Source organism: Janthinobacterium sp. GW823-FHT03B06 (assembly GCF_058796955.1).
On the sequence record NZ_JBXAJE010000002.1, the window covers coordinates 788,362 to 845,072 of the forward strand.

Below are 56,711 nucleotides of genomic sequence, written 5' to 3' on the forward strand. Positions count from 1 at the left end.
TAGCGGCGCAGCCGCGTAATCCGACACCACCAGCGACACCGTTAACAGCAGCGCACCATCCACCACCCCATCGCCCAGGCCAACGATGACGTCAGATTACGCGCGCCCTGCGGACGCGCTAATCCGACCTACCGCTGCATCGATTCCCACACCTTCTGCAAACGCTTGGCAGACACGGGCATCGGCGTGCGCAATTCCTGCGCAAACAGCGACACGCGCAGCTCTTCCAGCATCCAGCGGAACTCGACCAGTTTCGGATCGGTGTTCTTGCCGGCCTGGCGGTCCTTGGTCTGGCGCAGATACGGCGAGGCGGCCGATTGCCATTCGGCCATCAACTTGGTGTCGCGCGCGGGGTCGGCGCGCAGTTTTTCCAGGCGTACATTGATCGCTTTTAAGTAGCGGGGGAAATGCGCGAGCTGCGTGTATTCGTTTTCCGTCAGGAAACGTTTATGCACGAGTCCCTGCAGCTGCGCCTGGATATCGGTGGCCGCCGCTGCGGGAATATTTTGCAGCCGCTTCGGCAAGCCGTGGAATTCCGTCAGCACTTGCGACAGCAAACGGGCGATTTCATTGACCAGCAAGACCAGGCGCGACTTGCCTTCCGCCTGTCGCTTGGCAAACGAGGCGGCGTCCAGCGGCAGCGGATCTTGCAAGCAAGCAATGTCGAGCGCCTTGTTGATGATTTGCTCGCGCAACTCTTCCTGCGAACCCAGGGCCATGAATTGCATGCCCATCTGCTGCAAGCCGGGGATGCTTTTCTCGACGTACTTGATCTGCTCCTTCATTTGCAGCGCAAATAAACGGCGCAAACCGACCTTGTGCGTACGCGCGGCCACGGTCGGGTCGTCAAACACTTCCAGGTCGCAATGCGTGCCCTTGTCGACGAGGGCAGGGAAACCGATCAAGGTCAGCTTGCCCTGCACGATTTCCAGCAGCTCCGGCAATTCGCCGAAGGTCCAGGCCGTCAAACCCATGTGCTGCGAGACGGTGGCGTTCGGAGGCGCCGGCGCGGCGGCGGATGCGCCCTTGCCTGCTGCGACTGTAGCGCCCTGTGCCTGCAGCCGCGACGCCACTTGCGCGCCGGCCACCTTGGCACCGGGCGTGCCCGTGCCGGAGACGCCCGACACTTCGGCCAGCTTCTGGAAACTCTGGCGCGCCTGGCCGCCGAATTCCGCCTGCAGGGTGGCCAGGTTGCGGCCCATGTCCAGCTGGCGGCCATGCTCGTCGATCACCTTGAAATTCATGAAGTGATGGGCAGGCAGGGTTTCCGGCTTGAAGTCCGTCGTCAGCACATTGATCGTGATCTGCGTGCGGATATCGAGGATGATGGCATCGATCAAATCACCGCGGCCAAACACGCCCGCCTCATGCACGCGCTCGCAGAATTTCGCCGCGTAATCGGGCAGCGGCACGCAGTGGCGGCGCAGCTTTTGCGGCAGGGATTTGAGCAGCAGATGCACTTTTTCCTTCAGCATGCCCGGCACCAGCCATTCGCAGCGCTCGCGCGGCAACTGGTTCAAGGCATATAGCGGCACGCTCAAGGTCACGCCATCGCGCACGCTGCCCGGCTCGAAGTGGTACGTGAGTCCCATTTCCAGGCCCGTCACGGACATGGTTTTCGGGAACAGGTCCGTCGTCACGCCGGCCGCTTCGTGGCGCATCAGCTCTTCGCGGTTCAGGTACAGCAGCTTCGGGTTCTCGCGCGTGGCTTCCTTGTGCCACTTCTCGAAACCGGCGCCATTGCACACGTCCGCCGGCAGCAGCTTGTCGTAGAAAGCGGCGATCAGCTCATCGTCGACCAGCACGTCCAGCCGGCGCGATTTATGCTCGAGGTTTTCGATGTCCTTGATCAGCTTGTGGTTGTGCGCAAAGAATGGCGCGCGCGTGTCGAAGTCGCCCCCGACGAGCGCGTCGCGGATGAATATCTCTCGCGCTTCCGGCAAGTTGAAATTGCCGTAGTTGATGCGGCGCTGGCTGTACACCACCAGCCCGTACAAGGTCGCCCGTTCCGATGCCGTCACTTGCGCCGAACGTTTTTCCCAGCGCGGCTCGCCCCACGATTTCTTCAGCAGGTGCTCGCCCACTTTTTCCAGCCACTCGGGCTGGATCTGCGCCACGCAGCGCGCGTACAGCCGCGTCGTGTCGACCAGTTCGGCGGCCATGATCCACTTGCCCGGCTTTTTCAGCAGCGAAGAACCGGGCCAGATGTGGAACTTGATGCCGCGCGCGCCCAGATACCCGGCACCCGGCTCGTCCTCGCCCTTGAAACCGATATTGCCCAGCAAACCGGTCAGCAAGGCCATGTGCAGATTGTCGTAGGTGGCGGGCGCTTCGTTCAGGCGCCAGCCCTGCTCCTTGACGATGGTCAGCAGCTGCGAGTGCACGTCGCGCCATTCGCGCAAGCGCATCTGCGACAGGAAATTCGTGCGGCAATTGTCCTGCAGCTGGCGGTTGGTTTTCTTGTGCTCGATGGCGGACTCGAACCAGCGCCAGATCTTCAGGTAGCTGAGGAACTCCGACTTTTCATCGGCGAATTTCTTGTGCGCTTCGTCGGCCGCCTGCTGGTGTTCCATCGGGCGGTCGCGCGGGTCTTGCACGGACAGGGCCGAAGCGACGATCAGCACTTCCGTCAAACACGCGTTATCGAGCGCGGCCAAAATCATGCGTCCCACGCGCGGGTCCAGCGGCAGCTTGGCCAGCTTGTTGCCCAGCGCCGTCAGTTTATTGACTTCATCGACAGCACCGAGTTCCTGCAGCAGCTGGTAACCGTCGGCGATGGCGCGCGCCAGCGGCGGCTCGATGAAGGGGAAGGTTTCCACGTCCGTCAGGTGCAGCGACTTCATGCGCAGGATGACGGCGGCCAGCGAGGAGCGCAGGATTTCCGGCTCCGTGAATTTCGGCCGCAGCAGATAATCCTGCTCTTCGTACAAACGGATGCACACGCCGTCGGCCACGCGGCCGCAACGGCCGGCGCGCTGGTTGGCGGCCGACTGGGCGATCGGTTCGACCTGCAGCTGTTCGACCTTGTTGCGGTAGCTGTAGCGTTTCACGCGCGCCAGGCCCGCGTCGACCACGTAGCGGATGCCGGGCACCGTCAGCGAGGTTTCCGCCACGTTGGTGGCCAGCACGATGCGGCGCGCATTGCTGGTCTTGAAGACGCGTTCCTGCTCCTCGGCCGACAGGCGGGCGAACAGCGGCAAAATCTCCACATGCGGCGGATGGTGCTTGCGCAGCGCTTCGGCGCAGTCGCGGATTTCGCGCTCGCCGGGCAGGAACACCAGCACGTCGCCCGAGCCGATGCGGCACAGCTCTTCCACGCCATCGACGACGGCATCCATCAAGTCGCGCTTTTCGCGCGCGGCGGCGGTGCGCTGGCCGGGCTTGTCGGCGCTCGCGGCACCCGGCATGGCCACCTGCTCGCGTTCCACGGGACGGTAGCGCACTTCCACCTGGTACAACCGGCCCGACACTTCGATCACGGGTGCCGGTTTTTCCGGCGTGCCGAAATGGCGCGAGAAGCGTTCCGCATCGATGGTGGCCGAGGTGATGATGATCTTCAGGTCGGGCCGGCGCGGCAGCAGCTGCTTTAAATAACCAAGCAGGAAGTCAATGTTCAGGCTGCGTTCGTGCGCTTCATCGATGATGATGGTGTCGTAGTTTTTCAACAACGGGTCGGTCTGCGTCTCGGCCAGCAGAATGCCGTCCGTCATCAGCTTGACGGACGCGCCACGGCTCAGGGTGTCGTTAAAGCGCACCTTGAAACCCACGGTTTCGCCCAAGGGCGTGCCTAGTTCCTGCGCGATGCGCTTGGCCGTCGACGAGGCGGCGATCCGGCGCGGCTGCGTGTGGCCGATCATGCCCTTCTGTCCGCGTCCCAGTTCCAGGCAAATCTTCGGCAACTGCGTCGTCTTGCCGGAACCCGTCTCGCCCGAAACGATGATGACCTGGTTTTCCATCAGGGCCTTGGCGATTTCTTCGCGCCGGCCCGAGACGGGCAAGTCTTCCGGATACGTAATCGGTGGCAGCGGGTTGCGGAAGGCCTTTTCCGCCTCGCGCGCGGCGCGGGCCGCGTCACGGCTCTCGCGGCTGGCCTGGTCATCGCGCGGCGCCTGCCCCTCGCGCGGCGGACGCGGCGCGCGCTGCTGCTGTTGCTGTCGCTGTTGCTCTTTCTGCTGTTCCGCGCGTGGCGGCTGCTGCCTTTGCTGGCTCACGGGCGGGCGCTGGCGGCCTTGCGCAGGCGTGGCGGCAGGCGTGGCAACACCCCCGCTGGCGGGCACATTTGCAACGGTGGAAGGAGGGGAAGACTTATTGCTGGCTGAAGACATTGTTTTTTACAGGTATTTTAAGCGCGCACATCGCGCAGCGAATTATAATGCGCTTAATGGAAAACCCTACCCAATTCGTCCAATGGCTGCGCTCCGTCGCGCCCTACATCCACGCCTTTCGCGGCAAGACCTTCGTGGTCGCCTTCCCCGGTGAACTCGTCAGCGCCGGGGCGCTGCAGGTGCTGGCCCATGATTTGTCCCTGCTGCATGCGCTGGACATCAATGTCACCGTCGTCTACGGCTCGCGGCCGCAGGTGGCGGAACAACTGGCCTTGCGTAACGTCGAAGGCCGCTTCCACAACGGCGTGCGCATCACCGACATCGCCGCGCTGGAATGCGCAAAGGAAGCGGCCGGCGAGCTGCGCCTCGATATCGAGGCCGCGTTCAGCCAGGGCTTGCCGAACACGCCCATGTCGCATGCTGCCATCCGTATCATTTCCGGCAACTTCATCACGGCGCGCCCGCTGGGCGTGATCGATGGCGTGGACCTGGAACTGACGGGCATCACGCGCAAGGTCGACGCCGAAACCATCCATTCCATCCTTGGTTCGGACGGCCTGGTGCTGCTCTCGCCCCTGGGCTTCTCGCCAACGGGCGAAGCGTTCAACCTGACCATGGAAGACGTGGCGTGCAGCGCCGCCATCGCCCTGCACGCGGACAAACTGATCTTTATTACCGAAACGCCGATGATGGAAGACGCCACGGGCGTGGAAATCCGCGAACTGTCGTCGCACCAGGCCGAAGCCGTGCTGATGGCCGGCTTCCTGCCCGACGCCACGGCGTTCTACCTGAAGCATTGCGTCAAGGCTTGCCACAACGGCGTCGAGCGCTCGCACATCGTGCCCTTCTCGATGGACGGTTCGGCCCTGCTGGAATTGTTTACCCATGATGGCGTGGGCACGATGATCAGCCATGAAAATCTGGAAAGCCTGCGCCAGGCCACCATCGAGGACGTGGGCGGCATCATCAAGCTGATCGAACCGCTGGAAGCGGACGGCACTTTGGTGAAGCGGGGCCGCGAGCTGATCGAACGCGAAATCGATTATTTCTCCGTCATCGAGCATGATGGCGTGATCTTCGGCTGCGCCGCCCTGTACCCGTTCCCCGCGCAAAAGATGGCGGAAATGGCCTGCTTGACGGTCAACCCGGAAGTGCAAGCCCAGGGCGACGGCGAGCGCATCCTGAAACACATGGAAAACCGCGCGCGCGCCGCCGGCCTGAACAAACTGTTCGTGCTGACCACGCGCACCTCGCACTGGTTCAAGAAGCGGGGCTTCGTGCCGGCCACCGTCGACGATTTGCCGAAGGACCGCCAGCATATGTATAACTGGCAGCGCAAGTCGCAGGTGTTGATCAAGACCCTGTAATCGGCGTCACTGAACACGCAAAAAGCCTGGCATTGCCAGGCTTTTTGCATTGCAGACAAGGGCAGCCGATGGCTTACCTTACCCAACCTGCCTGGAACAGCAGGCGCGTGCGCGATGCAGATTCGCTGCTCGGCACCCCGCCTACCGTGCGGTGCACCAGTTGCAGGTTAAGCAGAATGCCGCCAGCCATGGCGCTCAGGCCCAGGCCGATATCGCCCAGCTTGCGCGAGGCGGCGACGCCGGCCGGCGCCGCGACAGACCTGGCCCAGCCATAGTCGCTAAAGATGCTGCCGCTCAGCTGCGCCGTGCCGCCGCCCGCCAGCGGCCGGGCCAGTTCGGCGCGCAGCAGCGCCGCATGGTCGCCACTGAGTTCGCCGATCGGATACGCGGCTACGCCACCGTCGCCGGAAATGCTCATGCGCTCGACGCCATCGAGGCTTTTATTGTTCAGCGACGCCTGCGCCTTGACGCTGGTGGTCAGCAGGAATTGCGACGGCAGCACGCTGACGCGCGACGCCGCCAGATTCAGCCTGGCATAGCCGCCCTGCGTATCGGCGCCGGCCGCATCGAGCGCTTCGGCAGCCGCTTCCTTGAAGTGCAAGCGCCCCACCGTCAGGCTGGCGCTGCTCTGGGTCAAGCCATCCCAGCCCAGCAAGGCATGCATACGCCGGTCCGCGATGCTGGCGCTGATGCTGCTCAACTGCTTGCCCACCGAGGTGCGCGTGGCACCGATTTCATCCTTTAAATCCTTGTACGCCACGCCCAGGCCCGCTTCCACCGTGTGCTCGCGGGTACGCTTGAGCGGCTTACTCAGGAGCAAGTCCACGCCATTGGCGTTGCCAGAGGCGTCAAGCGCGGCATACACGTCGCTGAGTTCATAGGTAGTGCGGCTGAGCGCCCCTTCGACGCGGGCGCCGTCCGTGCCCAGCAACATCGAATAGCCAAGACGGCCGTTCAGCAAGCCACTGTTGCGCGTGGCCATGCCGCTGGCCGACAGGCGGTCGCCGCGGCCGCTGGGCGAATTCCAGTCGGCATTGAAACGCAGGCGCTGCTTGCCCGTGTACGTAGAGCCATAGTTATCCAGCAACACGTAGCCGCCCCAGGCGGGCGTGGCCTCGGTACGGATGGCAAAATCCGAGGTGCCGACCTGCTCGCCCGGCATCACGTCGGCCTGCACCACCTTGACGCCAGGCGTGTCATTGATGATCAACATCGCCCGCTCCAGGGTATCGAGGGACACGACATCGTGCCGCCTGGCCTGGTCCAGCAAGCCTTGCACCACGCTATCGTGCACGCGTGAAGTATTGCTGAGGATAAATTTTCCATATTGACCTTCCACCACGCGAATGATCAACTTGCCATCAGTCAATTCCTGCGCCGGGATATAGGCGCGCGCCACAAAGTAGCCGGCGGCACGGTAATGGCGCGTGATACGGGTGGCCATCTCTTCGAGCTGGGCCAGGGTCAGCGTCCGGCCCAGCTCCGGCTGCAGCAGCGCCAGCAGGGTGGCGCTGTCAATGGCGTGGTTGCCCTCCAGCACGAACTGCGTCACCCTGACCTTGCTGGCGGCATCGCCGGTCAAGGCCTGCAGCGGTGGCGCGGCCGGCACGCCGCCCAGCGCAGGCAGGGACGGCGGCGGCGTCACCGGCGGCGGCACCGGCTGGCTCTGGCGCACAACGTCGCCGATGGTCGGTACCTGCTGGGCCTGCGCCATGGCGGTCGCGCCCAAGGCCAGGCCCAGCGCCAGCGACATGGCCGTGCGTTTGCATGCCGCCCGGCGGGCGGTGGGGACGATGGAGGTACGGATAAGCATGCTCATTTATTGGGCCTTCACGACAAACAGCAACTGGTCCACGCCATCGGGCAGCTTGACGCCGCCATTGACGATCTCCATCAGGGAATTGCGGCTGACGGGCAAGCGCAATGGCTGCGATCCGCCATTGCCCTGGGCGCCGGCTGGCTGCAGCAAGCGCTGGGTTTGCGCCAGGGTAAGACTTTCGCTCATCTCGTTCGCGCCGGGACTGTACAGCACGCTCAGCGGCGCATTCGCGCCAAAGGCGGCGCCCAGTGGCACGGCACTGCTATTCACGGTGGGTGGCACGGAAACGAACGGGATCAAGTCGCTTTGCAACGACAGGCCGGCATCGCGCAAGACCTCGCGCTTGCTGGGAACGCTGGTCCGGGAGACCTCGCCTATGGTGCTGGCCAGGCTCGCCTTTGGCGCTTCCGGCGTTTCCGCTTCCAGCGGGAGGATCTCCACGGTGCCGCTGGCATTCGCGCCGGCCAGCGTGTAATTGCTGTTGGACACAGTCAAGCCCGACAAGCCGACGATGGATTGCTTGCCCGCCTCCTTGGAAGACAGCGTCGCCTTGCCGCCCAGCACAGCGCTGTCGCCGGCCAGCACGCCGTTCAAGGCCAGCAAATTGGCGGCCGCATCCGCAGTGTCGTCAAACGCCCGGCTCGCGCCAGAGACTGCCGCCACATTGACGGGCAAGGCCGTGATGGCCACGCTGCCGGCAGGCAGCACGCCGCTCAAGGTGTAATTGGCATTGTCCAGGCTCAAGGTACCCAGGCCGCTGATGGATTGCGTACCGACATTCTTGCCTGCCAGTAGCGCATTGCCGCTCAGGCTGGCGCTATCGCCCGCCAGCACGCCAGCCAGGTTCAGCAGGCCGGCGGCCGCATTCACGCTGCCATCGTAGCGACGCGTGGCGCCGCCAGCCGCATTCACGCTGACCGCGCGCGGCGTCACCAGCACGCTGGCGCCCAGGCTGGCTGGCGCGAACGTGTAGTTGCTGTTGTCCAGCACAAGGTCCGCATAGCCTGCCAGCGCCTGCGTACCGGCGTTGCGCGACGCCAGGGTAGCTGTGCCGCTCAGGTTGACGGTGTCGCCACCGAGCACATTCGTGATCTGCAGCAAGCTGGCGTTGAGCTTGTCGGTCGCGTCGTATTCCTTGCCGCCCAGGCTGGCGAGATGCACTTCCAGCGCACGGATGGTCGCCGCCAAATTGACGGTCGGCGTGGACAGGATGTAATTGCTGGCCAGGCCCGCGTTGGCGCCGCTGCCGTCGCCCACCAGCAAGCTGGCCGCCACCGTGCGGGCGCCGGCGTTGGCGCTGTCGAAGGTGCCGCTGGCCGACAGCGACAGGTTTTCGCCATTCACAAGGCCCACCAGGGTGCCGGCGTTGATGCTGGCCGCGTTCGTGCGGTCATACGTCTTGTTGGCGGCGCCGATGCCGGCAATGGTCAGCACGGCCGGCGTGATCGACAGGGTACCCGTGCTGTAGGTGATGTCATAATCGCTCAACTTGCCATAGCCGGCGCCCAGGGTCGGCGTGAACAGGCTGGCGCCGTAATTGAGCGTGCCGACGGAGGTGGTGGGCAGCAAGGCCGCACTCCAGTCGACGCCGCTCACGCATGCCAGGTTGTTGTCGCAGCCGCTCACCGTCCAGCCGCCTGTCAGGACCGGATTGGCCCCGCCATAGGTTTTCGTCAAGGCTGGATTGTTCAGCGTGATGGTGATCGGATCGACGTAGCCAAACGTGCGCAAGACGGGATAGCCGTCATTGAGCGTTGCCTTGCGTCCCCATACTCCGCTGTGGAAGGTGAAATCCCAGCTGTTGGTGGTAAACAAGTTGCTATCTTTCATTTGCGCCGTGGTCTTGCCCGTGCCGTCGCCACTACTGTTCTGCCCGCTGGTCTGTGTATCCCAGAAACTGTTGCTGACGCCGCCAATGCTGACACCCATCAAGCCGCCCACGCCCGCGCCCGGGCTGCTCACGAGGCCGGTCGAGTAGCTCTTGTCGACGGTGCCCAGGTTGTTGCCGATCAAACCGCCCACATAATTGCCGCTGGTACTGACGGCGCTGCGGGAATAGGTATTGACGACGTTGTTGCCATAATTTAAGCCAATCAGGCCGCCGACATTGTCGCCGCTGGCATTGACGGTACCGCTCGTATAACTGGTATTGACTTCATTGTCCGGCGTGGCGGTGCCACCGGCGGCGCTACTTCGGCCGATCAAGCCGCCCACCGTGCTCGTGCCGGTAACGGCGCCGCTGGCGTAGCTGCCGCTGACCTTGCCGTTATTGTTGTTGCCGACCAGGCCGCCTGTATTCGTGGTGCCGGTCACGGTGGCGGTGGCGTAGCTGCCGGTGACTCTGCCGCTGTTGTTATTGCCGACCAGACCGCCCGTGTCGCCCTTGCCAATGACGCTGCCGCCGGCATGGCTGTCGACGATGTAGCCGTAATCGTTTTGCCCGACCAGGCCGCCAGTCCAGGTGCCGGCCGTATTCGTCACCGTGGCGTTGGCATAGCTGTTGGCCAGGGTGATCTGGTACGCCAGGTAACCGGTCAGTCCGCCGATGTTATTGCCCTGCGAATTGACCGTGCCGTCGAAATGCAGGCGGGTGAGCGTGCCATCGAAGATCGCACCGATCAGGCCGCCCACGTAACCGCCCGGCCCCGTCACGCTGCCCGCGGCGTAGCTGTTGTAAACGCTGCCCATGTTCAATCCGATCAACGCCCCCACGCCCTGATTGGCGCTGACCACCGCATTCGACATCGCCACGTTGCGCACCCGCCCGTTGTTGCTGCCAAACAGGCCAACATACGTGCCGGACGGCTGGGTGATGCGCAAGCCGCTGACGGTATGACCCAGGCCGTCGAACACGCCGGAGAGGGATACGGGAGCGAAGCCGGCGCCGCCGTTCCAGCCGCTGGTGGCGCTGGCGTCGATATTGCCGGCCAGTGCATAGTGGCCGCCGGCGCCGCCGTTGATGCCCTGCAAATCGAGACTGCTGGTGCTGCCGGCGCTGCCCAATGCATTGATCAGGGTATAGCCGATGTTATTAATCGTCAGCAACCCCGTACCGGCGCGGTCGACATCGATGCGGCCCTTGAAGACGCCGGCGTCATCGATACCCACCAGCACATTCTTGCTCGTGTTAAACGTCGGGCTGCCGGGATTGAAGTTGTAGCCTGTTTTCAGGTTCAAGGTCGAACTGCCGGTGGCGCTCATGACGGCGTTGACATTGATGTCGCCGTGCGCTTCCAGGGTCAGCTGGTTGGCGTTCCAGGCCAGCGGCGCGTTGACGTGGATATCGCCCGCTTCGCTGCCGGCCGCCTGGGTCCGAATCGTGACATTGCCGGCAGCCAGCGCCGCTTGCAGGGTATCGACGCCGATGCCGCTCGCGCCTTGCGCGGCGCTGCCGCTGCCGATCGTGAAATCGGTGGGATCGATCAGCCAGGAGCCGCTGCGGCCCGCAACGGCGCTGCTGTCGACGCGCGTGCCGTCAGCCACGCGCAGCACCGGCCCCGAGGTTTCGATGAAGCCGCCATTGCCGCCCTGCGGCGCGCTGGCATCGAGCTTGCCGGCCACTTCCACGGCGCCGCCTTCGCCCAGCAGGAAAATCCGCCCGCCGCGCTCGTTGATGGTGCGCGCGCGCACTTCGCCCGTGTTGTTGACGACGGTACTCAACAGACCGTCGGCGCCTTTCGCCGTCAGCACCACCAGGCCGCCATCGGCGTGCACGGCGTTGCCATTGGCGACCAGCGCGGCCAGCGCCGCCTCATCGACGGCCACGCCCACCAGCGCGCCGCCGTCGAAAGTCAGGCTGACCTTGTTGCCGGCCGCCAGCGCCACCGTCCCCAGCCTGGCGCTGATCACGCCGTCATTGCGCACTTGCGCGCCCAATAACGCGATGTAGCCGCCATCCCTGGCGTTCAGACTGCCCAGATTGCGGACGGCGCCGCCCTTGCCGGTGAAACTGGTCTTGCCTGCCAGAAAATCGGCATCGCCGAGATTGAGCGTGCTCGCTACCAGGCCCGCCGTATCGACTCTGGCGCCCTTGCCGAACAGCACGCCATTCGGATTCAAAATGAACACCTGGCCATTCGCATGCAGCGCGCCGTCGATGACCGAGCCTTCATTGCCCCGGACCCGGTTCAAGGTCACGGCGGCGGCATTCGGCTGCACGAAATTGACCCTGGCATCCTTGCCGATCGAAAAACTGTTCCACTCGATGGCCGCCTTGCCGCTGGCCTGGGTTACGGTCATGGCCGCGCCCTGCTGGCCGACGTGCGCCTGTCCCGCCGTCACCACGGCGCCGCTGGGCAAGGCCGTGGCGGCAAGGTCCGCCGCCTGCGCCCCGCCGCCCAGCATCACGCCGGTCAGCACGCTGGCCAGCAGCGTCCCTGTGGTGCCGGAGCGCTTGCCCCCGCTGCCGGCATGTTCTGCCACGACCATGACCGCGTTGCGGCGGCGGTTCCATACCGTGCGATGAATTCGATTCATGTGATGTTCCGATCTGACGTGATGACATCGGGGCTTGCCAGGACTTTTCGGCAAAAGCAATTAATGGCATTATAAAATGCTGCAAGTAAGCAATTTCGACAAATTCTCCCCATCGGGCGTTAACACAACACGCATGCCAGACAACAGCACCCGCAGCCGCTGCAGGCAAAAAAAAACACCACCGGAACCGGTGGTGTTTTTGCTCACAGAACGCGCGAAAAACAGCTGCTAGTGACTAGTTACTTGATATTCAGCGGCGCAAACGACTTGACCAGATCGTCGAGCGCCTTCAACTGCGCCAGGAACGGCTCCAGCTGGTCCAGCGGCAAGGCGCTGGGGCCGTCGCAGCGGGCATTGTCCGGGTCCGGATGGGCTTCCAGGAACAGGCCGGCGATGCCGACGGCCAGGCCGGCGCGGGCCAGGTCGGCCACCTGCTGGCGGCGGCCGCCCGAAGCGGCGCCGCCGGGATCGCGCTGCTGCAGGGCGTGCGTGACGTCGAAGATGATGGGCAGGTCGTCGCAGGTCTTTTTCATGACGCCAAAGCCCAGCATGTCGACCACCAGATTGTCGTAACCGAGGCAAGTGCCGCGGTCGCACAGGATCAATTGGTCGTTGCCCGCTTCCTTGAATTTCTCGACGATATTGGCCATCTGGCCTGGGCTCAAAAATTGCGGCTTCTTGATGTTGATCACTTTACCCGTTTTCGCCAGCGCCACGACGAGGTCCGTCTGACGCGCCAGGAAGGCGGGCAGTTGCAGCACGTCGACCACTTCGGCCACCTGCTGCGCCTGCCATGGCTCATGCACGTCGGTAATCACGGGTACGCCGAACGCCGCCTTGACGTCCTGGAAGATGCGCATGCCTTCTTCCAGGCCTGGTCCCCGGTAGGAATGGATCGAGGAACGGTTGGCCTTGTCGAAGCTGGCCTTGAACACATAGGGAATGCCCAGTTTTTGCGTGACGCGCACATATTCTTCGCAGGCGCGCATGGCAAGATCACGCGATTCGAGCACGTTGATGCCGCCAAACAGCGCGAAGCTGCCGGTATTGCTGACATCGATGCCATGGACTTTCACTGAGGTCATAGGGATTCCATATTGGTTAATTGTTACTACTTGCTTGGAAGAGGCGCAGCCAGCGGCTGGCGCGATAAGGCATCTTACTAGCTAGGGCGGCGCAGATCAAATTTGATCCAGCGCAAGGGCGCGGCAAACGGCGTGTCGCCAGGCCGCGACGACCCCGCGAGGGCAGGCGCAAAGTGCCTTATAATCACGCTTTATCTCTACACTGATTCAGGAGCACAGATGGCCCGCACGATCCACTGCATCAAACTCAACAAGGAAGCCGAAGGACTGGATTTCCCGCCGTACCCGGGCGAACTGGGCAAGAAGATTTACGAATCCGTGTCGAAGGAAGCATGGGCCGCCTGGCTCAAGCACCAGACCATGCTGGTCAATGAAAACCGTTTGAACCTGGCCGACGCGCGCGCCCGCAAATACCTGGCCACGCAGATGGAAAAGCATTTCTTCGGCGATGGCGCCGATGCCGCCATGGGCTACGTGCCGCCAACGGAATAAGTTTTATCGCTTGCCCGTGGCCGCCGCGTCACGGGCAGTTTCACCTGCGTTTCACGCCCTCCTCCGCTGTTTCACGGCACCGCCTCCCCGTTTCGTCGCACACCGCTCGCCGCCCATGCCGCCCGCTGGCACAGTACGTCCATCGACAACCTCACTCCAAAGGCGGACACCATGTTGCAGCACATCTTCAGCCACACTCCCCTCTACGTCTGGGCCATCCTGGGCTTGCTCGTCTACCGGGGCGTGCTGGCCAGCCGCGCACGCGAAGTGACCTTGCGCAAGCTGTGCATCATTCCCCTGGTCATGCTGGCCCTGTCGCTGAGCGGCGTGCAGGGCAGTTTCGGCCTGGCCGGCGTGGCGCCGTTCGCCTGGGCCGCCGGCGCCCTGGCCGGCGCGGCGCTGGCATGGACACTGAGCGATGCGCGCAAGATCGTCGCCATACCCGAACGGACCAGCGTGCAGCGCCCCGGCAGCTGGGTGCCGTTGATGCTGATGATGAGCATTTTCTGCATGAAATATGCGGTGGCCGTGACCCTGGCCATCGCGCCGGCCTACGCCCATGCGACCGGCTTCATCGTGCCCGTCTGCCTCGCCTATGGCTGCTTCAGCGGCATCTTCCTCGGCGGCTTGCTGCGCACCGTGGCCGTGTACCGGGCGGTGCAAACGGAAGGCTGGGGTCAGACCCGGCGGGGGAATACGCCCCAGTGGGGCGCATTCCGATCACGTAGTGACTGACCCCGGATTTCTGCTGCGTATCAGTACGCCAAGGTACGCACGCCTTCCGGCATGCCCAGCAGACAGACATTCGCGCCGCGCACGGCGAACAGGCCGACGGCGATGACGCCGACGATCTGGTTGATCTGCCGTTCCAGCGCCACCGGGTCGGCGATCTGCAAGCCCAGCACGTCGATGATCTCGCCGCCGTTGTCGGTGATGAAGGCTTCCGTGCTGCCAGGCTTCAGGCGCAGGCGGGGCGTGCCGCCCAGTGCGGCCAGCTGGCGCGAGACGGCGGCGCGCGCCATCGGCACCACTTCCACCGGCAGCGGGAAGGCACCGAGGGTCTCGACGAGCTTGGAGCCGTCGGCGATGCAGACGAACTGTTTCGCGACGGACGCGACAATCTTTTCGCGCGTCAATGCCGCGCCGCCGCCCTTGATCATGGCGCCGCTGGCCGTGATTTCATCGGCGCCGTCGATGTAGACGGCGATCGACTCGACGTCGTTCAGGTCGAAGACGGGAATGCCATGACCGGCCAGGCGCGCGGCCGTCGCTTCGGACGACGCGACCGCCCCCTTGATGCGGTCCTTGATCTTGGCCAGTTCATCGATGAAAAAGTTGGCGGTGGAACCGGTGCCGACACCGATGATTTCACCGTCCACCACATAGTTAATGGCGGCGCGGGCTACGGCTTGCTTCAATTCGTCTTGGGTCATGGCAAAAAAAGGCTAAAGTGAGGAATGCCGCTATTTTAACGGATTGCCGGCCCGGCCAGCCGGCCATGATGACGGACCTGGCGACGGGATACAACAGGCAAGTGGAAAAGACTTGCCCCAAGGCAATTGCCCAGCCAATTACTCTCTATGCCCTCTAAAATATGCGAAAATGGAACGATTGACCGATATGACGTTTCAGGAATAGCACATGAATCACAGTAAGCAGGTACTTGTTGTCGATGACAGCCGGGTTTCACGTCTGATGTCGCATCAGTTCATCCTCAGCAAACATGCCGACTGGCAAGTGATTGAGGCGGCGACGGGTGAGGAAGCCCTGGAAAAAGTCAAGACTGTCAGCCCTGTGCTGATATTACTGGATGTCAACATGCCCGGCATGGGCGGTGTGGCGGCGGCGGAACAATTGCGCGCGCTGTGCCCGCAAACGCACATCGTTCTCGTCACGGCGAACGTGCAAAACGCCATCCGCAACCGCGCCATCGAACTTCGTGTCGGCTTCATGGAAAAACCGATCACGGAAACCCGCATCCACCAGCTGATCGAGTCACTGGGACTGTGAGCATGGTCAATCTCTCCGAACTGGAAAACGATGCCCTCGTGGAGATATTCAACATCGGGGTGGGCCATGCGGCCGCCGCGATGAGCGAGATCGTCAATGAAGAAGTCACCATGTCGGTGCCGTCGATCACTTTCCTGAACCGTGCCGATGCGGCTGCCCTGCTGGGCAGCAAGAAGGATGGCGAACGCATCTGCGGCGTCAGCCAGCATTACGATGGCGCCTTCGCCACCGAAGCCATCCTGATGTTTCCTGAAGATAAAAGCCTGGAAATCGTGCGCCTGATGGTGGGCGACGCCATGCCGCTGCAGGAACTGACGGAGATGGAACAGGAAGCGATGAGCGAAATCGGCAACATCATCCTCAACTCCTGCGTAGGGACTTTGGCCAACCTGTTCGACAGCGAACTGCATGGCTCGCTGCCCCTGTACCACGTGGGCACCAGCGCGGAAATCCTGTCTTCGTTCGGCGGCCACGATGACGAGGCCGTCGTACTGATGCTGCATATCGACTTCGTGCTGTCCAAACACCAGATCCACGGTTATGTGGCATTCGTGCTCGACCTGTCCGCCCTGCACGACCTGAAGCAGCAGGTCAGCCACTATCTGGCCAAGGTCCTGGGACAGGCGTGACGATCATGCCGGATGCCTTACACCGACTCGCCCTGCTCGAGAGCATACTCGGCGCCGTCAACCTGGGCGCCATCGTGCTCGACGAGCAGCACCGCATCGTGCTGTGGAACCACTGGATGGCGCGCCACTCGGCATGCCAGGCCGACGCCGTGCTGGGCCAGGATTTCTTCACCGTCTATCCGGAACTGCGCCACAAGCGCATCGATTCGGCCATCACCCAGGCCCTGCGCGACAATTTCCAGTCGCTGCTGTCGCAAACCCTGCACAAGGCGCCGTTTCCCCTGTACACGCATGGCGCGGCCGAAGGCCGGGAGCGCATGCAGCAGGCGATCGCCGTCACGCCGATCAATTTGCCCGATTCGCCGCGCCACTGCCTGATCCAGATCAATGATGTCACCATCGCCGTGGGCCGCGAAAAGCTGCTGCGCGAACAGACCATGGTCTTGCGTTCGCAAACCTTTGCCGATGGCTTGACGGGCATCGCCAACCGCCGCCACTTCGACGTGGCGATCGAGAAGGAAATGCGGCGCGCCATGCGCACGGGCAGCCCCCTGTCGCTGCTGATGATCGATATCGATCACTTCAAGGATTACAACGACCATTACGGCCACCAGCAAGGTGATGATTGCCTGATCCGCGTCGCGGCCGAACTGGCCGCCATGCTGCAGCGCCCCACAGACTTGCTGGCGCGCTATGGCGGCGAGGAATTTGCCGCCATCCTGCCCGACACGGACGCGGCGCAGGCGCTGCGCATGGCCGAGGTAATCCGCCAGCACGCGGCCGGACTGCGCATTCCGCATGCCAAGACGGGCAATGAGGTCAAGCACATCACGGTCAGCATCGGCATCGCCACCCAGCACCCGCAGCAGCAACCGACCATCTCCGCCCTGATCGGCGCCGCCGACCGCGCCCTGTACCTGGCCAAGGGCGCCGGGCGCAACCGCGTGATGGTGCAGCCGCTGTAAAAAAAGCAACGCAGGGCAAAGGATTCCAGTAGACATCTTTATGGCGTGTGCGTAGACTCGTCATTGATTGCAGCAACAATAACAAGAATTTATCTGTGGTATCTATCCCTGCGCATGGCTCACCATGCGGGACATGGCCAGGAGCGCTTGTGAATCTCGATCCTCCCCTCAGATCCGGCTTGCCGGGTGCCGGCATGGATACGACCATGGTCAACGGCATGCGCCTGCTGCTGTCGAGCGCCACCTTGCTGACCCTGTTCATCGACCCCGAAAGCGCCGGCAAGCTGAGCAAGATTACCTGGCTGATCTTTTCCGCCTACACCATGCACAGCCTGCTGCTCTATGTGCTGGCCGTGCTGGGCTTCAGCCTGCCCCAGGACATCTTGCTGTACTGGCTCGACGTGGCCTGGTATGCGCTGATCGTGTTTTCCACCAGCAGCCACAACAATTTATTCTTCCTGTTTTTTTTCTTTGCCATCCTGACCTCGTCGTTCCAGCGGGGCTTCGAGGAAGGCGCGCGCGTGACCCTGGCCTCGGCCGGCCTGTTCGCCGCCACGGCCCTGTTCGGCGAAACGGATGCGGAGCTGTCGCGCCTGCTGCTGCGTACCACCTTCCTGCTGGCGCTCGGCTACATGATCGCCTACTGGGGCGGTTCGGCCATCACGCAGCGCAGCCACCTGGCGCTGCTGCGCGATGTCAGCCAGCTGTCCAATCCGCGCTTCGGCGTCGACCAGACCATTACCTCCGTACTGGAAAAAACCCGCAGTTATTTCAACGGCCGCAGCTGCCTGCTGATCATGCAGGACAAGGGCACGCGGGTCTGGTCGCTGCGCAGCGTGCTGCAAACGGCAACGGGCGTCGTGCACACCAGCTCGCTCCTCAGCGATGACGCGGCCAGTCCCCTGCTCGCTTTCCCGCACGATAAAATCGCCTTGTACAACCAGCCCGCCGGCCGCTGGCTGCCGTGGACAGGCGGCGCGCGCATGCTCGATCCCGACAGCGGACGCTGGCTGCGGCACGACGACGCGGCAGGCGACCGCCTGGCCGAGCTGCTCGAAGCGCACGCCTTCATCAGCGCACCGCTGCCCCTGCGCAATGGCAAGGGCCGCATCTTCATCGTCTCCGCCACCAGCATGAGCAAGACGGACGCCCTGTTTCTCAGTCATATCGGCGCGCAGGCGTTTCCCGTCATTGAAAACATCGACCTGCTCGACCGCCTGGCGTCGCAGGCGGCCTCGCGCGAGCGCGAAAAGATCGCCCGCGACCTGCATGACACGGCCGTGCAGCCGTACATCGGCCTGCGCCACGGCCTGGCGGCCCTGCGCAACGAAGCCACGCCCGGCAACCCGCTGCTGCCCGAACTGGAAAAACTGATCATCATGTCGGGCCAGGTGATCGCCGACCTGCGCAGCTACGCGCGCACGTTCAAGAACGGCCAGGTGCAAAGCGAGCCGGAACTGCTGGTCGCGCTGCGCCGCCAGGCCACGCAGATCCGCGAATTCTATGGCATCGATATCGCCCTGCAAATCGAGGGCGACCTGCACATCAACGACCGCCTGGCGGCCGAGGTGTTCCAGATCGTCAACGAAGGCATGAGCAATATCCGCAAGCATACGTCGGCGCGGCACGGCGCCGTCAAGCTGACCTGCGTGCAGGGCGCGCTGCACATCAGCATCGACAACGAATGCGCGGCCGCACACGTCCCCGATTTTCTGCCCGACTCGCTGGCCGAACGGGCAGCCGCCCTGGGTGGCACGGCCCGCGTCACGCATGGCATGCTGGGCAACACCTCCGTGCAGATCGAGATCCCCATATGAACGACTTACGCTACACGCCCCCGGCCAGCCATGTCATCAGCGTCATGCTGGTGGACGATCACAAGACCATGCTGTGGGGCCTGGAGCGGCTGATCGGCGGCGAGCACTCGGGCATGCGCGTGGTCGCCACGGCGTCCGACAGCGCCGAGGCGCTGGAGCAGGCGAAGGCGCTGCAACCGGATGTGATCGTGCTGGACCTGGACCTGGGCGGCATCAGCTCGCTGGCCATCCTGCCCGCGCTGGCGCAGTGCGGCAGCACGCGCGTGCTGGTGCTGACGGCCAGCCACGACCAGGCCGTCCTGGACCAGACGGTGCTGAAAGGCGCGCGCGGCATCGTCAGCAAGGATGCGCCGGCGGAGATGGTGCTGAAGGCCATCGAAAAGGTGTACCAAGGCGAGCTGTGGCTGGAACACGCGATGCTGGGACGCATGCTGACGCAGCTGACCCAGCCCGGCGGCGGCTCGGCGCAAGCCATCGCCATCGCCAGCCTGACCCTCAAGGAAAGAAAGATCATCGCCGCGCTGGTGCACGGCAGCGGCACGCCGGCCAAGCTGCTGGCGGACCAGCTGTTCATCTCCGAACACACCCTGCGCAACCACCTGACGTCGATCTACCGCAAGCTGGGCGTATACAACCGCCTGGAACTGTACGCCTACGCCACCAAGCACCAGCTGGGCCAATTGCCGTCCGGCGCCTGACGCCGCCGTCCCCCGGCACGGCCACTGCCCGGCCGCGCACTCCCTCCGCCGCCCCCTTCGCCAGCCACCGGCGCTGCCTGCGCCCCTGCGCCCGCGCGCCAGACTCGACCATGACAATTGTCACGAAAAAAACAAGCAATTCCTCCTTGCAATAAAAGGATGTTCTTCTGATGTAGATCAAGGTGCCAACTTCTATAGTGGATTTACCGGAGTGCAAATCACCGCGCGGCCCACCACGACACGGAGCACAGCATGCGCCTTGACAAGTTTCTTCCGACAGCCCTGATCACCTATTTGCAGGGCAAGGAAAAGGCTGCGTTCTACCGCTATGCCCTGGTGGCGGCCCTCATGGCGGTGGTGTGCATCATCGGACTGCTCGCACTGGGCGAAAGCCCATGAGAGCGTAGCAACAGGAAGCAACACCGCCATGCCGTTTTACCCACCGCCGTAGCTTAACCACCACCAGGAGTTGTCATGAACCTCATCAAAAACTTTATCCGCGAAGAAGATGGCGTCACCGCAATCGAATATGGCCTGATCGCCGCCCTGATCGCCGTGGTGATCATCGCCGCCATCACCATCGTCGGCACGCAGCTGAAAAAAACCTTCAGCACCATCGGCACCAAGCTGACCACCGCCAATGCCTGACGCGGTGCCGTCCGGGCCGGCCCAGCGCCAGCCCGGACTACGCTTCCCCATATTTCCGGCACGCCCACCTTGATACCGCCTAGCGAGGCCCATCGTGAAATCTCTCTTCAGCCGTTTATCCGACGAGTCCGCCGTTACAGCGATCGAATACGCGTTGCTGGCGGGCCTGATCGCGGCAGTGCTGGTGCTCACGATCACCGTGCTGGGCGACCAGGTCAAGCTGCTGTTTGTCTACGTCAAGGACCAAGTGGTCCTGGCCCTGTCATGAACACCCTGCGCGCCTCGCTGCGCACCCACCGCGCCCTGCTGCTGATCGTGCTGCTGTACGCCGCCGCCGCGACCTTGCTGGCCGGCGGCCTGCCCAGCGCATCGGAGATCCTCAACGTGCTGGCCGGCTTCTTCGTGGCCATCCTCACGGGTCCCGTCTTCATCCTGTGCGGCTACACCATCCACGTCATGGTGATGAAACGCCCGCACCGCCTGTGCCACTATCTGTACCACGATCTGCGCCGCTACCTTAGCAACGAGCGCCTGCTGCACGCGCTGCCGGCCATGCTGCTGATTCCCGTCTTCGCCTCCAGCTTCACCGTCTTCAAGGGCGCCATTCCGCGCCTGCATCCCTACACCTGGGATGCCACCCTGTCCGCCTGGGACATGGCGCTGCATGGCGGCATGGCCCCATGGGAAAGGCTGCAGCCGCTGCTGGGCCACCCGCTCGTCACGGGCTTGCTCAACTTCAGCTACCACTTCTGGTTCTTCCTGTTCTACGCCATCCTGTACTGGCTGATCCTCGACACGCGCCGCCCGCTGCTGCGCATGCAGTTCCTGCTCAGCTTTGCGCTGACCTGGATCGCCCTGGGCAGCATCCTGGCCGTGCTGTTTGCCTCGGTCGGTCCCTGCTACTACGGCCACCTGCACGCCAGCGATCCGTATGCGCCGCTGATGGCCTACCTGCATGACGCCAACCAGCACGTTCCCGTCTGGGCCCTGCAGGTGCAGGAGATGCTGTGGCAAGGCTATCAAAGCAAGGGGGCGAACGGCGAACTGGGGATCTCCGCCATGCCCAGCATGCATGTGGCCACCGCCGTGCTGATGGCCATCATGGGCTGGAAGGTCAGCCGCGCCGCAGGGATCGCCTTGTCCGCCTTCGCCGTGCTGATCCTGCTCGGCTCCATCCACCTGGGCTGGCACTATGCGCTCGACGGCTATGTGGGTGCGGCCGGCGCGGCGCTGGTGTGGCGCCTGGTGGGACGGCTGCTGGGCAGCCAGGCTGCGGCACCGGCCATGCACATGGCCACGGCGCCCTGCATGAGCAAGGAAGGACTGACGTCATGAACGCCCACCTGCCCATGCTGCTGTGCCTGGCCGTGCTGGCCACCCTGCTCGCCAGCGCCCTGTGGCACGACCTGCGCACGCGCCGCATCCCGAACCGCCTGGTGCTGTGGGGCACGCTGGCGGGCTTGATCCTCAACGGCTTCGTGCCATCGGGCGCCGGCCTGTTCGACGCCTCCTTCGGCGGCCTGGGACTGCTGCAGGCGCTGGCCGGCGCCGCCGCCGGACTGGCCCTGCTGCTGCCCATGTATCTGCTGCGCGCCCTGGGCGCCGGCGACGTCAAGCTGATGGCCATGTGCGGCGCCTTCCTCGGTCCCGACGCCGTGCTCGAAGCGGCCCTGCTGACCTTCCTGTGCGGCGGCGTGCTGGCCCTGGCCGCCGCGCTGGCCGGCCAGCGCCTGCGCCAGGTGCTGAAAAATACCTGGCACATGATGCTGGGCGCGCTGCTGCACAGCCTGGCCGGCGGCGCCGCCACGATCGCCGAACCGCCGCCGGCCACCGGCAAGCTGGCCTACGCCTTCGCCATCGCCAGCGGCACCGGCTTGCAGGTCTTCCTGCAATACACCCACCTGTGGAGCCTGCGCTGAAACGCGCCGCTCCGACGACCAGCCACCCTAGGACTCGACCATGGACACCCTCGCCACCCTCTGCCACTCGCGCCACGCCAGCCTGTTCACCAGCATCGCCATGGCTTGCCTGTGGACGTTCTTTGCCAGCGCCCACGTGGTGGGATTCCTGCACAGCGGCGACTGGAGCTATCTGCTGTTCTGCGCCGCCGAAACCCTGGCCGCCCTGTTCTTCATCGTGCGTTCGGCCCCCGTCAGCATCTCCACCGATGCGGGCGACTGGCTGCTGGCCATCGGCGCCACCTTCGCGCCCTTCCTTCTGTCCCCCGCCGACATGGCCATCTGGCCCGGCGCGCGCTACCTGCTGGCCGTCGGCAGCCTGCTGCAAATCGCCGGCCTGCTGTCGCTGAACCGCAGCTTCGGCCTGGTGGCGGCGCAGCGCGAGATCAAGACGGGCGGTGTCTACCGCGTGATACGCCATCCGCTGTATGCCAGCTACCTGATTTCCCTGAGCGGCTACCTGCTGGCCAACACTTCGCCCGCCAACACCGTCATCTATGTCGCGACGATGGGCATGATGGTGATGCGCCTGCTGCGCGAAGAGCGTTTCCTGTCCGCCGACGTGCGCTACCGCGTCTACATGCGCCAGGTGAAGTACCGCCTGCTGCCCTTCATCTTCTGATATCCGGCCATCCGAACAAGAGGAGTATCCATCATGCCTGACACCTATCCAGAACGCAGCGACGGCGGCGGCGTCGAACCGGCGGCCAAGCGCGCGCCACGCACGGTCGAGGAAACGGGATTGCCCTTCCTGTTCCTGGTCGAACTGCTGGTCAAGATACTCTTCCTGCGCGGCCAGATCGGCCTGCCCGCCCTGTCGACGCACGTGAAACTGGGCGCCGGCGTGCTCGAACCGCTGCTCACCTTCATGCGCGCCGAAAAGCTGTGCGAAGCGCGCCGCAACGGCGGCAGCGGCACCGACGCCGACCTGTATTACCTGCTGGGCGACCAGGGCCGCCTGCGCGCCGCCGAATACATGCGCCGCAACGCCTACAGTGGTCCCGCCCCCGTCACCCTGGCCGATTACAGCAACCAGGTGCTGGCGCAAAGCGTGGCCGACATGCATGTCACGCGCGACGACGTGCAGCGCGAATTTCGCGACGTGGTGGCCAGTTCGGCCGTGCTCGACCAGCTGGGCGCAGCCATGAATTCCGGACGCGCCCTGTTCTTTCACGGCCCCGCCGGCAGCGGCAAGAGCTACCTGGCCGAGCGCCTGAACGGCTTGCTCAGCGGCGCCATCGCCCTGCCCCATGCCGTGATGGTCGACGGCGAAGTGCTGCCCTTCCTCGACCCCATGCTGCACACCCTGTCAAACAAAGGCCGCGTGCCATCCGACCCGCGCTGGGTGCGCGCCGAACGCCCCGCCGTGCTGACGGGCGGCGAGCTGACGCTCGACATGCTGGACCTGCAATTCGACCAGGGCACCCGCCTGTACCAGGCGCCGCCGCACCTGAAGGCCAACAACGGCATCTTCATCATCGACGACCTGGGCCGCCAGCGCTGCTCGCCCGTGGAACTGATGAACCGCTGGATCGTGCCGATGGCGCGCCACATCGATTACCTGTCGCTGCACACGGGCTACAAATTCCCCGTGCCCTTCGACGTCATCGTCGTGTTCTCGTCGAACCTGGCGCCGCAGCAGCTGGCCGACGATTCCTTCCTGCGCCGCATCGGCTACAAGATCCATGTGGGTCCCTTGAGCGCCTACCACTACCTGGCCGTGTTCCGCAGCACCTGCGCCCAGCTGGGCATCAATTTCGACGAAGCCTCCTACACCTACCTGCTGCACCTGCATAGCCTCTACAAGCGGCCCTTGCTCGCCTGCTATCCGCGCGACATCCTCGCGCAGGTCTGCGACCAGGCGCGTTATGAAGACCACCCGGCGCAACTGTCTCCGGAAGTCCTGTTCTGGGCATGGCAAAACTATTTCGGCAGCGATAACGACCTCGCAAACACACACACCGGACCGGCAGCGGTCCAGCACAAAGGGGAAGCAAAATGAGAAACGCACGCGCTCTGACGATGATGGCCATTGCGGTCATCCTGGCGTTCGCCGCGGTCATCGTGGCCGCGCGCTGGATCAATGCCCAAGCCTCGGGCAACATCAACAAGGTGGCCGTGGCCCAGGTCGACATCAGCCTGGGGGCACGCCTCACGCCCGACATGGTGCGCATGGTCGACTGGCCATCGAACGCGCTGCCGCCCGGTGCCATCAACGATCCGAAACTGCTGGAAACGCGCGTCACGCGCACCAGCATCCAGCACGGCGAACCGATCATGGAAGGCAAGCTGGCGCCTCCCGGCACGCAAGGCGGCCTGTCGGCCGTCGTCGCCGAGGGCAAGCGCGCCATGACCGTGCGCGTCAACGACGTGGTGGGCGTGGCCGGCTTCGCCCTGCCCGGCAACTTCGTCGACATCCTCGTCAACACCCAGGGCGAAGGGGCCCGCAAGACGCCGGACCGCGATCCGAACATTTCCAAGATCGTGCTCGAACGCATCCTCGTGCTGGCCATCGCCCAGGAATCGAGCCGCGACGACACCAAGCCCAAGGTGGTCAACGCCGTGACCCTGGAGCTGACGCCGGATCAGGCTGAAAAACTCGACCTGGCGCGCAGCGTGGGCACCCTGTCGCTGGTGCTGCGCAATCAGGTCGAGGACAAGCCCGTCAACACGGAAGGCGCCACCAAGTCCAGCTTGCTCGATGAAAAGGTCGCCATGGCCGCCCCCGCCGCCATGGTGCAAGCCAAGCCGCTGCCACGCCGCCGTCCCGCCGCCGCACCCGCGCCTCAGGCCGGTCCACGCGTCGATGTCATCAAGGGGCTGGAACGCAGCTCCCAACAATTCTAACCTGCACCAGAGGAGTCACGCCATGAGCACATATTGCACAGCAAGCGGAAGCCGGGTACTGAGCCTGGCGCTTGCCCTCGCCATGATCGGCGCCCTGGCGCCCCAGGCACGCGGCGAACCCGTCGCCGCTGCCGCCACCGCCGCCGGCACCGACACGGGAGCCGCCAGGAGCAATCGGGCGGCCGCCCGGCCCAGGGCCACGCCGCCGCAAAGCGAATCGCGCGCCGGCCGCACCGAGATGGCGCCGCAAATGAGCCTGGCCGAAGGCAAGTCGACCCTGATGCGCCTGCCGTTCGCCGCCAGCCGCATGTCCGTCGGCGACCCGCGCATCGCCGACGTCATCCTGCTCAATCCCAACGAGGTGTACCTGCTGGGGCGTTCCGTCGGCACCACCAACCTGATCCTGTGGAACAAGAGCAATGACGCCACCATCATCGACCTGGCCGTCGGCATCGACAGCAGCAGCCTGCAGGCACGCATGGCCGAACTGCTGCCGAACGAAAAAATCCACGTCACGGTGGCGGGCGACACCCTGATCCTGTCGGGCATGGTCAGCGACGTCGTCAAGGCCGACCAGGCCCTGTCGCTGGCCAACGCCTATGTACAGCGCAGCGCCCGCAGCGGCGCGGCCAGCTCCGGCGCCGCGCCAGCCGCAGGCGCGGGCGCCGCCGCTGCAGCTCCCGCCGCCACGCCCGATGCGGCCGCACCGCGCGTGATCAACCTGCTGTCGATCGCCGCGCCGCAGCAGGTGATGCTGGAAGTGAAGGTGGCCGAAGTGTCGAAGGTGCTGGTCGACCAGCTGGGCGCCAGTCTGGGCATCAACAAGACCATCGGCAGCTGGTCGTATTCGCTGCTGTCCAGCCTTCTCAGCAACAATCCCAGCGGCTTGAGCGGCGCCAGCAAGAACAACTTCTTCAACCTCGACGCGCAAAAACGCGATGGTCTGATCAAGGTGCTGGCCGAACCGAACATCATGGCCATCAGCGGCCAGGAGGCCAGCTTCCTGGCCGGCGGCAAAATCTTCATCCCCGTCAGCCAGAGCAACAATAACGGCGTGCCCACCATCACCCTGGAAGAGAAGGAGTTCGGCGTGGCCGTGAAATTCACGCCCACCGTGCTCGATGGGGGGCGCATCAACCTGAAGGTGGCGCCGGAAGTGTCGGACCTGAACAAGGACGGCATCGGCATCACCGCCACCGGCATCTCGGCCACGGCCATCCTGCCATCGTTTACGACGCGGCGCGCCACCACCACGGTGCAGCTGTTCGACGGCCAGAGCTTCGCCATCGGCGGCCTGATCAAGAACAACGTGACCAGCAATATCAAGGCCCTGCCAGGCCTGGGCGAAGTGCCCGTGCTGGGCGCCCTGTTCCGCAGCACGGACTTCCAGACGGACCGCTCGGAACTGGTCTTCATCATCACGCCGCACCTGGTCAAGCCGCTGCCGGCCGACTACAAGCTGCCCACCGACGGCTACATCCAGCCGACGCGCGGCGACATGTTCATGCAGGGAAAAATGGAGGGCAGCGCACCGGCGCCCGCCCCCGCAGCGCCAGCAGCGCCCATGCAGCCGCAAGCGGCCGCGCCCCAGTCCGCCGCCGGCTTCGACCTCAAATAGGAGAACACCATGAAAACCGCACATTGCCTGCCTTGCGCCACCCTGCTGTCGCTATTGCTGTTAGCCGGCTGCGCCGCCACCACCACGCCCGTGCTCGATTCGCACTTCGGCGAATCGGTGGCCCTGCTCAAGGCGCAGCAGATCATGTATCCGGACGCCTACCGCAACATGGACCCCGTCAGCGGCATCGACGGCAAGGCCGGCGCCAGCGCCTACCAGCGCTACCAGAAATCGTTCGCCGCGCCGGAACCGCAACCGAACGTCTTCACCATCGGCGTGGGCGGACGCCAGTAGGCGCCAGTTTCGCGACGCACTCCCCCCAGGCCACCAGGAGACAGCCATGAAGACCGCATTTCGCAGGCACGACAAGCAGCAGGGCGCGATCGCCATCGTGCTGGGGCTGACCCTGGTGGTGCTGTTCGCCATGGGCGGCCTGGTGCTGGACCTGGGCCACCTGTACATCGCCAAGACGGAACTGCAGAACGGCGCCGACAGCGCCGCCCTGGCAGGCGCCGTGGAACTCAATCAAAGCGCCGCCGGCATCGACAATGCGCAGACGAAGGCCATCGCCATCGCGCAAAAGAACCGCTATGACTTTTCCACCGCGCTGACCATCACGGCCGCCAACATCAGCTTTGGCCCCAGCCCGGACGGTCCCTGGTCGTCCGGCGCCAGCGCCCGCACCAGCCCGCAGGGCCAGACCTTCATCCGCGTCGACACGGGCAGCAAGACCTTCGCCACCTACCTGATGGGCATCGCCGGCATCGCCAGCACCAGCACCTCGGGCGTGGCCGTGGCGGGACGCTTCGTCAACGACGTCACGCCGATCGGCGTGTGCGCCGTCGATCCGGCCAACAAGACGGCGCAATACACGTATCCGGCCGCGCCGGCCGGCACGGGCCTGACGGAGCTGGTCGAATTCGGTTTTCGCCGCGGCGTCACCTACAATCTGTTCGGCCTCAATCCGCTGGGCGGCCCGTCCGATCCCTACCTGATCAACCCCGTCGACGCGCCGCCCGGCAGCTGCAGCGCCTCGCACGCGAGCGCCGCCTCCACCGCGCCATTCATGTGCACCGGCAGCAGCGCCGTCATCACCAGCGGCTCGGGACAGGTCTACACGAACACGGGCATGACGGCCTCGCTGGCCGCCTCGCTCAATTCGCGTTTCGACGACTACGGCGGGCCATCCGTGTGCGACCCCGCGACGGCACCGCCCGACACCAATATCAAGGAATATCCGTGCGTGGGCGCCGCCTCGCCCTGCGCCGCCACTGCCGCCAACTCGCCGCCCACCGGCTGGATGCAGCCGGGCGCCAGCACCTTGCCCAGCCAGCAGCCGGTCAGCCTGGCCGGCAACAAACCGAATTACCAGCTGCCGTCAGCCGGTCCCGTCCCGGCACCGTCGGCCACGTTCGCCCAATTCGCCGGCTACGGCGTGCTGTGGTCCTACGGCCCCGCCTACCAAAGCAATGGCGCCACCCCGGCCAAGGCCGGCACGGCCTACAGCGTCGCGGACGGCAACGCCAACCCCATGTACAGCACGGCCAAGGCGAATTACTTCGACACGGCCAGCTACCCCGTCAGCGCCGGCGCAGGCTTTCCTGCCAGTACGCCGCCTGCGCCGTACAACCAGACCAGCGGCCCCACGTTCCAGGCGCCATCGGTGGCCCATCCGGGCCAGCGCAACCGCCGCATCCTCAACGTGGTGCTGGTCGACTGCCGCACGGCGCCAGTCGGGCCGGCTTCGTGCGGCACCATGAACGCGGTGGGCATCGGCAAATTCTTCATGACGATGAAAGCCGATTTCAGCGGCGGCACCAAGCGCCTCGACGTCGAGTTCGCGGGCCTGATCGAGCCCGTGCCGAATTCCGAAATCAAACTCTACAAGTGAGGCGGCCATGCGCATCCACCTTTCCCCTCTCAAACAGCGCGGCGGCGCCGCCGTCGAATTCGGCATCGTGCTGGCCCTGCTGATCACCCTGCTGGCGGGCATCTTCGGCTTCGGCCGCGCCTTCTGGTACTACGACGCGCTGAACAAGGCGACGCGCGACGCGGCGCGCAACATGTCCGTCAAGGCCAAGGCCGGCATCGCCTCGCAGGGCGTGCCGGCGGCCAAACAGACGGTGGCCGACGCGGCCGTCAGCGCCGGCATCAGCGACTTCACCACGGCCAACGTGACGGTCACCTGCCTGGACGCGGCATTCAACGACAGCAGCTGCACCGACGGCACGGCGCCGGGCGGCATCCGCGTCGAAGTCGTCAACTACACGCTGTCGGTGGGCCAGTACCTGCCCTTCGTGATCGGCGCGGCCAGCACCTATGCCACGCCGCTCGCACCGCGCACCACCATGCGCTACATGCTGTAAGGAGAACGCCATGTGCCACCGCCTTTCATCGTCTCCTCCAGCCGGGCGCCAGCGTGGCGCCGCCGCAGTCGAATTCGCCCTGGTGTCGCTGCTGTTTTTCACCCTGCTGTTCGGCATCCTGGAATTCGGCCGCATGCTGTACCTGTACAACACGGTGCAGGAAGTGAGCCGCCGCGCCGCGCGCGAAGCGGTGGTGCGCTGGATCGACCAGACGGACGCCGTCAAGACCCTGGCCCTGTTCGGCGGCACGGCCCTGCCGGCCGCGCCCGAACTGACGGCCGCCAACATCACCATCCGCTACCTGAACAAGAGCGGCGCCGAAGTGACCTTGCCGCCGACTGACCCGGGCGACAACCTGTCGGCCTGCGGCGACAACACGCGCACGGCCAGCTGCATCGACAGCGTGCGCGTGTCGATCGACAACGTCAGCTACACGCCGATGGTCAGCCTGTTCGGTTTTCTCAATATTGCCGTGCCAGCCTCGGTGGTGATCATGCACGCCGAAAGCCTGGGCTTCCAGATCAACTGAACGCCTTTACCGAATGTCTTTACCGGGGAGTACCAAGTGAATATCGTCATCGTCTCGAAGAATGAAGCCCAGCTCAAGCGGCTGACCCGTTTGCTGCGCGAACGCAGCACGGCCGACCGCGTCTCCCTGCTGGCGAGCATACCGGATGTGTTCGACAACGGCGTCACGCCGGACTTGCTGCTGCTGGAGCAGGAGCAGACGGGCGAAGCGGAGCTGGAACGGCTCGAACTGCTGGGCGGACGCCATCCGAACCTGGCCATCATCGTGCAATGTCCGCAGCAAAGTCCGCAATTCCTGCTGCGCTCGATGCGCGCCGGCGTGCGCGAAGTGCTGCATCCCGACGACGACGCGGCCCTGTGCGCCGCCTTGCGCCGCATCGAGGACAAGCTGCAGAAACAGGTCACGCGCAAGGGCCAGGTGCTGGCCTTCGTCTCGTGCAAGGGCGGCAGCGGCGCCACCTTCATCGCCGCCAACCTCGGCTACGCGCTGGCCGCCGGCGAACAGCGCAAGGTGGCGCTGTTCGACCTGAACCTGCAGTTCGGCGACGCCGCCCTGTTCGTCTCGGACCACAAGCCGGCCACCACCCTGTCGCAGCTGTCGCAGCAGATCGTGCGCCTCGACGCCTCGCTGCTCAGCGCCAGCATGATCCAGATCACACCCGCCTACAGCGTGCTGGCCGCCGCCGACGACCCGGCCCATGCGGCCGACGTCGAGGCCGACCATATCGACCGGCTGCTGACCCTGGCGCGCAGCCAGTACGACTACATCCTGCTCGACGTGGGACGCGGACTCGACCCCGTCAGCGTGCGCGCGCTGGACCGGGCCGACCTGATCTTCCCCGTGCTGCAGGCAACCTTGCCGTATGTGCGCGACGGCAAGCGCCTGCTCGACGTGTTCCGCGGCCTCGGCTACCGCGAAGACAAGGTCCGCCTGATCCTGAACCGCTATGCCAGCAGCGACAGCATCCGCGTGGCCGACCTGGAAGCGGCGTATGGCAAGCACGTCTACAAATCCATCCCCAACCACTACGAAGCGGTGGCGGCCTCCGTCAGCCAGGGCGTGCCCATCCTCAAGCTGACGCCGCACAACGCCGTCTCGCGCGCCTTGCAGGAACTGGCCGCCAGCCTGGCAGGCGAAACCCCGCCCGCCGCGCAAAGCTGGGTTTCGCGGCTGCTCGCGCGCGCCTGAGGCTCCAGCCTGATCCTCAAGCCTGATACCGCCCCACTCACCGGAGACCGACCATGACTGCCGAAAAACTCACCCTGCGGGACCGCCTGGGCTATGCCCAGGATGACGCCAGCCTGAATGACGATGCCGCGCACCAGGGCGCAGCGAGCCACAGCTACCAGCAGCTCAAGCACCGCACCCACCAGGCGCTGCTCGACCGCGTCGACCTGGAGGGCATGCAGCGCCTGTCGCGCGAGCAGATCCGCGAAGAGCTGAAAATCCTCGTCAGCGACGTGCTCACGGAAGACAACGTGGTGATCAACGAGCTGGAACGGCGCTCGCTGATCCGCGACATCCAGGACGAGGTGCTCGGCTTCGGCCCGCTCGAACCGCTGCTGGCCGATCCCGGCGTGTCCGACATCCTCGTCAACACCTACCGCCAGGTGTATGTCGAGCGCCATGGCCGGCTGGAGCTGAGCGACGTCTGCTTCACCGACGACGCCCACCTGATGAAGATCATCGACAAGATCGTCTCGCGCGTGGGCCGGCGCATCGATGAATCGAGCCCCATGGTCGATGCGCGCCTGCCCGACGGTTCGCGCGTGAACGCCATCATCCCGCCGCTGGCCATCGACGGCCCCGTGATGTCGATCCGGCGCTTCTCGGCCCAGCCGCTGCGCCTGGCCGACCTGCTGCTCAAGCACAGCCTGACGGAGGAAATGAGCACCACCCTGCAGGCGCTGGGCAAGGCCAAGGTCAACATCCTGATCTCGGGCGGCACGGGCAGCGGCAAGACCACCATGCTCAATGCGATTTCCGGCTTCATCAGCACGGCCGAACGCATCGTCACCATCGAGGACGCGGCCGAACTGCAGATGCAGCAGCCGCACGTGGTACGCCTGGAAACGCGGCCCGCGAACATCGAGGGCAAGGGCGAGGTAACGCAAAGGGCGCTGGTGCGCAACGCACTGCGCATGCGCCCCGACCGCATCATCCTGGGCGAGGTGCGCGGCGCCGAGGCGCTCGACATGCTGGGCGCCATGAACACGGGCCATGAAGGCTCGATGGCCACCATCCACGCGAACACCCCGCGCGACGCGCTGACGCGGCTGGAAAACATGATCAGCATGGCTTCCGCGGCCCTGCCCGTGAAAGCCATGCGCCAGCAGATCAGTTCAGCCATCAGCGTGGTGGTGCAGGTGTCGCGCCTGACGGACGGCAAGCGCAAGGTCACGTCGATCCAGGAAATCACGGGCATGGAGGGCGAGATGATCACCATGCAGGAAATCTTCACCTTCCGCCAGACGGGCATCGGCGAGGACGGCACGGTGCAGGGGCATTTCCATGCCAGCGGCGTGCGGCCGCGTTTCCTGGAACGCCTGCGCGCCTTCGGCATCAGCCTGCCGGAAACCCTGTTCGATCCCGCCCGCCAGTACCATTAAGGGGAGCATCATGGACTATCTCTATTACGTATTCGCCATCCTCACCTTCATCGCCGTGGTACTGCTGATCGAGGGCGTGTACCTGGCATGGAACACCTCGCGCGGCCCGGAAGCGGAAAGGGTCGCGCGCCGCCTGCGCATCATGTCGGCCGGCGCGCATGGCGACACGGGCAGTTCGATGATCAAGAAGCGCCTGCTGAGCGACACCCCGGCCCTGCAGCGCGTGCTGCTCAGCGTGCCCCGCGTGCATGCGCTCGACCGCCTGCTGGAGCAGTCGGGCCTGAGCTGGAGCGTGGCCAGCTTCGCCGGCGTGATGCTGGCCACGGCCGGCGCCGCATTTTTGCTGCTCAGCTACCTCAGTGTGCCGTGGCTGCTGCTCCTGCCGCTGGTGGCCGGCGCGGCACTGCTGCCGCTGCTGGTGGTCTTGCGCGCCAAGGCCAAGCGCCTGCAGCGCATCGAGCAGCAATTGCCCGACGCGCTGGATCTGATGGCGCGCGCCCTGCGCGCCGGCCATGCCTTCCCCACCGCCCTGAAAATGGTCGGCGATGAAATGAACGCGCCGCTGGCTGTGGAATTTCGCGCCACCTTCGACGAAGTCAATTTCGGCATCGCCATGCAGGACGCCCTGATGAACCTGGCCACGCGCGTGCCCAGCACGGACTTGCGCTACTTCGTCATCGCCGTGCTGATCCAGCGCGAAACGGGCGGCAACCTGGCCGAACTGCTCGATAGCATCAGCCGCATCATCCGCGAGCGCATCAAGCTGCTGGGACAAGTGCGCGTGCTGTCGGCCGAAGGCAAGCTGTCGGCCTGGATCCTGTCGCTGCTGCCCTTCGGCGCGGCGGCCATGATCCACCTGACCAATCCGCAGTTCCTGGAAATGCTGTTCGTCGACCCGGGCGGACGCAAGATGCTCGCCGGCGCCCTGGTGATGATGGTGTGCGGCATCCTGGTCATGCGCAATATCATCCGCATCCGCGTCTGAGCCCGCAAGGAGAACCCTCATGAATCCCGTGCATATCGCCTTTCTCGCCCTGCTCTTCATCGCCGTCTTCGGCACCGTGCTGGTGGCCATGCGCAGCTTTGCGCCCGATCCCTTGCGCCAGCGCATGGACAACGCCACCGGCAAGAGCGCGGCGGCGCCCGGCGCATCATCGGCGCCCAGCCCCTGGCTGGCACGCATGGTGCGCCTGAGCGGCCCCCTGGCCAAACTGTCGCTGCCCGAGCAGGGCTGGGAAGGCTCCGTGATGCGCCGGCGCTTCATGAATGCCGGCCTGCGCCAGGCGTCGGCGCCCATCCTGTTCTTTTCCGCCAAGACCATGCTGGCCATCGGCCTGCCCCTGCTGCTGTTCCTGGGACTGAGCGCCTCGGGCAGCCAGGTGGCGGGCAAGGCGCTGCTGTTCTGGCTGCTCATCGTGGCCGCCATCGGCTACTACCTGCCCAATATCGTGCTGGCACAAATGATCAAGCGGCGCCAGCGCGATATCTTCGAAAGCTTTCCCGATGCGCTGGACCTGATGACGGTGTGCGTGGAAGCAGGCCTGGCCATGGATGCGGCGCTGGCCCGGGTGGCGGCCGAGATCGCCCTGAAAAGCGCCGTGCTGGCCGAGGAATTGCATCTGGTGATGCTGGAACTGCGCGCCGGCAACACCAAGGAGCGGGCGCTGCGCAACCTGGCCCTGCGCACGGGCGTCGAGGATGTCGACGCGCTGGTAGCCATGCTGATCCAGGCCGAGCGCTTCGGCACCAGCATCGCCGCCTCGCTGCGCGTGCAGTCGGAGCAGCTGCGCACCAAGCGCCGCCAGATGGCCGAGGAAGAAGCGGCGAAGATCGCCCTCAAGCTGCTGTTCCCGCTGATCTTTTTCATCTTCCCTTCGCTGCTGGTCGTCCTGATGGGGCCAGCCTTCCTGCAAATTTACCGCGTGCTCCTGCCCAGCATGGGCAGCGGCAGCTGACCGGAGAACCGCCATGTCACAGCACACCACCCTGATGCTCATGCTCGCCTGCGCCGGCCTGCTGCCCGCCTGCGGCCACCTGCCCGGCCCCGCCAGCCAGCACAGCCAGGCAAATCACGCCGCCCCGCCCCGGGCGCGCAGCGATGACAGCCCCGCCGCCCGCAGCGCCGCGTTCTGCAAGCTGGGCAAGCGCATGCAGGAACTGGGCGACCCGCGCGCGGCGATGGCCGCCTACCGCGAAGCGCTGCTGCTTGAGCCCGACTCGGCCGATGCACGCAATGGCGCCGCCGTGCTGCACGCGCAGCTGGGCCAGCTGGACACGGCGCGCACCATGCTGCAGGCGCTGGCGCAAGAAGCGCCGACGGCCCGGACCTACAACAACCTCGGCTACGTGCTGTACCTGCAGGGCGACTACGCCCAGGCAGCCAGCGTGCTGCGCCAGTCGCTGCAGCTCGACAATGGCCAGCAGCCGGCGCGCGCCAACCTGGAGCTCGCCATCGCGGCGCTGGCGCGCAGCATAGGGACGGTCGATGCGGCCGATGCCACCGCGGACGCCGTCGCGCCCGATCTGGCGCCGGCGCCCAAGCCGGCGGCACCGGCCAGCCGCCTGCAGCTGACGCAGTCGCAGCCGAATATCTTCACGCTGAGCTGGCGCGACACGCCCGTGGCGCCACGCGCCGCGCCGGCCGCCGTGCCCGCCCTGGCGAAGCAGGCGGCGCCGCTGCCACGGCTGGAAGTCATCAACGGCAATGGAGAAACGGGGATGGCGGCGCGCATGCGCGGCATGCTGGGCGGCATGGGCATCAGCGTGCTGCGGCTGGGCAACCAGCGGCCTTACGGCATTCAGGCCAGCAGCATCGTCTACCGTCCCGGGCACGCCGAGGCAGCGGCCGCCCTGGCCCTGGCATTGGGCGGCATGCCGCAACTGCAGGCGGCCGGCGACAGCGGCATCGGCGCGGGCGCCGACCTGCGTTTATTGCTGGGCAAGGATGCGGCGGCCAGCCTGCGCGCACCGGACGTGCGCCTGGCATCGAACACGCAGTAACGGCGGCATCAGCGTGGCAGCAGGCGGCGGTCGGCGGGGTCGATCAGGAAGCCCTGCAGGATATCCTGCAGCTGCGGCAACTTCGCCACGTAGGCGGGAATGCCCAGCTGGCGCGCGCCGAAGTAGTGGGCGATGATGTCGCCCTGCTGCTCCATGTTGAAGTCGGACAGGACGCCGCCGGCCTGCGCATCGTAGCGGTAGGCCCGTTGCCCGATGTAGCCGCCGCGCAGCGCCAGCAGCACGCCATGCAGCAGCACGCCGTAGCCGAGCTGGTACTGCCACACGTGCACCATTTCGTGGATGAAAAACAGCTTGCCGCTGTTGCCTTCGCGGGAAAAATCGTCGCGGTACTGGGCCGGCATGAAATGCAGGCTGCCGCGCGGCGTCATGGCCGTGTTCTGGTCCTGCAGGCCGAACGGTAAAAAGGAGCCGCGCACGACGCGCACGCGCGCGTAGTCGATGGCGCCCTGGAAGACGCTGCGGGCCATGGCGGTTTCGCCGATGGTGAGGGGGCGGCGCAAGACTCGCATAAGAAGAAGAGAAGAAAGCGCGGCAAGCGTAAAGCCTGCCGCGCGGGTGCCGCTTAAGCCAATCGAAGACCGCTGGCGGCCTTGGCGATTTCCGTGATGCGGTCCCAGTTGCCGGCCGCGATCGCGTCTTTCGGCGTCAGCCACGAGCCGCCCACGCAGGCGACGTTCTTGCACGCCAGGAACTGCGACGCCGTCTCTTGCGAGATGCCGCCCGTCGGGCAGAACGTGATGTCCGGCAGCGGGCCGTAGATCGCGTTGAGCATGCCGATGCCGCCCGCCGGTACGGCCGGGAACAGTTTCAGCTGCTGGAAGCCGTTTTCACGCGCCGCCATCACTTCGCCTGGCGTCATCACGCCTGGCAGCAAGGGCAGGCCGCTGCTTTTCGCCGCCGCCACCAGGGCGCTGGTCAGGCCCGGCGAGACGCCGAAGACGGCGCCCGCATCGCGCGCCTGCACGAATTCCTCGGGACGGGTCAAGGTGCCGACGCCGACGATGGCGCCCGGCACGGCCGACATGGCGCGGATCGCTTCGAGGCCGTGCTTGGTGCGCAGCGTCACTTCCAGCACGCGGATGCCGCCCGCCACCAGCGCGCGCGCCAGCGGTACGGCGTGTTCAGGATCGTCGATCGCAATCACGGGGATCACGCTCGAGGTGCGCATAATTTCCAGTAGTGTCATGGTCATCTCTTATTTCCTAGCCAAAAAGTCTTCATCGGAACCCGGTACGGTATCGCCGACATTGTCGGCGTCGTGCAAGGCGACGGTGGTGGGAATCGGCGACGGCAGGCCGAAGGTGGTGGCACCCTCTTCCGCCGCGCTGACGGTGGAACGGAACATGGAAAACAGCTCGCGGCCCATGCCGACGTGGTTCGGCGACAGGTCGGCCGTGACCAGCGAACGGGCGTGCCAGACGTCGGCCGGCACCAGCGCCTCCAGTACGCCCGTGAAGGCGTCGAGACGGATGATGTCGCCGTCGCGCACGAGGCCCAGGGGGCCGCCGGCGAGGATTTCAGGCGAGACGTGGATGGCGGCCGGCACCTTGCCCGACGCGCCCGACATGCGGCCATCGGTCACCAGCGCCACGTGGCGGCCCGCATCCTGCAGGTTGGCCAGCGCCGGGGTCAGCGCATGCAGTTCCGGCATGCCGTTGGCGCGCGGACCCTGGAAGCGCAGCACGGCGACGAAATCGCGGTCCAGCGTGCCGGCCTTGTAGGCGGCCATGAAGTCTTCCTGCGAATTGAATACCAGGGCAGGTGCTTCGACCGTGCGGTGCTGCGGCTTGACGGCCGACACCTTCATCACGGCGCGGCCCAGGTTGCCCGCCACCAGCACCATGCCGCCGTCCGGCGCGAAAGGATTGCTGGCCGGGCGCAGCACGTTTTCGTCGGCGCTGGCGGCCGGCGCATCTTTCCAGAAAACCTTGCCGTCTTCGCCGAGGAACGGCTCCATGCAGTGCGCGCGCAAGCCGTGACCCAGGATGGTGTTGACGTCCTCGTGCAGCAAGCCCGCGTCCAACAGTTCGCGGATCAGATAACCGGTGCCGCCGGCCGCGTGGAAATGGTTCACGTCGGCGTCGCCGTTCGGGTAGATGCGCGTGAGCATCGGCACGATGGCCGACAGTTCATTGAAATCGTTCCAGTCGATGACGATGCCGGCCGCCTTGGCGATCGCCACCAGGTGCAGGGTATGATTGGTCGAACCGCCCGTGGCCAGCAAGCCCACGACGGCGTTGACGATACATTTCTCGTCGACGATATGGCCGACTGGCAAGTAGCTGCCGCTTTGCGCCGTGATGACGGCCGCGCGCTGGGCGGCGGCCCTGGTCAGCGCATCGCGCAGCGGCGTGTTCGGCGTGATGAAGGCGGCGCCCGGCAAATGCAGGCCCATCACTTCCATCAGCATCTGGTTGCTGTTCGCCGTACCGTAGAAGGTACAGGTGCCGGCGCCATGGTAGGCTTTCGACTCGCCTTCGAGCAAGTCTTCGCGCGTGGCCTTGCCTTGTGCATACAGCTGGCGCACCTTGGCTTTTTCCTGGTTCGACAGGCCCGACGTCATCGGACCGGCCGGCACGAAAACGGCCGGCAAGTGGCCGAAGTGCAGCGCGCCGATCAACAGGCCCGGCACGATCTTGTCGCATACACCCAGGTACAGGGCCGCGTCGAACATATTGTGCGACAGCGCCACGGCAGTCGACATGGCGATGGTGTCGCGCGAAAACAGCGACAGTTCCATGCCCGGCTGGCCTTGCGTCACGCCATCGCACATGGCGGGCACGCCGCCGGCGAACTGGGCGACGGCGCCCACTTCGCGCACGGCTTGCTTGATGATCTGCGGGAAGCCTTCGAAGGGCTGGTGCGCCGACAGCATGTCGTTGTACGAGGAGACGATGGCCACGGACGGCTTCTTGTACTCCTTCAGCGACAGCTTGTCGTTGGCGGGAAAGGCGGCAAAGCCGTGCGCCAGGTTGGTGCACGACAGGGCGCCGCGCTGCACGCCCTGGATGCGGGCCGCATCCAGATGCGCCAGATAGGCGCCGCGCGATGGCCGGCTGCGCGCGATGATGCGCGCTGTTACGGATTCGACTACTGGATGCAGCGCCATATGGATTTCCTTAAAAATGAGTATTTCGTGAAATTTTACTACAAAACGGTGAAGAAGAAGCACTCTTGCATGGCCCGACCACACAAATAAGCCACGGATTGCGGCGTATCAAGGCAAGCCCGGCAAATATCGCGTATCGGCAGCTGTCAACATAGCTCTTATATGGCACGGGCGCAATCGCTAAAAAAAGCACAACAAAATCCGCCTCACGTCACAAACTGTAGTGAAATTACGTTTTTCTGATGTATTATTCTCATACCAATGCCGGACCCGCTGTTCGCCACCACGAACGCGCCGCGCTCCTTTCAACCGAGACAAGCACCCAAGCCGACCGCCATGCGCCAGCCAGCACCTACTCCTGCCATCACCGCCACCGTCAGTTTCCAGTCCCTGCAAGCGCATAGCGCCAGCCTGCGCGAAGTGCATCTGCGCCAGCTGTTCGCCGCCGACCCCGCACGTTTCTCGACGATGACGGTCGATGCGGCCGGCCTGCTGCTCGATTACTCGAAGAACCGGGTCGACGCCACCGCCATGGCGCTGCTGATGGACCTGGCCCGCGAGCGCGGCGTGGAAGCGCAGCGCGAAGCCATGTTCACCGGCGAGAAAATCAATCTTACCGAACATCGGGCCGTTTTGCATACCGCCTTGCGCGCGCCGCGCGGCACCAGGCTGATGGTCGATGGCCAGGATATCGATGCTGACGTGCAAGATGTACTGCAGCGCGTCAAGGCATTTACGGACAAGGTCCGCAATGGCAGCTGGCTCGGCTACACAGGCAAACCGATTTGCGACATCGTTAATATCGGCATCGGCGGCTCGGACCTGGGCCCGAAAATGGCGTGCCTGGCGCTGCGCTCGTATGCCAACCCGGGACTGGAAATGCACTTTGTTTCCAACGTCGACGGTCACGACATGGAAGCGACCCTGTCGAAAGTCGATCCGGAAACCACCCTGTTCATTGTTGCCTCGAAAACCTTTGTTACCGCTGAAACCATGCTCAACGCCAATACGGCGCGTGCCTGGTTCCTGCTCGAAGGCGAAGAAAAGGATCTGGCGCAACACTTTGTGGCCGTCTCGACCAACACGCAAGCCATCGTCGACTTCGGCATTTCGCCGGACAATATGTTCCCGTTCTGGGACTGGGTCGGCGGCCGTTATTCCGTCTGGTCCTCGATCGGCCTGGCCGTGGCCCTGTCCGTCGGTTTTGAATATTTCAGCGATTTCCTCGCCGGCGCGCATGCGATGGACCAGCATTTCCGCCAGGCGCCCCTCGAAGACAACATGCCCGTCGTGCTGGCCATGGTCGGCTTCTGGAACCGCCAGTTCCTCGATTGCGGCTCCGTTTCCATCGCACCGTATCACCAGGACCTGAGCCGCTTCGCCGCCTACCTGCAACAGCTGGACATGGAAAGCAACGGCAAGCGCGTCACCAAGGATGGCGTGCCCGTCGACGTGCCGACCGGCCCCGTCATCTGGGGCGATTGCGGCACGAATGCCCAGCACGCGTATTTCCAGCTGCTGCACCAGGGCACGGACATCACCCCCATCGACTTCATCGCCGCCCTGCGCGCCACGCACGATTTGCCGGGCCACCACGATGCCCTGCTGGCCAACTGCTTCGCCCAGTCGGAAGCCTTCATGACGGGCAAGACGGCCGAGGAAGTGCGCCTTGACCTGCAGGCGCAGGGCTTGCCGGAAAGCGAAATCGAAGCGCTGGTGCCGCACAAGACTTTCCCCGGCAACCGCCCCAGCAACACCATTTTGATGGACCAGCTGACCCCGACCACCCTGGGCGCCCTGATCGCGCTGTACGAACACAAGACCTTCGTGCAGGGCGTCTTGTGGAACGTCAACAGTTTCGACCAGTGGGGGGTGGAACTGGGCAAGGTGCTGGCCAAGAAAATCCAGGCCGAACTGACGGGCGAAGCCCGTCCCGACCACCACGACAGCTCGACCAATGGCTTGATTGCCTTGGCGAAAGCCGCCAAGGCGGCGTATTAACTTAATTGAGGTTTATGAATATTTACGAAATCAAAGTAGTCAGCGACAAGGCCATGCAAGTGGGCGAATGCCCGCTCTGGCATGGCAAGGAAGCGGCCCTGTACTGGGTCGACATCGATGGCCGCGCCGTGCACCGCTTGCACCCGGCCAGCGGCAAGCATGCGCAGTGGACCATGCCGACGGAACCGTCGGCGCTGGCCATCAACGCCGGTGGCGGCCTGATCGTCGCCCTGCGCAGCGGCTTTGCCCACCTCGACACGAAGACGGGCAGCCTGGCGCACATCGCGCCGGCGCCGTTCGACATGGCCACCACGCGCTTCAACGACGGCAAGGTTGACCCGGCCGGCCGTTTCTGGGTCGGCACGATTTTCGAGCCGCGCAACGCTGACGCAGCGGAAATGTTCGTGCTGGAAAAGGGACAAGTGCGCAAGGTCTGGTCGGGCGGCATGACCGTGTCGAACGGCCTGGGCTTCAGTCCCGACGGGCGCACCATGTATCACTCGGATACCACCACGCACCGCATCGACCGTTTCGACTTCGATGCGGCCACGGGAGCCATTTCCGCGCCACAACCGTTCCAGCGCTTTTCCATGGACAAGAAGGCGTTTGATTACGACGGGCGCCCCGATGGCGCGGCCGTCGACAGCGAAGGCAATTACTGGTCGGCCATGTTTGAAGGCGGCAAGATCTTGCGCTTCGCCCCCGATGGCCATTTGCTGGGCGAAATTACGGTGCCCGTGCGCTGCCCCACCATGGTGACGTTCGGCGGCCCCGACCTGCGCACCCTGTACATCACCAGCGCCAGCCACAACCGCTCGGCAGCAGAAATCGCCGACTATCCGTTGACGGGTCACGTGCTGTCCGTGCGCGTGGACGTGGCGGGCCAGCCGGAAACGCCTTACCAGGCGTAACACGGTCAGGTACGAAAAAAGCGCCGGCACCCGCGAGGGTCCGGCGCTTTTTTAACGCTCACGTAGGTCGGATTAGCGGGGCAAGGCCCCGCGTAATCCGACAACAGTGTTGGCCATGGTGCCGTCGGATTACCGCGACAGCACCTTGCGGATCGTCTCGGCCAATTCAGCCGCCACAAACTTGGCCACATAACCGTCGGCGCCCACGCCCTTGACGTGGTCTTCGTTGGTCGAGCCCGTCAGCGACGAGTGGATCACCACGGGAATGTTGGAGAAGCGGCCATCGTTCTTGATGTTGCGCGTCAGGGTAAAGCCGTCCATTTCCGGCATTTCCAGGTCGGTCAGCACGAGCGCGACCTTGTCTTTCGCCGTCTTGCCTTCCGTGGCCGCCTGGGCCGAGATCGCTTGCAGGCGCTCCCACGCTTCCTTGCCCGTCTTGGTCATGATGAAAGGCACGCCCATCGCTTCGAGGCCCTTTTCGATCAACGAGCGGGCCAGCGAGGAATCGTCGGCCGCGAGAATCACGGCGCCGGCCGGCAAGCGCACTTGCGGGCCGATGCTGTTTTCGTCCACGTCCGGGTCGCCCGACGGCAGCACGTTGCGCAGGATTTGCTCCACGTCCAGCACTTGCGCCAGGCGTGTCTTGTCCGTGTCGCCATCGAGGCGGGCGATGCTGGTGACGAGGCCGCCGCCGACGCTCGATTCGGCCGACAAGACCTGATTCCATTCGAGGCGCACGATTTCATCGACCTCTTCCACGGCAAACGCCTGTGTCGAACGGGCAAATTCCGTCACCATCAGGATCTTCAAGCCGCTGCTCTTGCAACCGACCGCCATCGGCAAGTCGATCACGGGAACGATCTGACCACGGATATTGACCACGCCCAGCATGTGCGGGTGCGAACCAGCCACCGCCGTGATGGCCGGCATTTCCATGATTTCACGGACTTTGAACACATTGATGCCGAACAGTTCGCGGCTGGCCGAGTGATCACTGGTCCCCAGCTTGAACAGGAACAGTTCGAATTTGTTATTGCCTGTCAGGCTGGTGCGTTCATCGACATCTTGCTGCATTGAATTCATTGTGTCCCCTTGAGCCGTCTTGTAAAGTTAAGTCGCCCGCCCCTGATGCTGCGGACAGTGCGGACTGCACGTCGCATGGACGCCGGACGGCGGGTTTGGGGCATGGCCGGCGCTAACGGTGCAGTGTATATCGTACAACTTCATACAACCAATAGTTGCTATCGATTCGAGCTTGAATTATACGTTTTTTTACTTTCTTCAAAGCTACTTTACGCTGCCAACGGCGATCCTGACAGCATTTCTTGATTTCCTTGTTGCTACAGCGCAAATGATGACGGAGAGAATCGAAAATTTCCTTGGCAACCATGGTTGCTTTGCAAAGCCGATAACCAGCATGACGCTGCGCCGGCGCCGGCGAACGGCATATAATGGCCATGCCGGCATCGCAGGCAGGCATACCGGGCAAAATGGCGACGGCAGCGGATGGAATGTAGTAAAATTTCTTGCAATTGCCTGTTCTACGTAGTAAATTTACACCATCGATTATAGTAGCGACAGACTGGCACTTCCGGTCGGCTTTCTCCCCGCTCCGGCCCTTTTACTTTTGCGACGACACTCACTTATGGCACTTACCGATTTTGACCTGGTCCTGTTTGGCGGCAGCGGCGATTTAGCAATGCGCAAGTTGTTGCCTGCAATGTATGCGCGCGACGTCGCGAACGATTTGCCGCCGACGGCGCGCATCATCTGTGTGGGCCGCCAGGACAGCGGCCAGGATGCCTTCCTGAAAATGGTGGAGACCAATTCGCGTCCCCACATCAAGGCCAGCACCCTGAACGCCGCCACCTGGAGCAAGTTCTGCGCACGCATCGTGTACGTGTCGCTCAACGCCAGCGATGCGGCCACGTACGCGCCGCTGGTCGAAGCGCTGCGCGGCGACGCCGACCTGACGCGCGTGTACTACCTGGCGACGCCGCCGCATCTGTTTGCCTTGATCTGCGACAACCTGGAAGACAACGGTCTGGTCACGCCGAATTCGCGCGTGGTGCTGGAAAAGCCGCTGGGCCGCGACCTGGCCAGCGCCAAGCAGATCAATGCCGAAGTGGGCAAGGTCTTCCAGGAATCGCAGATCTACCGTATCGACCATTACCTGGGCAAGGAAACCGTGCAGAACTTGCTGGCCCTGCGCTTCGGCAACATCCTGTTCGAACCGCTGTGGCGCCGCGAATGGATTTCCGACGTGCAGATCACCATCGCCGAAAAGCTGGGCGTGGGCAACCGCATGGGTTACTACGACACCTCGGGCGCGCTGCGCGACATGCTGCAAAACCACTTGCTGCAACTGCTGTGCATCGTCGCCATGGAACCGCCGACCTCGATCGCGCCGGACGCCGTGCGCGATGAAAAGCTACAAGTGCTGCGCTCGCTGAAAAAATTCACACCGACCACCCTGGCGCAAAACATCGTGCGCGGCCAGTACCGCGCCGGCCACGTCGACGGCGCCACCGTGCCGAGCTACCGCGACGAGCCCGATGCGCCGGAACATTCGCGCACCGAAACCTTCGTCGCGCTGAAGGCGGAAATCGACACCTGGCGCTGGGCCGGCGTGCCGTTCTACCTGCGCACGGGCAAGCGCATGGCCGACAGCCTGGCCGAGATCGTCGTGCGCTTCAAGCAAATTCCGCATTCGATCTTCAACCAGCCGACGTCGAGCTTCCAGCCGAACTGCCTGGTGATCCGTTTGCAGCCGGACGAAGGCTTGCGCATGAACCTGATGGCGAAAACCCCGGGCGACGGCATGCGCTTGAAACCGGCGGAACTGGAACTCGATTTCCGCGAATCGTTCAAGACCCCACGCATGGACGCCTACGAGCGTTTGCTGCTCGACGTCCTGCGCGGCCAGCTGACCCTGTTCATGCGCGGCGACGAGCTGGAAGCGGCCTGGGAATGGGTCGAGCCGATTCTCGACAACTGGGAACAGAACGACAGCGCGCCGATTCCGTACACGGCCGGCACCTGGGGCCCCGCGGCCGCCAGCGCCCTGATCGGCCGCGACGGCTTGCAGTGGCGCGAAGAGGCCTTGCCAGAGGACTGAAGCCGTTAAGATTTGGCTTAACCCTGAACGGCGAAATACTGGGGTCGGACCCTGAGGGTTCGACCCCGGAACTTTGCTTTTGGGGTGAAAAAGACGCAAACTTACGGCATTACTGCCAGAAGATCAATCAATGCTACTCGATTCCATCCGCACCCAGCTCGATTCGCTCTCCAAGTCGGAGAAAAAGGTCGCGCTGGCCGTGCTTGACCAGCCCAACCAGACGGTCAGCCAGAACATCACGGCGCTGGCGAAAAGCGCGCAGGTGTCGGAACCGACCGTGGTGCGCTTTTGCCGCACGCTGGGCTATGACGGCTGGCATGAATTCAAGCTGAAACTGGCGCAGGGCCTGGCCCTGGCCATGCCGGGCGCGAACGAGCAGCCGGCGCAGGACGACCTGGCGGCCGACCTGGTGAATAAAATCTGCAGCCGCTCGATCAATACCCTGCTCGACCTGCGCAACAACCTGAATCCGGAAGCGATACAGCGCGCACTCGACATCCTCTCGCGCGCCAGCAAGATCGAATTCTATGGGCAGGGCACGTCGGGCATCGTGGCGGCCGACGCGCAGCACAAGTTCTTCCGTTCGGGCGTACCGACGGTGGCCTACAGCGACCCGAACATCCACAGCATCGCGGCGGCCCTGCTGCGCGGCGGCGACTGCCTGGTGGCCATCTCGCAGCGCGGCAACAGCCCCGCCCTGGTGCGCTCCGTGAAACTGGCGCGCCGCGGCGGTGCCGACGTCGTCGTGCTGGCCCCATCGGGCACGCCGCTGGCCGACCTGGCCACCGTGCTGATCCCGATCGACCTGGTCTTCAACACCGACCCCTACACGCCCATTTCGGCGCGCCTGGCCTACCTGGTCGTGATCGACGTGCTGGCCGTGGGCCTGGCCCTGCAACGGGGACCGGAATTCCGCAAGAAGATGCAGAATGCGCAAAAGGCGCTGCAGGAATTCGACATGCAGTTTGATTCGTTTATCGGCTAAAAAGCGGCAATCCGGGGCCAGACCCGCCGGGTCCGACCCCGGCACTTTAGCCCTTGGGTTAAAAGCGCCGCCACCGTCCCGCATTCGGTACAATACCCTGGCAAGCCCATTCACTCTTTCCTGTGCAGCCATGAACCAACTCGAACAACTGAAGCAATTTACTACCGTGGTGGCCGACACCGGCGACTTCCAATCGATCCAGGCCTACACGCCGCGCGATGCGACGACGAATCCGTCGCTGATCCTGAAGGCCGTGCAGAAGGATGAATACAAGCCGCTGCTGGAAAAGGCCGTGCGCGACCATCCGAACGCCTCGACCACCGAGATCATCGACCGCCTGCTGATCGCCTTTGGCGTGGAAATCCTGCAAACCATCCCCGGCCGCGTCTCCACCGAGGTCGATGCGCGCCTGTCGTTCGACACGCAGGGCACGGTGGCCAAGGGCCGCGACCTGATCGCCCTGTATTCGAACGCGGGCATTCCACGCGAGCGCGTGCTGATCAAGATCGCCTCCACCTGGGAAGGCATCCGCGCCGCCGCCATCCTGGAAAAGGAAGGCATCCGCTGCAACATGACCCTGCTGTTCTCGCTGGCCCAGGCGATTGCCTGCGCCGAAGCGGGCGCCCAGCTCATTTCCCCGTTCGTCGGCCGCATCTACGACTGGTACAAGAAATCGACGGGCATCGACTACATGGGCGCGGAAGACCCGGGCGTGCAATCGGTGCGCCGCATCTACAATTACTACCGCAAGTTCGGCTACAAGACCGAGGTGATGGGCGCAAGCTTCCGCAACACGTCGCAAATTCTCGAACTGGCCGGCTGCGACCTGCTCACCATCAGCCCCGACCTGCTGCAAAAGCTGGCCGACAGCGATGCGCCGGTGGAACGCAAGCTGAGCGCCGAAGCGGCGCCATCGACCAATATCGTGCAAATGTCGCTGAACGAAGAAGCCTTCCGCTTCATGATGAATGAAGACGCGATGGCGACGGAAAAACTGGCCGAAGGCATCCGCGCCTTCTGCGTCGATTCCGGCAAGCTGAAACAGATGATCGCGGCGCTGCGGTAATCGCATCATTACGACGGGCGAAAAAAAAGCGGCGCCGTGCATTGCACGGACGCCGCTTTTTTTATTCTAGTCGTCCTCGTTGGCCTCACGGCGACTAACGGCACCATTGCGAGCGGCCGCAAATCACGACGCGCAGCAGGTGCCGTCAGGCGTCATCAAGAGCAGCGGAAGGTGGCCACGCCCTGGTAGTTGGCGCCATTCGCCAGCTGCGCCTTGTAGGCGGCGATCAGCAGATAGCGGCCAGCGCCGCCGTCGCCCAGCATCAGCTGCGCGCCCGTGCCATTCGACAGGTAGCCGCCGGTGATGCTGCTCGACGCGGCCGACGCCATGGTCGTCGAAGCCGATACCTTGCCCGTGCTGCCGCCGGCGCTGGCGTCGATGGCCAGCACGACCTTGGCGCCGGAGGCATCGAAGGACATGCTGGCAGTGCCGCTGGCCGTGCCGAAGTTGGCGGTCGACGAGACGCTGCTGCCGCCCGTATAGCTAGGCGCCGTGAACGTGCCCGCATCGCAGGTGAAGGTGCCGGTCGCTGGCAGCGCGGCGAGCACGTTATAGGCGACGTAATGCCCACTGGCATTGTTGCCGCTCAACGTAGTGGCGCCCGTACTATTGCTGAACGCGCCCTTGAACCAGCGTCCCTGCGCAAAGGCCGCGTCGCCGCTGATTTCGCGCGTCACGGCCGGGTTGCCGGTGAAGACGATGCCGCTGATCGTGCTCAGGGCGCCGGAGGCATCCTGTACCAGCGGGCTGGCCTTGCCACTGCTCTGCAAGCCGATGGACGTAAAGATGTAGCGGCTGTTGTCGCCATTGGCGAAACGGGCGCTGACGGCACCCGTGTTTTCGCCGGTGGCCGTTGGAACGACGGGAACGACGGGCGCCACCGGATCGGCAGGCTTGGCCGTATTCACGACAGCCGTCGTGTCGGATGGGGAAGACGAACCGCCGCCACCGCAAGCGGCGAGCGAAGCGGCGATCAGGGTCAGAACAAAAGCGTGATTCAGTTGCATACGATTCCAATAAAAAAAAGCAAGACATAAGGAATCCTTGGCACATGCCAAAAATTCAACGTCCAATATTATGCAACATTTCTCAATAGAATGGTTGCCTTAAAGAAATTTATTAATACTAACAATGTGACTATACCGAGCGCGTCTGTGCCGTGTCGCCGCGCTGGCGGTAAAATACCTGGCTACAGGCCGCCAGCGACTACTCATGCAATCACCGATCACCATCCGCCTGGGCCGCCGCGCCCGGGCGCGCATCGCCGAAAACGGGGTGCGCGCCAGCGACATCGCCATCGTTCCCGCCGCCGCGGGCGGGCCGAAAGGCTTGATCCTGCACCAGCTCGACTGCTGGCTGTTCGGCGACTTCCTGGCGCAGGCGCCGCGCCCGCGCCAGTTCGTCGGCGCCTCGATCGGCGCCTGGCGCATGGCCGCCGCCGTGTTCCCCGACCCGGTGGCCGCGCAGCGGCGCCTGGTGCGCGAATACGTGGGCCAGCGCTATCCCGACAAACCCGATGCGGCGCACGTGAGCCGCACGTGCCGCGCCCTGCTCGACGCCGTCCTCGATGGCCAGGATGCGCAACTGCTGCGGCACGAGCGCCATAGCCTGTCGGTGCTGGCCGTGCGCGGCATCGGCGCGCTGGCGCAACCTGGCAAATGGCGCGACCGGCGCGGCTTCCTGCTGGCGGCCGCCGGCAACGCCGTGGCGCGCGCGCGGCTGGCCGCCTCGCTGGAACGCACCGTGTTCCATGCCGGACCGGACGGCGCCAGCTGGCTGCGCTCGCGCTTCGACGCCTTTCATTCGCATTTCGTGCCGCTGGCGCAGGACAACCTGCGCGACGCGCTGCTCGCTTCCGGCTCCATCCCGCTGGTGCTCGACGCGGTCACGGACATCGCCGGCGCGCCGCCAGGGCGCTACTGGGACGGCGGCCTGGTCGACTATCATTTGCACCTGCCCTACCAGCGCGAACCGGACCTGGTGCTGTACCCGCATTTTGCCGACCATATCGTGCCGGGCTGGCTGGACAAGACCATGCCCTGGCGCCGCGCGCGCCGCGGCGATGGCGCACTCGACAACATGATCCTCGTCTCGCCCTCGCCCGCCTTCGTGGCCAGCCTGCCCAACGGCAAATTGCCGGACCGGCGCGACTTCCCCCATTACGGCCAGGACCACGCGGCGCGCATGCGCGACTGGCGCCGCGCCATCGCGGAAAGCGAGCGCATGGCGGCCGCCTTCGCCCGCTGGGCCGAGCAGCCGGACCTGCGCCAGGCGGACGAGCTGTAGCACGGGCGTGGCTGCAACAGGCGCAAAGACAAGCGCGCTTTTCCCTCGCCTCTTGGTCACTTATCAGTGCATACTATGTCGCACAGGCAACCTTTAATCCCTCTGCGACAGGAGTTCCAACCATGCACGCCCTCTCCCACCTCCGTATCGGCACACGCCTGGCTGCAGGCTTCGCGCTGGTGCTGCTGCTGTCCGTGATCTCCACCTCGTACGCGCTGTACAGCGCCAGCGTGAATGCCGAAGCGACGCGGCAAATGATGGAAAAGCCGCTGGCCAAGGAACGCCTCGTATCGGACTGGTACGTACTGATTTACTCGGCCATCGCGCGCACTTCGATGATCGCCAGGAGCACGGATGAAACCCTGTCGAACGTGTTTGCCGACACCATCGCCGACAGCACCAAGCAGGGCGGCGAGCTGCTGAAGCAAATCGAAACCCTGCTCGTCAGCGACGAGGAAAAGGCCATCTTCAAGGCGTCCATTGCCGAACGCGTCAAGTACCAGGATGCCAAGACCCTGGTGATGAATGCGCGCAAGGGCGGCAATGCGGCGCAGGCGGAAAGCGTCTACCGCGACAGCTTCGCGCCGGCCGCCGCCAAGTACCAGAACAACGTCAAGGCCCTGCTGTCGCAGCAGCGCCAGGCCATCGACGCCACGGCGCACGCGATCGAGGCGGCCAACGGGCGCAGCTTCACCCTGCTACTGACCTTGTGCGCGCTGGTGGTGGCGCTGGGCAGCGTCTGCGCCTGGCTGATCACGCGTTCGATCACGCAGCCGTTGAAGGCCGCCGTGAAGGTGGCGGAAACGGTGGCCGACGGCGACTTGCGCACGCATTTCGGCACGCCTGCCAGCGATGAAATCGGCGACCTGATGCGCGCGCTGCACGGCATGAACGAGGCGCTGCGCAAGGTGGTGTCGGAAGTGCAGACGGGCACCAATGCGATCGCCACGGCGTCGGGCGAAATCGCCGCCGGCAACCAGGATCTGTCGGCGCGCACGGAACAGCAGGCCAGTTCGCTGGAAGAGACGGCGTCGTCGATGGAAGAATTGACCAGCACCGTCAAGCAGAATGCGGACAACGCGCGCCAGGCCAACCAGATGGCGGTGGCCGCATCCGGCGTGGCCGAACGAGGCGGCGGCATCGTCAGCCAGGTGGTCGACACCATGGGCGCCATCGATACGGCCTCGACGAAAATCGTCGACATCATCGGCGTCATCGACGGCATCGCCTTCCAGACGAATATCCTGGCCCTGAACGCGGCCGTCGAAGCGGCACGCGCCGGCGAGCAGGGGCGCGGCTTTGCCGTCGTCGCCACGGAAGTGCGCAGCCTGGCGCAGCGCTCGGCCGCGGCGGCGCGCGAAATCAAGACCCTGATCGGCGACTCGGTGGAGCAAGTCAACAACGGCACGCGGCTGGTGCAGCAGGCCGGCAGCACCATGGGCGAAGTGGTCGACAGCGTGCGCAGGGTCACCGACATCATGGCCGAGATCACGGCTGCAAGCGCAGAGCAAAGCATGGGCATCGACCAGGTCAACCAGGCCATCGCGCAGATGGACCAGGTGACGCAGCAAAATGCGGCGCTGGTGGAAGAAGCGGCGGCGGCGGCCGAAAGCATGCAGGACCAGGCGGCGCGCCTGGCGCAGGTGGCGGCCGGCTTCCAGCTCGAGCACGTGGCCACGGCGGCGCCGGTGCGCGCCGCGCGGCCGGCCAGGGCCGCCATTGCCACCACGCAAAAACTCGCGCCACGCCCGCCCCAGGCCAGGGCCGGCAAACCCGCAGCACCCAAGGCGGCCGGCGCCGCGGCGCGCAAAACGCCATCGCACATCGCCGGCGAGCAGGACTGGGAAGAGTTTTAAGCCCGCGGTTTTAAGTCCGGCGTTACACCCGCTTTCCAGCACCGTGCAGGCGGCGGCAAGGCGCTTGAAACCATTTGACAGCGGCGCCAGGCGCGCCGATACTGGTTTCAGGTGGGACTGGCGCGCCACCGCGACATGAGACAGCCGGCGCCTCCAGGGAGAGACCATGCGCCCCTATCTTGTTTTCGCCGCTTGCTTCAAGCGCCTGGGCGCCGCCCTGCTCTGCGGCGCTTTGGCGGCCTGCAGCGTAGCACCGCCAGCCAGCCTGCCCCCCATCTTCAACGACGGCGATTTCGCGCCGGCCGCCGCCATCGACGCCAGCCAGGTCTTTGCCATCGACGAAACCATGCGCCAGTATGTGCGCACGCAAGTGCGGCGCGAAGCGCGCAACAAGAATGACCGCGCGGCCCTGTATGACGCCCTGTACGACAAGAGCAGGCTGAAACTCGAGTACGATGCGGCCATGACCCGCAATGCGCGCGAAACGTTCGCCGCGCGTCAGGGCAACTGCCTGTCGCTGGTGATCATGACGGCGGCGCTGGCACATGAAATGGGCTTGCAGGTGCGCTACCAGGAGGTGCTCGGTGAAGAAAGCTGGAGCCGCAGCGGCGACATGTATTTTGTCGCCGGCCACGTCAACCTGGTACTGGGCCAGCGGCTGGACGACAAATCCGGCAGGTACGATGCCAAGGGCATGATGGTGATCGATTTCCTTCCGTCCTCGGAGATAGGCGGCTACCGCACGCGAGAACTCGACGAAGCGACCGTGCTCGCCATGTACATGAACAACCGCGCCGCCGAAACCATGAGCGAGGGCCAGCTGAATCAGGCGTACTGGTGGGCCCGGGCAGCGCTGCTGCAAGACCCCTCGTTCAGCGGCGCCTACAACACCCTGGGCGTGATCCAGTTCCGCCATGGCGACCTGGCGCAAGCGCGGCGCACTTTCGCCCATGCGCTGACGCGCACGCCGGACAACACGGTGCTGCTGTCGAACCTGGCGCAGGTGCTGGAAGCGTCCGGCCTGCCCGAAGAAGCGCTGCCGCTGCGCCGGCGCCTGCTGGCGCTGCAGCCGCAGCCGCCTTTCCACTACTTCAACCTGGGCAAGGCGGCCATGCAGCAAAACGATTACGTGCGGGCGATACAGCTGTTTTCACGTGAAATCGCGCGCGACCCGTACTACCACGAATTTCACTTCTGGCTGGCGCAAGCCTATGCGCGCCTGGGCCAGATGGAGCAGGCCGGCAAGCAGCTGGAACTGGCGATGAACAACAGCACCACGCGCAGCGACCATACTCTGTATGCGGCCAAGCTGCAGCGCCTGCGCGCCGTCGCCCCGCATTGATCCATTAATCCTCCAGGAACATCTGCTGCAGGTCATTCAGGAAGCACAATCCCCGTTCCGTCGGACGGATGACCTGGTGGTCGCGGTACAGCAAGCCTTTCGCTTCGGCCGCATTGAGCGGCTGCTCGATGGCGTTGAGGGCCAGGCCCGTACGTTCGGCGAACAGGTTCGGCGCAAAGCCCTGCGTCAGGCGCAGGGTATTCAACATGAATTCGAAGCCCATTTCCTCGCGCGCCAGTTCGCGCTCTTCCTGCACCGGACTACCGGCCAGTACCGCGTCCATGTAGGCGCGCGGCTGCTTGTAGCGGGCCTGGCGCAGCACGCGGTGCGGGAACGAAATCTTCGAGTGCGCGCCCGCGCCGATGCCGAGATAGTCGCCAAATTCCCAGTAATTGCGGTTGTGGCGTGCCTGGCGGCCCGGCTGCGCATAGGCCGACACTTCGTAGCGGCCATAGCCGGCCTGTGCGGCGCGCGCGGCCACCATGTCGGCGATATCGGCGCTCTCGTCGTCGTCCGGCAGCGCGGGCGGATACTTGGCGAACAGGGTGTTCGGTTCCAGGGTCAGGTGGTACAGCGACAGGTGCGGTGGCGCGAACGACAGCGCCGTCTCCAGGTCCTGCCGCGCTTCGTCCAGCGTCTGCGTGGGCAGCGCGTACATCAGGTCGAGGTTGAAATTGTCGAAGTTGGCATGCGCGATCTCCACCGCGCGGCGCGCCTCGTTGTCGTCATGGATGCGCCCCAGCGCCTGCAGATGGCGGCCATTGAAGCTCTGGATGCCGACCGACAGCCGGTTGATGCCGCTGGCCCGGTAAGACTTGAATTTTTCCGCTTCAAAGGTGCCCGGATTGGCTTCCATGGTGATTTCGCAATCGGGCTCCAGGGGCAGCAGGGTGCGCACGTCCGACATCAGCCGGTCCAGGCCCGCCGCCGACATCAGGCTGGGCGTGCCGCCGCCGATGAAGATGGTGTGGATCTTGCGGCCCCAGATCAGCGGCAGCGCCATCTCCAGGTCCAGCCGCAGCGCGGCCAGGTATTCGGCTTCCGGCAAGTCGCCGCGCACCTCGTGCGAATTGAAGTCGCAATACGGGCATTTTTTCACGCACCACGGAAAGTGAATGTACAGCGACAGCGGCGGCAGGGCCGTCAGGTTCAGCGCGCCCGGCTGCAGGTACTTCAGGGCCGCCCCGGCCGCGCCGGAAATGCCTTCCTGCGGCACGGGCCTGGCTGCCGACTTGGCGGCCGATTGGGCAACGGCGCCCACCAGTTTGATCGGGATCATCGCAGCTTTTCCACCAGCGCGCGCAGGGCCTGGCCGCGGTGCGACAGCGCGTTCTTTTCATCGGACGTCAGTTCGGCCGCGCACTTGCCCAGCGCGGGAATGAAGAAATGCGGATCGTAGCCGAAGCCGCCATTGCCGCGTGCCGTGGCGATCATCTCGCCGTTCCAGCGGCCGTCGGCGATCACGGGCTGCGGGTCGTCCGCATGGCGCACATACACCAGCACGCAGTAGTAATACGCGGACTTGTCGGCATGCGCCTCAAGGTCGGCGATCAGCCTGGCGCTGTTGGCCGCATCCGATTTCGGCTCGCCCGCATAGCGGGCCGAATACACGCCGGGCGCGCCGCCGAGCGCATTGACGCACACGCCCGAATCGTCGGCCAGCGCCGGCAAGCCCGTCAGGCGAGATGCGTGGCGCGCCTTCTGCAAGGCGTTTTCAACGAAGGTGTGGAACGGTTCGTCGCTTTCCGGCACATCGTATTCGCCCTGGGCGTGGACGGAAAAACCGATGGTCGAGAGCAGCTCGTTGAATTCCTTGAGCTTGCCGGCGTTGTTGGAGGCGAGGATGAGGCGTTGGGTCATGTCAGTAGTCCGGTTGAAGTGCCGACATTGTAAACCTTTTGCGCTCCCCTCACCCTGGCCCGCCGCTGCCGAAAAAAAACGGCAGGTGCGGGCTTTTTGCCCGGCGCAGCGGGCGAAGACATGTAAATTTATGTAAAGATTACATGCCGAGAGCTTGCTTTTGCAGGGCGATCAGGTCGGCGATGCCGCCCTGCGCCAGGTCCAGCAGGCGGTTCATGCCGGCGCGGTCAAAGGCGGCGCCTTCGGCCGTGCCCTGCACTTCGATGAAGTGGCCCGCTTCCGTCATCACCACATTCATGTCCGTGTCGCAGCCCGAGTCTTCCACGTAGTCGAGGTCCAGCACCGGCATGCCCTGGTAGACGCCCACCGAGATGGCGGCGACGAAGCTCTTCACGGGGATGGCGGCGATCGCGCCGCGCGCCTGCAGCTGGGAAAACGCGTCATACGCGGCCACCATGGCACCCGTGATCGAGGCCGTGCGCGTGCCGCCATCGGCCTGGATCACGTCGCAATCGAGGTGCAGGGTGCGTTCGCCGAACGCCTGCAAATCGAAGGCGGCGCGCAGCGAGCGGCCGATCAGGCGCTGGATTTCCTGCGTGCGGCCCGACTGCTTGCCGCGCGCCGCTTCGCGGTCCATGCGCGTGTGCGTCGAGCGCGGCAGCATGCCGTACTCGGCCGTCAACCAGCCCTGGCCCTTGCCCTTCAGAAAGCCCGGCACCTTGTCTTCGATGCTGGCGGTACAGATGACCTTGGTGTCGCCGCACTCGATCAGCACCGACCCTTCGGCATGTTTGGTGTACTGGCGGGTGATGCGGATGGCGCGCAGCGCATCGACGGCGCGGCCGCTCGGGCGGGATTCGAATGTCATGGGGATGTCCTGTGTGATTGGGGTTGCGGCAGCGATTCTACCACCGCGCGCGCGCCCATTTGCAGCCATGCAACAGCGCAGGGCGCAATGGCGGGCGGCGCACACATGATCCCTACAATCCTGCCCCGCCAAACACAATTTTCTTTACAATGCCGTAAAACGCACACTATTCAGCAATTCTCAGGCCATCGGGCACTTCGGTCCTGTTTCGCGGCGCGGGCAGTATTGCCTGCGCTGGCTGATTAAGTGTATAAGTGACTGTATACAAGATCAAATCGGGGAATCCTTTGAGCATTTCAAGCATGACAGGCTACGCGGTTGCCACCAGCGAAGGTGCTGCAGGCACACTGACAATTGAAATCAAGAGCGTCAACTCACGCTTTCTCGACCTGCAATTCCGGATCAACGACGATCTGCGGGCCCTGGAACCTGACTTGCGCGCCGCCGTCATGTCCGCCATCACGCGCGGCAAAGTCGAGGTACGCCTGAGCTTTGGCCGCAAGGCTGCGACCGCCGGCACGCAGGCGCTGAACGTGCCCCTGCTGACCGAACTGGCGCGCCTGCAAAACGAAGTGGGCCAGCATTTTGTCTCCGCCCCCGTCATGACGGTGGCAGAACTGCTGCGCTGGCCTGGCGTCATCGAAGAAGCGCAAGTGGGACAGGAGTCCCTGCAGGCGGACGTGGGCGCACTGACCCGCCGCACCGTGGCCGCCTTCGTCGACAGCCGCAAGCGCGAAGGCGCGGCGCTCGAAGCGGTGCTGGTGTCGCGCATCGAAGCGATGGAAGCCATCGTCAAGCGCATCACGCCCTTGATTCCGCAAGTGGTGGCGGCCTTCCAGCAAAAAGCCATCGAGCGCATGCAGGATGCGCTGGGCCTGGCCAGCCAGGGCTCGAATTCGGCCCTGTCGCGCCAGGACGCCATGGAACGCATCCGCCAGGAAGTGATCTTGTACGGCATCCGCATCGATGTGTCCGAAGAACTGGCGCGCCTGTCGGCCCACCTGGGCGAAACGCGCCACATCCTCACCAAGGGCGGGCAAGTGGGCAAGCGCCTCGACTTCATGATGCAGGAACTCAACCGCGAAGCCAATACGCTGGGCGCCAAGGCCTCCGTCAAGGAGCTGGCCGACGCCTCGATGGACTTGAAGCTGCTGATCGAGCAGATGCGCGAACAGGTGCAGAACCTGGAATAAGCCATGACCGCACCACGCATCCTGACGCTCGCCAGCGTCACCCTGGCGCTGCTGGCGGCAGGCGCGCAAGCGCAACCTGCGCAGCAGCCGTCGCCGTATGCGGTTGAAGGCTGCGCCTCCGGGTGTTTCGCTCTCAAGGAACGCGGCGCCGCCATCTACACGGGCGCCGACGCCGCCTCCTACCGCATCTGCTCGCGCAGCAACCTGGGCGCGGAAGTCTCGGTCGACAGCGCCATCGTGCGCATCAGCAACCGCGACTGCACCGATGTGAATGGACGGGCCATCGTGCTCAATAGCGGCGAAATCGCCCTGGGCCGGCTGCCCCGCTGAGACAGGGCATGCAACTTACGCCAGGCGCGCTCCGGTGCGCGCCCTGTCGCTGGCGGCGATGACGACGCAGGCGACAAACAGCACGATGCTGTACTCCACGCCGCCGGCGCCATGCTCGCCCACGAACCAGCCCTTGGCCGCATGCACGATGACGATGCCGCCAAGGCAGATCACCATCAGGCCGGCCGCCGCCCAGCGCATGTATTTGCCGGCGATCAGCAAACTGCCGCAAACGATCTCGACGATGGTAATCGCCCACACGACAGCCAGGCCATAGATAAATCCCTTGTCTTCCAGAAAACCGGCAAAGCGGGGAATGGTGCCGTTGGCGATGCGGGTGATGGCGTGCGCCATGAACATCACGGCGATGGCCACGCGCAGCAACAGCATGGCCTGGGCAATACTGAGGAACGGGAAATTTTTCATGCGCACATCCTGTCGATAAAGAAAAAATATTCCAAATTAGATAACTATTTCTTCAGGATAACAAGCAAAAAATGCGCAGGC

The 56,711-nt window shown here is 64.6% G+C and carries 51 protein-coding genes; 37 read left to right on the top strand and 14 right to left on the bottom strand.

Going from position 1 to position 56,711, the window contains the following annotated elements:
- Positions 1–128 precede the first annotated feature (128 nt).
- Positions 129–4,325, bottom strand: coding sequence for an ATP-dependent RNA helicase HrpA (gene hrpA, locus AC1RBA_RS09545; RefSeq protein ID WP_492417878.1), 4,197 nt, complete (start codon positions 4,323–4,325; stop codon positions 129–131).
- A gap of 56 nt (positions 4,326–4,381) precedes the next feature.
- Between hrpA and argA the strand changes: the two genes are divergently transcribed.
- Positions 4,382–5,692: an amino-acid N-acetyltransferase gene (gene argA, locus AC1RBA_RS09550; protein ID WP_046685875.1), complete on the top strand. Its 1,311-nt coding sequence runs from the start codon at positions 4,382–4,384 to the stop codon at positions 5,690–5,692.
- Positions 5,693–5,765: 73 nt separating this feature from the next.
- Here argA and AC1RBA_RS09555 read toward each other — a convergent pair whose 3' ends face one another.
- From AC1RBA_RS09555 to kdsA, 3 genes are all read right to left on the bottom strand, one after another.
- Positions 5,766–7,511 carry a ShlB/FhaC/HecB family hemolysin secretion/activation protein gene (locus tag AC1RBA_RS09555; RefSeq protein ID WP_492417880.1) on the bottom strand — a complete coding sequence of 582 codons (1,746 nt, stop codon included), beginning with the start codon at positions 7,509–7,511 and terminating at the stop codon, positions 5,766–5,768.
- Positions 7,512–11,987: a two-partner secretion domain-containing protein gene (locus AC1RBA_RS09560; RefSeq protein WP_492417882.1), complete on the bottom strand. Its 4,476-nt coding sequence runs from the start codon at positions 11,985–11,987 to the stop codon at positions 7,512–7,514. It abuts the gene before it with no gap.
- Positions 11,988–12,226: 239 nt separating this feature from the next.
- The gene (gene kdsA / locus AC1RBA_RS09565; protein WP_034750794.1) at positions 12,227–13,072 is read right to left on the bottom strand and encodes a 3-deoxy-8-phosphooctulonate synthase; all 846 of its coding nucleotides are present in this window, start codon (positions 13,070–13,072) and stop codon (positions 12,227–12,229) included.
- Positions 13,073–13,291: 219 nt separating this feature from the next.
- Between kdsA and AC1RBA_RS09570 the strand changes: the two genes are divergently transcribed.
- On the top strand, positions 13,292–13,564 hold the full coding sequence (locus tag AC1RBA_RS09570) for an oxidative damage protection protein (protein WP_034750797.1): 273 nt from the start codon (positions 13,292–13,294) through the stop codon (positions 13,562–13,564).
- Between the two features lie 171 nt (positions 13,565–13,735).
- Entirely contained in the window at positions 13,736–14,299 is a 564-nt protein-coding gene (locus AC1RBA_RS09575) for a DUF6622 family protein (protein WP_492417884.1), read from the top strand.
- Between the two features lie 20 nt (positions 14,300–14,319).
- Here the strand turns inward: AC1RBA_RS09575 and rpiA are convergent, their stop codons facing one another.
- Positions 14,320–14,997 carry a ribose-5-phosphate isomerase RpiA gene (gene rpiA, locus AC1RBA_RS09580; RefSeq protein WP_492417886.1) on the bottom strand — a complete coding sequence of 226 codons (678 nt, stop codon included), beginning with the start codon at positions 14,995–14,997 and terminating at the stop codon, positions 14,320–14,322.
- 208 nt (positions 14,998–15,205) lie between these two features.
- Here rpiA and AC1RBA_RS09585 point away from each other — a divergent pair, with 208 nt between their 5' ends.
- The 23 genes from AC1RBA_RS09585 (at position 15,206) to AC1RBA_RS09695 (ending at position 35,258) form a co-directional block, all read left to right on the top strand.
- Positions 15,206–15,574, top strand: coding sequence for a response regulator (locus AC1RBA_RS09585; protein ID WP_070222443.1), 369 nt, complete (start codon positions 15,206–15,208; stop codon positions 15,572–15,574).
- Between the two features lie 2 nt (positions 15,575–15,576).
- Positions 15,577–16,203, top strand: coding sequence for a chemotaxis protein CheC (locus AC1RBA_RS09590; protein ID WP_070222465.1), 627 nt, complete (start codon positions 15,577–15,579; stop codon positions 16,201–16,203).
- Positions 16,204–16,208: 5 nt separating this feature from the next.
- Positions 16,209–17,168 carry a GGDEF domain-containing protein gene (locus AC1RBA_RS09595; protein WP_070222467.1) on the top strand — a complete coding sequence of 320 codons (960 nt, stop codon included), beginning with the start codon at positions 16,209–16,211 and terminating at the stop codon, positions 17,166–17,168.
- Positions 17,169–17,317: 149 nt separating this feature from the next.
- The gene (locus AC1RBA_RS09600; protein WP_492417889.1) at positions 17,318–18,985 is read left to right on the top strand and encodes a sensor histidine kinase; all 1,668 of its coding nucleotides are present in this window, start codon (positions 17,318–17,320) and stop codon (positions 18,983–18,985) included.
- Entirely contained in the window at positions 18,982–19,683 is a 702-nt protein-coding gene (locus AC1RBA_RS09605) for a response regulator (RefSeq protein ID WP_492417890.1), read from the top strand. Before AC1RBA_RS09600 ends, AC1RBA_RS09605 begins: the two co-directional genes overlap by 4 nt.
- Before the next feature lie 252 nt (positions 19,684–19,935).
- The gene (locus AC1RBA_RS09610; protein ID WP_157814672.1) at positions 19,936–20,082 is read left to right on the top strand and encodes a hypothetical protein; all 147 of its coding nucleotides are present in this window, start codon (positions 19,936–19,938) and stop codon (positions 20,080–20,082) included.
- A gap of 75 nt (positions 20,083–20,157) precedes the next feature.
- Positions 20,158–20,331, top strand: a complete 174-nt coding sequence (locus tag AC1RBA_RS09615) for a Flp family type IVb pilin (protein ID WP_070222439.1) — start codon at positions 20,158–20,160, stop codon at positions 20,329–20,331.
- Between the two features lie 94 nt (positions 20,332–20,425).
- A complete protein-coding gene (locus tag AC1RBA_RS09620) occupies positions 20,426–20,599 on the top strand; it encodes a Flp family type IVb pilin (RefSeq protein ID WP_071650227.1) in 174 nt (57 codons plus the stop codon).
- Entirely contained in the window at positions 20,596–21,666 is a 1,071-nt protein-coding gene (locus AC1RBA_RS09625) for a phosphatase PAP2 family protein (protein ID WP_121670234.1), read from the top strand. The genes AC1RBA_RS09620 and AC1RBA_RS09625 overlap by 4 nt, the downstream gene beginning before the upstream one ends.
- A complete protein-coding gene (locus AC1RBA_RS09630) occupies positions 21,663–22,250 on the top strand; it encodes an A24 family peptidase (protein ID WP_217494210.1) in 588 nt (195 codons plus the stop codon). Before AC1RBA_RS09625 ends, AC1RBA_RS09630 begins: the two co-directional genes overlap by 4 nt.
- Before the next feature lie 40 nt (positions 22,251–22,290).
- The gene (locus AC1RBA_RS09635; protein ID WP_492417893.1) at positions 22,291–22,911 is read left to right on the top strand and encodes a methyltransferase family protein; all 621 of its coding nucleotides are present in this window, start codon (positions 22,291–22,293) and stop codon (positions 22,909–22,911) included.
- A gap of 33 nt (positions 22,912–22,944) precedes the next feature.
- Complete coding sequence (locus AC1RBA_RS09640; protein ID WP_492417895.1) at positions 22,945–24,291, top strand: DUF8689 domain-containing protein; 1,347 nt, start codon at positions 22,945–22,947, stop codon at positions 24,289–24,291.
- Positions 24,288–25,136: a Flp pilus assembly protein CpaB gene (gene cpaB / locus AC1RBA_RS09645; RefSeq protein WP_070313226.1), complete on the top strand. Its 849-nt coding sequence runs from the start codon at positions 24,288–24,290 to the stop codon at positions 25,134–25,136. Before AC1RBA_RS09640 ends, cpaB begins: the two co-directional genes overlap by 4 nt.
- Positions 25,137–25,158: 22 nt before the next feature.
- On the top strand, positions 25,159–26,754 hold the full coding sequence (locus tag AC1RBA_RS09650; RefSeq protein ID WP_492417897.1) for a type II and III secretion system protein family protein: 1,596 nt from the start codon (positions 25,159–25,161) through the stop codon (positions 26,752–26,754).
- Between the two features lie 9 nt (positions 26,755–26,763).
- The gene (locus tag AC1RBA_RS09655; protein ID WP_070222427.1) at positions 26,764–27,048 is read left to right on the top strand and encodes a hypothetical protein; all 285 of its coding nucleotides are present in this window, start codon (positions 26,764–26,766) and stop codon (positions 27,046–27,048) included.
- A gap of 46 nt (positions 27,049–27,094) precedes the next feature.
- A complete protein-coding gene (locus AC1RBA_RS09660; RefSeq protein ID WP_492417899.1) occupies positions 27,095–28,645 on the top strand; it encodes a pilus assembly protein TadG-related protein in 1,551 nt (516 codons plus the stop codon).
- Between the two features lie 7 nt (positions 28,646–28,652).
- Positions 28,653–29,120, top strand: coding sequence for a TadE/TadG family type IV pilus assembly protein (locus AC1RBA_RS09665; RefSeq protein WP_492417901.1), 468 nt, complete (start codon positions 28,653–28,655; stop codon positions 29,118–29,120).
- Between the two features lie 10 nt (positions 29,121–29,130).
- Positions 29,131–29,649 (top strand): TadE/TadG family type IV pilus assembly protein, encoded by a 519-nt coding sequence (locus AC1RBA_RS09670; RefSeq protein ID WP_099408938.1) that lies wholly within the window; start codon positions 29,131–29,133, stop codon positions 29,647–29,649.
- A 36-nt stretch (positions 29,650–29,685) separates the two neighbouring features.
- Positions 29,686–30,837, top strand: coding sequence for a CpaE/TadZ family protein (locus AC1RBA_RS09675; RefSeq protein ID WP_099408937.1), 1,152 nt, complete (start codon positions 29,686–29,688; stop codon positions 30,835–30,837).
- Positions 30,838–30,890: 53 nt separating this feature from the next.
- Entirely contained in the window at positions 30,891–32,258 is a 1,368-nt protein-coding gene (locus tag AC1RBA_RS09680) for a TadA family conjugal transfer-associated ATPase (RefSeq protein WP_070222417.1), read from the top strand.
- 10 nt (positions 32,259–32,268) lie between these two features.
- On the top strand, positions 32,269–33,243 hold the full coding sequence (locus AC1RBA_RS09685) for a type II secretion system F family protein (RefSeq protein ID WP_070289153.1): 975 nt from the start codon (positions 32,269–32,271) through the stop codon (positions 33,241–33,243).
- A 19-nt stretch (positions 33,244–33,262) separates the two neighbouring features.
- A complete protein-coding gene (locus AC1RBA_RS09690; RefSeq protein ID WP_492417904.1) occupies positions 33,263–34,213 on the top strand; it encodes a type II secretion system F family protein in 951 nt (316 codons plus the stop codon).
- Positions 34,214–34,226: 13 nt separating this feature from the next.
- Complete coding sequence (locus AC1RBA_RS09695; RefSeq protein ID WP_492417906.1) at positions 34,227–35,258, top strand: LytR C-terminal domain-containing protein; 1,032 nt, start codon at positions 34,227–34,229, stop codon at positions 35,256–35,258.
- An 8-nt stretch (positions 35,259–35,266) separates the two neighbouring features.
- On the opposite strand, the gene AC1RBA_RS09700 is transcribed toward AC1RBA_RS09695, so the two are convergent.
- From AC1RBA_RS09700 to edd, 3 genes are all read right to left on the bottom strand, one after another.
- On the bottom strand, positions 35,267–35,779 hold the full coding sequence (locus AC1RBA_RS09700) for a Rhs element Vgr protein (protein ID WP_230519161.1): 513 nt from the start codon (positions 35,777–35,779) through the stop codon (positions 35,267–35,269).
- Positions 35,780–35,841: 62 nt separating this feature from the next.
- Entirely contained in the window at positions 35,842–36,471 is a 630-nt protein-coding gene (gene eda / locus AC1RBA_RS09705) for a bifunctional 4-hydroxy-2-oxoglutarate aldolase/2-dehydro-3-deoxy-phosphogluconate aldolase (RefSeq protein WP_070222407.1), read from the bottom strand.
- A 3-nt stretch (positions 36,472–36,474) separates the two neighbouring features.
- Positions 36,475–38,388 (bottom strand): phosphogluconate dehydratase, encoded by a 1,914-nt coding sequence (gene edd, locus AC1RBA_RS09710; RefSeq protein WP_070289149.1) that lies wholly within the window; start codon positions 38,386–38,388, stop codon positions 36,475–36,477.
- Between the two features lie 336 nt (positions 38,389–38,724).
- Between edd and pgi the strand changes: the two genes are divergently transcribed.
- Together pgi and AC1RBA_RS09720 are read left to right on the top strand one after the other, a co-directional pair.
- Positions 38,725–40,389, top strand: coding sequence for a glucose-6-phosphate isomerase (gene pgi / locus AC1RBA_RS09715; RefSeq protein ID WP_409028040.1), 1,665 nt, complete (start codon positions 38,725–38,727; stop codon positions 40,387–40,389).
- Between the two features lie 14 nt (positions 40,390–40,403).
- Positions 40,404–41,300 carry an SMP-30/gluconolactonase/LRE family protein gene (locus AC1RBA_RS09720; RefSeq protein ID WP_492417909.1) on the top strand — a complete coding sequence of 299 codons (897 nt, stop codon included), beginning with the start codon at positions 40,404–40,406 and terminating at the stop codon, positions 41,298–41,300.
- A 129-nt stretch (positions 41,301–41,429) separates the two neighbouring features.
- Here AC1RBA_RS09720 and AC1RBA_RS09725 read toward each other — a convergent pair whose 3' ends face one another.
- Positions 41,430–42,383, bottom strand: coding sequence for a chemotaxis protein (locus AC1RBA_RS09725; protein ID WP_070222400.1), 954 nt, complete (start codon positions 42,381–42,383; stop codon positions 41,430–41,432).
- A gap of 172 nt (positions 42,384–42,555) precedes the next feature.
- Between AC1RBA_RS09725 and AC1RBA_RS09730 the strand changes: the two genes are divergently transcribed.
- The 4 genes from AC1RBA_RS09730 (at position 42,556) to tal (ending at position 46,469) form a co-directional block, all read left to right on the top strand.
- On the top strand, positions 42,556–42,849 hold the full coding sequence (locus AC1RBA_RS09730) for a hypothetical protein (RefSeq protein ID WP_492417911.1): 294 nt from the start codon (positions 42,556–42,558) through the stop codon (positions 42,847–42,849).
- 96 nt (positions 42,850–42,945) lie between these two features.
- A complete protein-coding gene (zwf, locus tag AC1RBA_RS09735; protein ID WP_034750861.1) occupies positions 42,946–44,418 on the top strand; it encodes a glucose-6-phosphate dehydrogenase in 1,473 nt (490 codons plus the stop codon).
- 130 nt (positions 44,419–44,548) lie between these two features.
- Positions 44,549–45,403 (top strand): SIS domain-containing protein, encoded by an 855-nt coding sequence (locus tag AC1RBA_RS09740; protein WP_034750862.1) that lies wholly within the window; start codon positions 44,549–44,551, stop codon positions 45,401–45,403.
- Positions 45,404–45,533: 130 nt separating this feature from the next.
- A complete protein-coding gene (tal, locus tag AC1RBA_RS09745) occupies positions 45,534–46,469 on the top strand; it encodes a transaldolase (RefSeq protein WP_086140119.1) in 936 nt (311 codons plus the stop codon).
- Between the two features lie 155 nt (positions 46,470–46,624).
- On the opposite strand, the gene AC1RBA_RS09750 is transcribed toward tal, so the two are convergent.
- Positions 46,625–47,476 (bottom strand): hypothetical protein, encoded by an 852-nt coding sequence (locus AC1RBA_RS09750; protein ID WP_121670240.1) that lies wholly within the window; start codon positions 47,474–47,476, stop codon positions 46,625–46,627.
- Positions 47,477–47,681: 205 nt separating this feature from the next.
- On the opposite strand from AC1RBA_RS09750, the gene AC1RBA_RS09755 reads away from it, so the two are divergent.
- From AC1RBA_RS09755 to AC1RBA_RS09765, 3 genes are all read left to right on the top strand, one after another.
- Positions 47,682–48,755: a patatin-like phospholipase family protein gene (locus AC1RBA_RS09755; RefSeq protein WP_492417913.1), complete on the top strand. Its 1,074-nt coding sequence runs from the start codon at positions 47,682–47,684 to the stop codon at positions 48,753–48,755.
- 122 nt (positions 48,756–48,877) lie between these two features.
- The gene (locus AC1RBA_RS09760; protein ID WP_070222396.1) at positions 48,878–50,611 is read left to right on the top strand and encodes a methyl-accepting chemotaxis protein; all 1,734 of its coding nucleotides are present in this window, start codon (positions 48,878–48,880) and stop codon (positions 50,609–50,611) included.
- A gap of 166 nt (positions 50,612–50,777) precedes the next feature.
- The gene (locus tag AC1RBA_RS09765) at positions 50,778–51,953 is read left to right on the top strand and encodes a tetratricopeptide repeat protein (RefSeq protein WP_492417915.1); all 1,176 of its coding nucleotides are present in this window, start codon (positions 50,778–50,780) and stop codon (positions 51,951–51,953) included.
- Positions 51,954–51,957: 4 nt separating this feature from the next.
- On the opposite strand, the gene hemW is transcribed toward AC1RBA_RS09765, so the two are convergent.
- The 3 genes from hemW to rph all read right to left on the bottom strand — a co-directional run bounded on the left by hemW (position 51,958) and on the right by rph (position 54,681).
- Positions 51,958–53,232, bottom strand: coding sequence for a radical SAM family heme chaperone HemW (gene hemW / locus AC1RBA_RS09770; RefSeq protein WP_492417917.1), 1,275 nt, complete (start codon positions 53,230–53,232; stop codon positions 51,958–51,960).
- Positions 53,229–53,813 carry an RdgB/HAM1 family non-canonical purine NTP pyrophosphatase gene (gene rdgB / locus AC1RBA_RS09775; protein WP_492417919.1) on the bottom strand — a complete coding sequence of 195 codons (585 nt, stop codon included), beginning with the start codon at positions 53,811–53,813 and terminating at the stop codon, positions 53,229–53,231. Before rdgB ends, hemW begins: the two co-directional genes overlap by 4 nt.
- A gap of 139 nt (positions 53,814–53,952) precedes the next feature.
- Positions 53,953–54,681 carry a ribonuclease PH gene (rph, locus tag AC1RBA_RS09780; protein WP_046685905.1) on the bottom strand — a complete coding sequence of 243 codons (729 nt, stop codon included), beginning with the start codon at positions 54,679–54,681 and terminating at the stop codon, positions 53,953–53,955.
- Between the two features lie 302 nt (positions 54,682–54,983).
- On the opposite strand from rph, the gene AC1RBA_RS09785 reads away from it, so the two are divergent.
- Positions 54,984–55,874, top strand: coding sequence for a YicC/YloC family endoribonuclease (locus tag AC1RBA_RS09785; RefSeq protein ID WP_070289142.1), 891 nt, complete (start codon positions 54,984–54,986; stop codon positions 55,872–55,874).
- Between the two features lie 3 nt (positions 55,875–55,877).
- Positions 55,878–56,204, top strand: a complete 327-nt coding sequence (locus tag AC1RBA_RS09790; RefSeq protein ID WP_070222386.1) for a hypothetical protein — start codon at positions 55,878–55,880, stop codon at positions 56,202–56,204.
- Positions 56,205–56,219: 15 nt separating this feature from the next.
- Here AC1RBA_RS09790 and AC1RBA_RS09795 read toward each other — a convergent pair whose 3' ends face one another.
- The gene (locus tag AC1RBA_RS09795; protein ID WP_071650226.1) at positions 56,220–56,630 is read right to left on the bottom strand and encodes a DoxX family protein; all 411 of its coding nucleotides are present in this window, start codon (positions 56,628–56,630) and stop codon (positions 56,220–56,222) included.
- Between the last annotated feature and the right edge of the window lie 81 nt (positions 56,631–56,711).

Bases quoted from the DNA above. Each gene is read 5' to 3' on its own strand.
- AC1RBA_RS09655 (WP_070222427.1), top strand. From the start codon at position 26,764: ATGAAAACCGCACATTGCCTGCCTTGCGCCACCCTGCTGTCGCTATTG.
- AC1RBA_RS09795 (WP_071650226.1), bottom strand. From the start codon at position 56,630: ATGAAAAATTTCCCGTTCCTCAGTATTGCCCAGGCCATGCTGTTGCTG.
- AC1RBA_RS09595 (WP_070222467.1), top strand. From the start codon at position 16,209: ATGCCGGATGCCTTACACCGACTCGCCCTGCTCGAGAGCATACTCGGC.
- hrpA (WP_492417878.1), bottom strand. From the start codon at position 4,325: ATGTCTTCAGCCAGCAATAAGTCTTCCCCTCCTTCCACCGTTGCAAAT.
- AC1RBA_RS09610 (WP_157814672.1), top strand. From the start codon at position 19,936: ATGCGCCTTGACAAGTTTCTTCCGACAGCCCTGATCACCTATTTGCAG.
- pgi (WP_409028040.1), top strand. From the start codon at position 38,725: ATGCGCCAGCCAGCACCTACTCCTGCCATCACCGCCACCGTCAGTTTC.
- AC1RBA_RS09695 (WP_492417906.1), top strand. From the start codon at position 34,227: ATGTCACAGCACACCACCCTGATGCTCATGCTCGCCTGCGCCGGCCTG.
- rpiA (WP_492417886.1), bottom strand. From the start codon at position 14,997: ATGACCCAAGACGAATTGAAGCAAGCCGTAGCCCGCGCCGCCATTAAC.
- hemW (WP_492417917.1), bottom strand. From the start codon at position 53,232: ATGATCCCGATCAAACTGGTGGGCGCCGTTGCCCAATCGGCCGCCAAG.
- AC1RBA_RS09625 (WP_121670234.1), top strand. From the start codon at position 20,596: ATGAACACCCTGCGCGCCTCGCTGCGCACCCACCGCGCCCTGCTGCTG.
- tal (WP_086140119.1), top strand. From the start codon at position 45,534: ATGAACCAACTCGAACAACTGAAGCAATTTACTACCGTGGTGGCCGAC.
- cpaB (WP_070313226.1), top strand. From the start codon at position 24,288: ATGAGAAACGCACGCGCTCTGACGATGATGGCCATTGCGGTCATCCTG.
- AC1RBA_RS09570 (WP_034750797.1), top strand. From the start codon at position 13,292: ATGGCCCGCACGATCCACTGCATCAAACTCAACAAGGAAGCCGAAGGA.
- AC1RBA_RS09575 (WP_492417884.1), top strand. From the start codon at position 13,736: ATGTTGCAGCACATCTTCAGCCACACTCCCCTCTACGTCTGGGCCATC.
- AC1RBA_RS09790 (WP_070222386.1), top strand. From the start codon at position 55,878: ATGACCGCACCACGCATCCTGACGCTCGCCAGCGTCACCCTGGCGCTG.
- AC1RBA_RS09640 (WP_492417895.1), top strand. From the start codon at position 22,945: ATGCCTGACACCTATCCAGAACGCAGCGACGGCGGCGGCGTCGAACCG.
- AC1RBA_RS09650 (WP_492417897.1), top strand. From the start codon at position 25,159: ATGAGCACATATTGCACAGCAAGCGGAAGCCGGGTACTGAGCCTGGCG.
- AC1RBA_RS09585 (WP_070222443.1), top strand. From the start codon at position 15,206: ATGAATCACAGTAAGCAGGTACTTGTTGTCGATGACAGCCGGGTTTCA.
- AC1RBA_RS09760 (WP_070222396.1), top strand. From the start codon at position 48,878: ATGCACGCCCTCTCCCACCTCCGTATCGGCACACGCCTGGCTGCAGGC.
- AC1RBA_RS09560 (WP_492417882.1), bottom strand. From the start codon at position 11,987: ATGAATCGAATTCATCGCACGGTATGGAACCGCCGCCGCAACGCGGTC.
- AC1RBA_RS09615 (WP_070222439.1), top strand. From the start codon at position 20,158: ATGAACCTCATCAAAAACTTTATCCGCGAAGAAGATGGCGTCACCGCA.
- edd (WP_070289149.1), bottom strand. From the start codon at position 38,388: ATGGCGCTGCATCCAGTAGTCGAATCCGTAACAGCGCGCATCATCGCG.
- AC1RBA_RS09555 (WP_492417880.1), bottom strand. From the start codon at position 7,511: ATGAGCATGCTTATCCGTACCTCCATCGTCCCCACCGCCCGCCGGGCG.
- AC1RBA_RS09635 (WP_492417893.1), top strand. From the start codon at position 22,291: ATGGACACCCTCGCCACCCTCTGCCACTCGCGCCACGCCAGCCTGTTC.
- AC1RBA_RS09665 (WP_492417901.1), top strand. From the start codon at position 28,653: ATGCGCATCCACCTTTCCCCTCTCAAACAGCGCGGCGGCGCCGCCGTC.
- AC1RBA_RS09680 (WP_070222417.1), top strand. From the start codon at position 30,891: ATGACTGCCGAAAAACTCACCCTGCGGGACCGCCTGGGCTATGCCCAG.
- AC1RBA_RS09725 (WP_070222400.1), bottom strand. From the start codon at position 42,383: ATGAATTCAATGCAGCAAGATGTCGATGAACGCACCAGCCTGACAGGC.
- AC1RBA_RS09670 (WP_099408938.1), top strand. From the start codon at position 29,131: ATGTGCCACCGCCTTTCATCGTCTCCTCCAGCCGGGCGCCAGCGTGGC.
- AC1RBA_RS09590 (WP_070222465.1), top strand. From the start codon at position 15,577: ATGGTCAATCTCTCCGAACTGGAAAACGATGCCCTCGTGGAGATATTC.
- AC1RBA_RS09720 (WP_492417909.1), top strand. From the start codon at position 40,404: ATGAATATTTACGAAATCAAAGTAGTCAGCGACAAGGCCATGCAAGTG.
- AC1RBA_RS09750 (WP_121670240.1), bottom strand. From the start codon at position 47,476: ATGCAACTGAATCACGCTTTTGTTCTGACCCTGATCGCCGCTTCGCTC.
- argA (WP_046685875.1), top strand. From the start codon at position 4,382: ATGGAAAACCCTACCCAATTCGTCCAATGGCTGCGCTCCGTCGCGCCC.
- zwf (WP_034750861.1), top strand. From the start codon at position 42,946: ATGGCACTTACCGATTTTGACCTGGTCCTGTTTGGCGGCAGCGGCGAT.
- AC1RBA_RS09690 (WP_492417904.1), top strand. From the start codon at position 33,263: ATGAATCCCGTGCATATCGCCTTTCTCGCCCTGCTCTTCATCGCCGTC.
- AC1RBA_RS09740 (WP_034750862.1), top strand. From the start codon at position 44,549: ATGCTACTCGATTCCATCCGCACCCAGCTCGATTCGCTCTCCAAGTCG.
- eda (WP_070222407.1), bottom strand. From the start codon at position 36,471: ATGACCATGACACTACTGGAAATTATGCGCACCTCGAGCGTGATCCCC.
- AC1RBA_RS09755 (WP_492417913.1), top strand. From the start codon at position 47,682: ATGCAATCACCGATCACCATCCGCCTGGGCCGCCGCGCCCGGGCGCGC.
- AC1RBA_RS09765 (WP_492417915.1), top strand. From the start codon at position 50,778: ATGCGCCCCTATCTTGTTTTCGCCGCTTGCTTCAAGCGCCTGGGCGCC.
- rph (WP_046685905.1), bottom strand. From the start codon at position 54,681: ATGACATTCGAATCCCGCCCGAGCGGCCGCGCCGTCGATGCGCTGCGC.
- AC1RBA_RS09630 (WP_217494210.1), top strand. From the start codon at position 21,663: ATGAACGCCCACCTGCCCATGCTGCTGTGCCTGGCCGTGCTGGCCACC.
- AC1RBA_RS09785 (WP_070289142.1), top strand. From the start codon at position 54,984: ATGACAGGCTACGCGGTTGCCACCAGCGAAGGTGCTGCAGGCACACTG.
- kdsA (WP_034750794.1), bottom strand. From the start codon at position 13,072: ATGACCTCAGTGAAAGTCCATGGCATCGATGTCAGCAATACCGGCAGC.
- rdgB (WP_492417919.1), bottom strand. From the start codon at position 53,813: ATGACCCAACGCCTCATCCTCGCCTCCAACAACGCCGGCAAGCTCAAG.
- AC1RBA_RS09605 (WP_492417890.1), top strand. From the start codon at position 18,982: ATGAACGACTTACGCTACACGCCCCCGGCCAGCCATGTCATCAGCGTC.
- AC1RBA_RS09685 (WP_070289153.1), top strand. From the start codon at position 32,269: ATGGACTATCTCTATTACGTATTCGCCATCCTCACCTTCATCGCCGTG.
- AC1RBA_RS09660 (WP_492417899.1), top strand. From the start codon at position 27,095: ATGAAGACCGCATTTCGCAGGCACGACAAGCAGCAGGGCGCGATCGCC.